The sequence below is a fragment of the Nonomuraea deserti genome, from assembly GCF_004348685.1.
Classification (GTDB): Bacteria; Actinomycetota; Actinomycetes; order Streptosporangiales; family Streptosporangiaceae; genus Nonomuraea; species Nonomuraea deserti.
In genome coordinates, this window is the sequence record NZ_SMKO01000002.1 from 1 (window position 1) to 56284 (window position 56284).

Consider the following 56284-nt stretch of genomic DNA (forward strand, 5'->3'; position numbering starts at 1 on the left):
GGGCGTGGGGGTCGCGGGAGAGGCGTGAGCCGGCGTCAGAGAGGTGAAGCACAGAGCGCCCACGGTCACGGTGAGGCCGACGGCGGTCCCTGTCCTGCGGTTCATCACTTGATCGCTCCATGTGTGCACGCAAACGACTGACAGTGGTCAAGGACCGTAGTTGAGTTGTCAAAAGAGTGCAAACAGTGACGGTTGGTGACAATGGGGCGAAGTGCCGATGAGTCCCTAAATGTCCGGCAAGCCGTCTGTTAGCGTCATTCGTGCAGCGAGAGGGTGGTGCACATGTCGGCGAACGGCGTGGCGATCCAGTTCGTACGCGCGGCCGTCGCCTCCGCGGAGACGGCCGATCTCGACATCGGACGCACGCTGCCCGCGCTGACACGGCCCGGCGCCACCCACGTCGGCTGCGCCCAGACCGTCGAGGCGATGCGGGACCTGTGGCGGCGCAGCGACGACGAGCTGCTCAGGCTCGGGCCGCGGCCGATCCCGCCCGGCACCTTCCGGATGATCTCGCTGGGGCTGATCCACGCGCCCGACCTGCGGGCCGCGCTCGAGCGCCTGACCGAGTTCGCGTCGATCACCACGGGCTACTCGCGCAGCCGTCTCGTCGTCGACGGCGCCATCTGCCGGATCGAGATCGCCGCCGAGCCCGGCGCCCGCGTCCCGCCGTTCGCCGCCGAGATCATGCTCGCCCTCGTGCACCGCTTCCCCGCGTGGCTCGTCGCGCGGCGGATCGCGCCGTCCCGGCTGGAGCTGCCCTTCCCCGAGCCGGAGTACAGCGCCGAATACCTGCCGGTCTTCGGCCGGATGCCCGTCTTCGACGCCCCGGCGGTCTCGATCAGCTTCGACGCCCGGCACCTCGCGGCCCCCGTCGTACGGAAGGAAGCCGACCTGCTGCGCTACCTCCGCCGATGGCCGGCCGACCTGATCCTGCACCGCGACTACGGCACGACGACCGCCGCCCGCGTGCGCAACGTCCTCGAACGCGGCGACACCACCGAATGGACGCGCGCCGACGACGTGGCCGCCAGGCTGTCGATCAGCCCCCAGCACATGCGCCGGCTCCTGCGGCAGGAGGGCACGTCGTTCCAGCGGATCCGGGAGGAGGTGCTGCGGGACATGGCCGTCGCGAGCCTGGAGCGCGGCAGGGAGTCGATCGAGGAGATCTCCTCGCGGCTCGGGTTCTCCGAGCCCAGCGCGTTCCGGCGGGCCTTCACGCGCCGGGTCGGCAGCCCGCCGGGCGAATACCGCGCCCGGCACACCGCCTGACCCGGGACCTGCCGCGCCCGCCCCGCCCTCCGACCCGCGCCCGGCCCGTCGATTGGCCCGTCGATTGGCCCGTCGATTGGCCCGTCGATTGGCCCGGGCCATCGCGTTGAGCCGGGCTATCGCGTGCGGCGGCGGACGGCCAGGCCGATCGCGACGGCCGTCCCGGCCAGGCACGACCAGGCGAAGGCGTCGCCGATCACCCGGTAGACGGTGGTGGCGCCGCGTACGGGCACGTCGGAGAAGACCACGTGCCGGTCGCCGGCGGCGTAGTCGTGCGCGGCGAGCACCCTGCCCTGCGGGTCGAACGCCCCCGACACACCGAACTCGGCCTGCCGGACCATCGCGTACCCGTTCTCGACCGAGCGCAGGCTCGCCTTCTGGCTGTGCACCGGCCCGATCTCCGCCCAGTCGCGTGCGGGCACGAGCATGATGTCGGCGTCCACGCGCATCAGCTCGGGGAAGTCCGCGTCGAAGCAGATCACGGTGGCCAGCCGCCCGTACGGCGTCCGCGCGACCGGCACCACGCCGTCGCCCGGCGGGTAGAACTCCAGGCCGGGGATGGGATGAGCCTTGTTGTAGACCCAGACCCGCGTGCCCGCCGGGTCGTACAGGTAGGTGCGGTTGGCCGCGTACGGCGCCTGCGGCAGGACGACGGACACGGCGGCCTGCAGGTAGATCCCGCCCTCCCTGGCCACGGCGGCCACCTGGCCCAGGAACGCCTGCTCGTCGGCGGCCAGGACGCCGGCCGCCTGCTCGGACCACATCACGATCTTGGCGCCCGCCTGCCCCGCCTCCCGCGACCTGGCCAGCAGGTTGGCGTTGACCTTGCCGAAGGCCGCCCGTACGGTCGCCTGGTCCTGTCCCGCCACCTGCTGGGGGTGAGGTCCGCGCTGAGCGTGGCGCGCAGTTCGCGGGTGACCGAGGTGTCCGGGCTGATGCCGGCGACCCGCACGGTGCCGCCGTCCGGCGGGAGGACTGCCAAGGCCATCAGGTAAGGCCATAGTGCCGGGCGAGCCGTGGAAGACGACGGACGAACTCTGCCTCGTCGCCGAAGTTCCATTCCTCGCCGTCGGGCTCCGCGAGGGGAGTCAGAAAGGGAAACTTGCTGTGGACGCCTTGTGCGCGAACGGCCTCCCCCAAGCTGTCCGTTTCGAGGCCTGTCGCGCGCTTGTAGGGCTCGAAGGTGACGTAGGCGAATGACTCGAACTCGGGGTCGTCCTCACGTGGCCACACCTCGCGACGGGTGTAAGTGACCCGCTTCAGGCGGAACTTGCCGTCGCGGGACCACGTCGTCCGACGATGAGAGAAGTTCTTCATCAACTCCATGATCCGCTGCGCCTCCGGCAGCTCAAGGATCCGATCAGGGCAGTCGGCGACTTTCTCGAAGGCCTCACGGCCAAGGCTAATCAGCCAGTTCACGAAGTATTCGAAGCCATCGGACGACCCGAATCCGGTGATGGTCCAGAACACCGCGTACATGTCCCAGGAGCAGGCTCGGTTGGCGCACAGCGTGAACCAAGCGTCGTAGTCCACGATCTCCTCGGCGGTCAGGCCGGAGAGCTGATCCTCCAGCCACGCCACTCGTGCTCGCCGGTTGTCGGTCTCGCGGGCCGAGCGTTCCACCAGTTCCCAGAAGCCTTCAATGTCCACAAGCCGCGATCATGGCACCTTGCGGACCTGTTGCCCAGTGATCACGGAACAGCGACGGAACAGCGCTCTTCCGTACCGCTCGACTGGCACACCAAAACCCGGGGCCGTACGCGCTCAACCCCGGGTTTCTGCACGTCATAGACCTACTTCAAGAGCTGGCGGGCCATCACCATGCGCTGGATCTGGTTGGTGCCCTCGTAGATCTGGGTGATCTTGGCGTCGCGCATCATCCGCTCCACCGGGAAGTCCTTCGTGTACCCGTACCCGCCCAGCAGCTGCACCGCGTCCGTCGTGATCTCCATGGCGGCGTCCGAGGCGGCGCACTTCGCGGCGCTCGACAGGAAGGTCAGGTCCTTCTGGGGTTCGCCGTTCATGGCTCGCTCCGACTTCGCCGCCGCGTGGTACGTGAGCTGCCGGGCCGCCTCCAGTTTCATGGCCATGTCGGCGATCATGAACTGCAGCCCCTGGAAGTCGGCCACGGGCCGGCCGAACTGCTTGCGTTCCTTGACGTAGCCGATCGCGTAGTCGAGGGCTCCCTGGGCGATGCCGAGGGCCTGGGCGGCGATGGTGACGCGGGTGTGGTCGAGGGTGGCGAGGGCGGTTTTGAAGCCGGTGCCGGGGTCGCCGATCATGCGGTTCGCCGGAATGCGTACGTCGTCCAGGATCACCTGGCGGGTGGGTGAGCCCTTGATGCCGAGCTTCTTCTCTTTAGGCCCGAACGAGACGCCTTCGTCGGATTTCTCGACCACGAAGGCGGAGATGCCGCGCGCCCCGGCGGACGGGTCGGTGACCGCCATGACCGTGTAGTACTCGGAGATGCCGGCGTTCGTGATCCACATCTTGGTGCCGTTGAGCACGTACGCGTCGCCGTCCGCGACCGCGCGGGTCTTCATGGCCGCCGCGTCCGAGCCCGCCTCCGGCTCCGACAGCGCGTACGAGAACATGGCCTCCCCCCGGGCGACCGGCGCCAGGTAGCGGGACTTGAGCTCTTCCGAGGCCGAGAGCAGCAGCGGGACCGTGCCCAGTTTGTTGACCGCGGGGATCAGGGAGGTCGACGCGCACGCGCGGGCGACCTCCTCGATGACGATCACCGTGGCCAGCGCGTCCGCCCCCGCGCCGCCGTACTGTTCGGGGACGTGGACGGCGTGCAGGTCGGCCGCGACGAGCGCCTTGTAGACGTCCCAGGAGAACTCCTCGGTCTCGTCGGCCTCGGCGGCATGCGGTGCGATCTTCTCGTCGGCCAGGGCGCGGACGGTCTCCCTGAGCAGGTGGTGTTCCTCGGCGGGCGCGTAAAGAGGGAAGCTCATGCGACGAATACTAGGACGTCCGACCATCTTGTTACCAGCGGGTACGGTTTGCAAAAGGGAGGAGGTGGCACGAAGGAGATAGCGAGGGCCGGTAGCATGCCTCAGCGATCGAAAGGAGCTCTCTCGTGCCATATCGCCTCACGGTGATCGGGACCGGATACCTGGGAATCACCCATGCGGCGTGCATGGCCGATCTCGGATACGACGTCCTGGGCCTCGACATCGACGCCGACAAGATCAACCGGCTCAACAACGGGCAGCTCCCGATCCACGAACCCGGGCTCGAAGCGGTCCTCCACCGCGGGCTCGAGTCCGGCCGCCTTCGCTTCACCTCGTCGTACGAAGAGGTCGCGGCCTTCGGCGACGTGCACTTCATCTGCGTCGGCACCCCGCAGAAGCGCGGCGAATACGCCGCGGACGTCTCCTACGCGGACAACGCCATCGAATCCCTTGCCCCGCTCCTCGACCGGGAATGCCTGGTGGTGGGCAAGAGCACCGTACCCGTCGGCACCGCCGAGCGGCTGGCCGACAAGCTCACCCGGCTCGCCCCCGCGGGCGGCGAGGCCGAGCTGGCCTGGAACCCCGAGTTTCTGCGGGAGGGTTTCGCGGTCAAGGACACGCTCCACCCCGACCGCATCGTGCTCGGCGTGCGCAGCGAGCGGGCGGAGAAGGTGCTGCGCGAGGTGTACGAACCGCTGGGCGAGGTCCCGTTCGTGGTGACCGACTATGCGACGTCCGAGCTGGTCAAGACGGCCGCGAACGCCTTCCTCGCCACCAAGATCTCCTTCATCAACGCCATGGCCGAGGTCTGCGAGGCCGCCCACGCTGACGTCAAGCAGCTGTCCGAGGCGCTGTCGTACGACGACAGGATCGGCGGGCGCTACCTGAACGCCGGGCTCGGCTTCGGCGGCGGCTGCCTGCCCAAGGACATCAGGGCCTTCATGGCGCGCGCCGGCGAGCTGGGCGCGGACCAGGCGCTGACGTTCCTGCGCGAGGTGGACGACATCAACATGCGCCGGCGGGCCCGCATGGTCGACCTGGCTAGGGAGCTGGCGGGCGGCTCGTTCCACGGGTGCACCGTGGGCGTGCTGGGCGCCGCGTTCAAGCCCAACTCCGACGACATCCGCGACTCCCCCGCGCTCAACGTCGCCGTGACCATCGGCCAGCAGGGCGGACGGGTCACCATCTACGACCCGATCGCGCTCGACAACGCACGTAAGGCTCATCCCGAGCTGAACTACGGCGATTCCGCCGTCGAGGCGGTGCGCGGGGCGCACGTGGTCCTGCTGCTCACGGAGTGGCAGGAGTTCCTGGCGCTCGATCCGGAGCAGCTGGGTGCGGTGGTCGCCACCCGGCGCATCGTCGACGGCCGCAACTGCCTCGACCCCGAGATGTGGCGCTCGGCCGGCTGGCACTACCGCGCCCTCGGCCGCCCCTGAGTCATCGCAGGTGGAGCACCCACTGGGTGGTCAGCGGGCGATAGCCGCGGCGCGCCCAGAACGGCGTGGACAGCGGGTTGGGCAGCGCGTGGTGGAGCATCATCGACACCACTCCCTGCGCCGCCGCGTGACGGTGAGCCACGTCGACGAGCGCCGGGCCCACGCCGCGGCCACGCCAGGCCGGCTCGACGTACATGACGCCGAGGTACGCCACCGGCGCGTCCCGCACGTCCTTGCCGATCCAGCGTGAGCGGCCCGGCGGCTGGACGATGACGCAGCCCACCGGCCGGCTGCCCGCCTCGGCGATCCAGCACCACTCCAGCGGCAGCACCTCCGACGCCACGAGCTCCTTGATGCGCGCCGGGGTCGAGTCGCGCACGGCCACCCAGCCGAACTGCGCGTCGTAGGCCACCAGCCGCTCGTACATCCGCACGACGGCCTCCGCGTCGTCCGGGGTGGCCCGGCGGACGGCGGGCGCGCTCACCTCGCGCTCGCCGAGCCGGCGTACGGCGGCCACGGAGATGGGCGCGAACCCCCGCACGGCCAGAGCCCTGACCGGCGCGGTGTCCCTGCTCGGCCACGACACGGCCAGCGCCTGCCCCGGACCGGGATCGCGTAACCCCGCCATCCACCGGTCGAGCAGCCCGCCGAGCGCGGCCTCGGGGTCGGGACCACCGACGCGGGCCTGGAGCCGGTGGACGACGGGCGGCGACCAGGAGGCACGCAGATTTTCCTGGTCGATGCGGTCGACGGAGGCCAGCCCCGCGGCGTCGCGGGTCTCGAACCGCACCCCGCCCGCGCCGGGCAGCTCGTCGTGGCCCGCGACCAGCGGGTCGGCGGCCCGCACCCGGGCGGCGTGGCCCCTGATCACGTTGTCCATCCACGGCACCCTAGCCGCCCGGCCAGGCCCGTGGGAGCGCTTTCACGGGGGCGTCCGCGCCCGGGTCAGAGCTCGGCGGCCTCGGCCCGCAACCGCTCACCCTTGGCGTACGCCTGCTCCTTCAGCCGCGCCTGGAACTCCTCCATGCGCGCCCGCAGCCCGGCGTCGGAGGCGGCAAGAACGCGTACGGCCAGCAGCCCCGCGTTGCGGGCCCCGCCGACGGCCACGGTGGCCACCGGCACCCCGGCCGGCATCTGGACGATCGACAGCAGGGAGTCGAGCCCGTCGAGGTGTCTGAGCGGCACCGGCACCCCGATCACCGGCAGCGGCGTGACGGAGGCCAGCATGCCGGGCAGGTGGGCGGCGCCGCCGGCGCCGGCGATGATCACCTGGAGGCCGCGGGAGGTAGCCTGCCGGCCGTAGTCGATCATCTCGACCGGCATGCGGTGGGCCGACACCACGTCGGCCTCGAACGTCACCCCGAACTCCGCGACCGCCTCGGCGGCGGCCTTCATGACCGGCCAGTCGGAGTCGCTGCCCATGACGATGCCGACGCGCGCCTCAGGGGAACTCATGTGTACTCCCCGGTGGTGAGGTAGACGGCGGCGTGGCGGGCGCGGGCGCGCACCTGGTCGAGGTTGGAGCCGAGGGCCGTCACGTGGCCGATCTTGCGGCCGGGACGCACCTCCTTGCCGTAGAAGTGCAGTTTGATGCCCGGATCGTGGGCGAGCACGTGCTCGTAGCGCTTGAACAGGCCGGGGTCGTCGCCGCCGAGCAGGTTGGCCATGACGACGACGGGCGCGGTCATCGTGGGCGAGCCGAGCGGCAGGTCGAGCACCGCCCTCAGATGCTGCTCGAACTGCGAGGTCCTGGCGCCCTCGATCGTCCAGTGGCCGCTGTTGTGCGGCCGCATGGCCAGCTCGTTGACCACCAGCCCGTGCGCGGTCTCGAACAACTCCACCGCCAGCAGCCCGGTCACCCCCAGCTCGTGGGCGATCTTCAGGCCGATGCGCTGGGCCTGGGCGGCGTCTTCGGGGTCGAGCCCGGGTGCGGGGGCCAGCACCTCGACGCAGATGCCGTCCTGCTGCACGGTCTCCACCACCGGGTAGCTGACGCCCTGCCCGTGCGGCGAGCGGGCCACCAGCACCGCAAGCTCCCGCTCGAACGGCACGAACGCCTCGGCCATCAGCTCGACGCCGGTCGCGAACGCCTCCGCGACGTCCGCGGCCGTCCTGCACACCCACACGCCGCGGCCGTCGTAGCCGCCGCGCACGGCCTTCAGCACCACCGGCCAGCCGTGCTCGCCGGCGAAGCGCTCGGCTTCGGCGGCCGTCCCGACCCTGGTCCAGGCCGGGCAGGGCACGCCGATCGCGGTCAGCCGCTCGCGCATGACCGCTTTGTCCTGGGCGTGCACGAGGGCCTCGGCTCCTGGGTGCACGGTGTGGCCGTCGGCGACCAGGGCCCTGATGTGCTCGGTGGGCACGTGCTCGTGGTCGAACGTGATCGCGGCGCAGCCCTTGGCGAACGCGCGGAGGTCGCCGAGGTCGCGATAGTCTCCGACACGCGCGTCGGTGATCACCCGGGCGGCGCTCTCGTCGGGGGCCGCGGCCAGCACCCGCAGTTCGACGCCGAGCGCGATGGCGGGCGGCTGCGTCATCCGGGCGAGCTGACCGGCGCCGACGATGCCCACGACCGGTCCGATGGGGCTGTAGGAACTCACGCCAGGTGAGCTTACCGGGACGGAACGACTTCCCCCGACGGGCGACCTTCCAGATCATGGCCGGTTATCGGGCATGGCAGGGGTTAGGCCGTTTTCGCGATGAACGTTCCTTTGCGCGGTATGTTCATCTGTCTGACACCGGGCCTACACGGTGACCGGTACGCTGAGTTGGTCAGGCTCGACAAGGGAAGGAACCGGACAGAGACGTGGACCTTGCCAAACGCCTCTACGAGCGGTTCGCCTCCCTGGTGCATGAGCTGGCCAAGTTCGGCAGCATCGGGGCCATCGCGTTCGTGCTCGACACCGGCGCCTACAACCTCTTCCTGCTGGGGGTCGGCTTGGGGCCGCTCACCTCCAAAGTCTTCGCGACCACGATCTCGGCGACGTTCGCCTACCTGGGCAACCGCTACTGGACGTTCCGGCACAGGGAGCAGAGCGGGCTCGGGCGCGAATATTTCCTGTTCTTCCTGCTCAACGGCATCGCACTGCTGTTCGGGCTGCTGGTGATCGGCTTCACCACCTACACGCTCCACCTCGACGACGGCCTCAGCGCCAACATCGCCAACATCATCGGCGTCGGGCTCGGCACGCTGTTCCGCTTCTGGTCGTACAAGAAGTGGGTGTTCCTGGAGGCGACCGAGCCCATCCCGGTCGAGCTGCCCGAGGCCGGGGTCAAGCAGGACCGCTGACCACGCGGTTGCCGCCGTTCTCCTCGGCGGGGCGCAGGAAGACGGCGAACGTGGCCGGGCGCCGGCGCACCAGTTCCAGCCTGCCGCCGTCGGCGGCGGCCAGCGCGCGGGCCAGCGTCAGGCCGAGTCCGGTGCCTCCGCCGCCGCTGACGTTCCGCTCGAAAATCCTTGGGGCGATCTCGTCGGCGATGCCCTGGCCCTCGTCCGCGACCTCGATCACCACGTAGTTGTCGCCGCAGGTGGAGGTCACGGTGACGGCGCCGCCGCCGTGACGCAGGGAGTTCTCCAGCAGCGAGGCGATCACCTGGCCGAAACCGCCGGTGGTGGCCATCGCCTTCAGCCCGCGGGTGCCGTCCAGCCGGATCTCGCGGCCCGCGTCGCGGAAGACCGGCTCCCACTCGATGATCTGCTGGCCGAGGATCTCGTCGATGGCGACCGGATGCGCCTGGGCGTGGCGCTGGCGGCGGGCCGCGGCCAGCAGCTCGTCGATCACGGCGGTGAGCCGCTCCGCCTGGACGATCGCCGCCTCGCCCTCCTCGCGGACGACCTCCGGCTCGCCGGAGGAGGCGACGATCTCCTCCAGCCGCATGGTCAGGCCGGTCAGCGGCGTGCGGAGCTGGTGGGAGGCGTCGGTGGCGAACTCGCGCTCGCGGGTGAGCAGATCGGAGATGCGGGTGGCGCTGCGGTCGAGCACCTGGGCCACCCGGTCGAGCTCGGGGATGCCGTAGCGGTGTTTGCTCGGCCGCGCGTCGCCCGAGCCGAGCCGGTCGGCGATCTTCGCCAGGTCCTGCAGGGGGAGTGTCAGGCGGCGCGACTGCACCACGGCCAGGCTCACGGCCACCGCCAGAGCGGCCACGGCCAGGGCCACGATGAGCAGCAGGCGAGCGGCCACGTCCTGTTCGACCTGGTCGCGGTCGCGACTGATCCGGACGTAGACGCCGGTGTTGGTCTGGGCGTCCTCCGTCATCAGGTGACCGGACGGCGGGGGCGAGCCGACCACGGTCACCCGGAGGGGGGTTCCGTGTTCCCAGATCTGGATGTATCTTCCCGGGTATTTCTGCTCCAGCTGCTGGGGGTCGAGTGGCGTCTCCTGGACACGGGCGTATTCCACCTCCCCCACGAGACGCTTGGCTTCGGACCCAAGCTCCTGAGCCGCTTCGTCGACGATCAGGCGACTCACCACGACGCCCAGGGGGACCCCCAGCAACAGGACCGCGATGACCGCGACGACCAGGGTGGAGGTGAGCAGTCGGCGGCGCATCCGCCTACTCGCGTTCGAACCGGAAGCCGACTCCCCGGACGGTCGTGATGTAGCGGGGCTTGGCGGCATCGTCGCCGAGCTTGCGGCGCAACCAGGAGATGTGCATGTCGAGTGTCTTGGTCGAACCCCACCAGTTCGTGTCCCACACCTCCCGCATGATCTGCTCGCGGGTGACGACCTTGCCGGCGTCGCGCACGAGCACGCGCAGCAGGTCGAACTCCTTGGTCGTCAGGTGGAGCTCCTTCTCCCCCATCCAGGCCCGGCGCGAGTCGGCGTCGATGCGCACCCCCTGGACGACCGGGGTCTCGGAGGTGCCGCGCCGCAGCAGGGCGCGGACCCTGGCGAGGAGCTCCGCCAGCCGGAACGGTTTCGTCACGTAGTCGTCGGCGCCCGCGTCGAGCCCGACGACCGTGTCGACCTCGTCGACGCGTGCGGTGAGTATCAGGACCGGAGTGCCGTGCCCTTCGGCGCGGATCCGGCGGGCCACCTCCAGACCATCCATTTCGGGCAGGCCAAGGTCGAGAACGATGAGGTCTATGCCGCCCGACAGGGCCCTTTCCAGGGCCTGCGGGCCATCGGGGCTCACCTCGACCTGATAACCCTCGCGGCGTAGCGCACGCGCGAGCGGCTCGGAAATCGAGGTGTCATCCTCGGCTAGAAGTACGCAGGTCATGAAGCGATCGTAGGACCTTAGGCGATCGTTTCCCGGGCACAGCGCGCGGTTTGACTCGTAGTTGACCTATCCATTGACCTGGGCAAACTCGGCTAAATATCATTTAGTCAGGATTAAATTACCGTGATTATCGACGCGAAACTTGGCGGCCCGTACGCGACGCGCCAGAGTGACCATTCCCCCGGCACTTTCCGCCGATCACTTTCCACGGCCGGGCGCCCGGGTAGGGGAGGCGTCCACGGCGGCAGGTTGTGTGGCGAACGACCTCCCCGGCGACCTTTTCCAGAGCCACGCCCGCGCCGATCCTCGATCGGAGCCCGGACGGAAGAAGGAGACGATCACGATGACCACGAGCACCGGCGAGTTCGCCGACCGCCTGCTGGGATCGGCACTCGGCACCATCGACCTGCTCTCCATGCACATCGGCGACCGGATGGGCTGGTATCGCGCGCTGGCCGCGCACGGCCCGGCCGGCGCCGCCGAACTGGTCGCCCGTTCCCGCGGCCACGAGCGGTACGCCAGGGAGTGGCTGGAGCAGCAGGCCGCCACCGGGATCCTGGAGACCACGGAAGACGGCCGCTTCGCCCTTCCCGGCGGCGCGGCGGAGGTGCTGACCGACGAGTCCAGCCTGTCCTACCTCGCCCCGCTGGCCCGGATGCTGGCCGGGGCGTCCGTCCAGCTGCCCGCGCTCCTGGACGCCTACCGCGACGGCGGCGGGGTGCCCTGGGCGACGTTCGGGGCCGACATGCGGGAGTCGCAGGCCGACATGAACCGGCCCTGGTTCGAGCACGCCCTGCCGGACGCGCTCGCGGGCGTGCCCGGCCTCGACACCGTGCTGCGGCGCCCCGGCGCCCGCTTCGCCGACGTGGGCTGCGGCGGCGGATGGTCGGCCATCGCGCTGGCCAGGGCCTACCCCGAGGCGACCGTGCGGGGCGTCGACATCGACGGCCCGTCCGTCGAGCTGGCCACCCGCAACGCGGCCGGCGCGGGTCTCGGCGACCGGGTGACCTTCCGGCGTGGCGACGCGGCCCTGCTGGACGAGGGCCGCTACGACGCCGTCTTCGCCTTCGAGTGCGTGCACGACATGCCGCGGCCGGTGGAGACGCTGGCGGCGGCGCGGCGGGCGACGACCCCGGGCGGCGCCGTAGTGATCATGGACGAGGCCGTCGGCGACTCCTTCACGGCCCCCGCGGACGACGTCGAGCGGCTGATGTACGGCTTCAGCCTGCTCATCTGCCTGCCCGACGGGATGAACGAGCAGCCCTCGGCCGCCACCGGCACCGTGATGCGGCCGGGCACGTTGCGCCGGTATGCCCGCGAGGCCGGCTTCTCCGACGTCGAGATCCTGCCCATCAAGGACTTCGGCTTCTGGCGCTTCTACCGGCTCATTCCCTGACCAGAGATCGGATGTCTCGCCAGATAACCCTGCTACCCTGAGGCCGCATGGCTGACATTCCCGGAGATACACCCGATGACCTGACGCTCTGGTACGACGATCCGGCCACCGACTGGGAGACCCAGGCGCTGCCCATCGGCAACGGCGCCCTCGGAGCGATGGTCTTCGGCGGGACGCGCACCGAGCGGCTCCAGTTCAACGAGAAGACGTTGTGGACGGGCGGCCCGGGGTCGGCACAGGGCTACGACTTCGGCAACTGGGCCTCGCCCCGTCCGGACGCCCTGGCCGGGGTCAGGCGGCGGCTCGACCGCGACACCCGGATGTCACCCGAGGAGGTCGCGGCCGAGCTGGGGCAGCCGAAGTCGGGGTTCGGGGCGTACCAGACGTTCGGCGACCTGTGGCTGGAGATGGCGGAGGGCGGCACGGCCGGCGGCTACCGGCGGGAGCTGCGCCTGCGGGAGGCCGTGGTCAGGGTCGGCTACACCGCGGGCGGCGTACGCCACACGCGCGAATACTTCGCCGGCCATCCGGCGAACGTGATCGCCGGGCGGCTCTCGGCCGACCGGGCGGGCGCGGTGTCGTTCACGCTGCGCGCGTCCTCGCCGCACCTGCCGCCCGGCGGGCAGGTCGGCGTCGCGGAGGGGCGGCTGACGCTCAAGGGGGCGCTGGCGGACAACGGGCTGAGGTACGAGGCCCAGGTGCACGTGGTCGCGGAGGGAGGCACCCGCGCGGACGGGGACGGACTGATCACGGTCACCGGGGCCGACAGCGCGTTCTTCGTGATGTCGGCGGGCACCGACTACGCCGGGACGTACCCGGCGTACCGCGGGGACGACCCGCACGCCGCCGTCACCGCCGCCGTGGACCGGGCCGTGGCGCTGGGCTACGACGCGCTCAGGCGGGCCCACCAGGACGACTACCGGGCGTTGTTCGACCGGGTGGGGCTGGACCTCGGGCAGCGGGCGCCGTCCGTCCCCACGGACCGGCTGCGGGCCGCCTACACGGGCGGACCGGAGGCGGACGACCGCGCGCTGGAGGCGCTGCTCTTCGCCTACGGCCGCTACCTGCTGATCGCCTCGTCGCGGCCCGGGTCGTTGCCCGCGAACCTGCAGGGCGTCTGGAACGACTCCACCACCCCGCCCTGGTCCGGCGACTACCACACCAACATCAACCTGCAGATGAACTACTGGCCCGCCGAGGTGACGAACCTGGCCGAAACGGCGCGGCCTTACGACGACTTCGTCACGGGGCTGGTGGCGCCGGGCGAGGTGACGGCGCGGGAGATGTTCGGGGCGCGCGGGTGGCTGGTGCACAACGAGACGAACCCGTTCGGGTTCACCGGCGTGCACGACTGGGCCACCGCGTTCTGGTTCCCGGAGGCGGCCGCCTGGCTGACCCGGCAGTTGTACGAGCACTACCTGTTCAGCGGCGACACCCGCTACCTGCGCGAGACCGCCTACCCGGTGATGAAGGGGGCCGCGGAGTTCTGGCTGGACACGCTGCACACCGACCCGCGCGACGGCGGCCTGGTGGTCTCGCCGAGCTACTCGCCCGAGCAGGGCGACTTCTCGGCCGGGGCGTCGATGTCGCAGCAGATCGTCTGGGACCTGCTCACGAACGTGGCCGAGGCCGCCGGCACGCTGGACGTCGACGCCGCGTTCCGCGCGCGGGTGCGGGAGGCGCTGGCCCGGCTCGATCCCGGGCTCCGGATCGGGTCCTGGGGGCAGCTCCAGGAGTGGAAGGCCGACTGGGACGACCCCGGGAACACGCACCGGCACGTGTCCCACCTGTACGCGCTCCATCCCGGGCGCCAGATCACGGCGGAGAGCCGCGAGGGCGAGGCGGCCGGGGTCGCGCTGACGGCCAGGGGCGACGGCGGCACCGGCTGGAGCAAGGCGTGGAAGATCAGCTTCTGGGCGCGGCTGCTCGACGGCGACCACGCGCACACGATGCTGCGCGAGCAGCTGCGGCACTCCACGCTGGACAACCTGTGGGACACGCACCCGCCGTTCCAGATCGACGGCAACTTCGGGGCCACCGCGGGCATCGCGGAGATGCTGGTGCAGAGCCGGCCCGGCGAGATCCACGTGCTGCCCGCGCTGCCGTCGGCCTGGCGTACGGGGTCGGTGCGCGGGCTGCGGGCCAGGGGCGACGTGACGGTGGACGCCTCCTGGCGTGACGGCGCCGCCGAGCGCATCACGCTGCGCACTGGACGCACCGGCCCGATCACGTTACGTTCGGCGGCCATCACGGACGGCAGCCGGGTGCTGGACGGGCGGGGCGGCCACGCGGGCGCGCACCGCTCCGGCCGCACGCTGACCTGGAACGCCGCCGCAGGGGCGGCGTACACGGTCGTGACGGGGAGCGGTCAGTCCGCCGAGGGAGGCTCGGCGTAGCGGGCCAGGTAGAGCTGCTCTCCGAGGCTGCGGATAAGGTCGAGCTCCGTCTCCAGGTAGTCGATGTGCACCTCTTCGTCCTCGAGGATCTCCTCGAAGATGCGGGCGGAGGTGACGTCGCCCTTCTCCCGCATGAGCTGGATGGCCGGCCGCAGCCGCTGCACCACCGACAGCTCCACCTCCAGGTCGGCCCTGAGCTGCTCCTCGACGGTCTGGCCGATGTGCAGGGTGCCCAGGCGCTGGTAGTTGGGCAGCCCTTCGAGGAACAGGATGCGGTCGGTCAGCCGTTCGGCGTGGCGCATCTCGTCGATCGACTCAGCGCGGGTGTGCTCGGCAAGCTTGGTGTATCCCCAGTTCTCCTGCATCTTGGCGTGCAGGAAATACTGGTTGATCGCGGTGAGTTCGGCGGTCAACTGCTCGTTGAGCAGCTCGATGATCTGCTTGTCGCCCTGCATGGCAGGCCCCTTGCTGCTATCCGGCTATGCGGTCGTCAGTTCTTCAGACCGTTTCAGGATGGCACAGATTTTCCGTACACATCGGGCACAGTCACCACCAGCCCCGGTGGTGTCACGGATCTGCTTCGCACTGGTGGCCCCGGCGGCAATGCAGTCGTGCACCTCGTTCTCGGTCACAGCACGACACACGCACGCGTACATCCGGGGACAAGCCTCTCTCGAGCCAAGGGGGAACATCATTAGGTAAGGCACACCTAAGGTAGCCCACTTTGGTTAGGCTTGCCTACGTTAGGTACGCCACAGTGATGTACCCGAACGCGAGCGAGTCATTCCACTCAGTGACCCCGGGCGATCCACTCCTCGAGGTGCGGCGCCTCAGCGCCGATGGAGGTCGAGTCGCCGTGACCGGTGTGCACGACGGTTTCCGCGGGCAGCGCCAGCAGGCGCTCCCTGATCGAGTCGACGATCGTGTCGAACGAGCTGTAGGAGCGCCCGGTCGCCCCAGGCCCGCCCTTGAACAGCGTGTCGCCGCTGAACAGCGCGCCCAGGTCGGGGGCGTACACGCAGACCGCACCGGGCGCGTGGCCGGGCGTGTGCAGGATCTGCAGCGTGACGCCGCCGACCGCGAGCTTCTCGCCGTCGGCCAGCGGTTCGTACGACAACGAGTCGCCGTACTGCTGCTCCCACAGCACCTGGTCGGCGGGGTGCAGCCGGATCGGCGCCCCCGTCAGGCCCGCGAGCGGCCCGGCCGCGTTGATGTGGTCATTGTGGGCGTGGGTGCAGACGATGGCCCTGACCGCGCGCCCGCCCACCCGCTCGGCGATCGGCGTGGCGTCGTGGGCGGCATCGATGACGACCACCTCGCGGGCGTCGCCCACCAGCCAGACGTTGTTGTCGACCTCCCACGTGCCGCCGTCCAGCGAGAACGTGCCCGAGGTGATGACCCGGTCGATCATCAGAGGACCACCACCGAGCGCAGCACCTCACCGCGGTGCATCTTGCCGAACGCCTCCTCGACCTGGCCGAGCTGGATCGTCTCGGTCACGAACCGGTCGAGCGGCAGGCGGTTCTGCAGGAACAGGTCGATCAGCATGGGGAAGTCGCGCGAGGGCAGGCAGTCGCCGTACCAGGAGGACTTGAGCGACCCGCCGCGCCCGAACACGTCGAGCAGCGGCAGCTCCAGCCGCATCTCCGGGGTCGGCACGCCGACCAGCACGACCGTTCCGGCCAGGTCACGGGCGTAGAAGGCCTGCTCGTACGTCTCGGGCCGCCCTACCGCCTCGATGACCACGTCGGCGCCGAAGCCGCCGGTGAGGTCGCGGATGGCCTCGACCGGGTCGCTCTCGCGGGAGTTGACCGTGTGGGTGGCGCCGAAGCCGCGGGCCCACTCGAGTTTGCGGTCGTCCACGTCGACCGCGATGATCTTCGCGGCGCCGGCCAGCGACGAGCCGAGCACGGCCGCGTCGCCGACGCCGCCGCAGCCGATGACCGCCACGCTGTCGCCGCGCGTCACCCCGCCGGTGTTGATCGCCGCGCCGATGCCGGCCATGACGCCGCAGCCGAGCAGCCCCGCGACCTGGGCGGGGGCCTCGGCGGAGACCTTGGTGCACTGGCCGGCGGCGACGAGCGTTGTGGCCTGGAACGCGCCGATGCCCAGCGCGGGCGACAGCTCGGTGCCGTCGGTGAGCGTCATCTTCTGGCGGGCGTTGTGGGTGTTGAAGCAGTACCACGGCCGGCCGCGCAGGCAGGCCCGGCACTGGCCGCACACGGCCCGCCAGTTGAGGATGACGAAGTCGCCCGGCTCCAGCCCCGTGACACCCTCGCCCACCGCCTCGACGGTGCCCGCCGCCTCATGCCCGAGCAGGTAGGGGAAGTCGTCGCCGATCCCGCCCTCCCGATAGTGCAGGTCGGTGTGGCAGACCCCGCAGGCCTGCACGTTGACGACCGCCTCGCCCGGCCCCGGATCGGGGACGACGACCGTCTCGAGCGAAACTTCCTGACCTTTGCCCCTGGCGATCACGCCCTGCACTTCGTACGGCATGCCAGCCATCTTGTGTCAGGAGGATGATCTCCGCAAGACATAGGGCTGCACCACGCCGAGCCCTCTGGCCGGGCGGTGCCGGATCTTGCGGACCTCGAACCCGGCCAGCCCTTCCAGCCCCTCGGCCAGATCGGGGTTCGCGAGGATCGTGCCCGGCTTGGCGATGGCCGTGAGCCGGGCGGCGAGGTTGACGGTGGTGCCGAAGACGTCGCCCATCAAGGGGACCACCGGGCCGTACGCCAGGCCGATGCGCAGATCGCCGGCCTCGACCAGGTCGAGCGCGATCGCCGCCGCCTGCGCCGCCGTCGGCACGGTGAACAGCACCTCGTCGCCCAGCGTCTTGACCAGCCTGGCCCCGTGGGAGGCCACCACGTCGGAGGCCCGCGCCTCGAACCCCTCGACCAGCTCGGCCAGCTCCTTCTCGCCGAGCTCCCTGGCGCGCCTGGTGAACGAGACCAGGTCGGCGAAGCCCACCGCGAGCGGCACGCGGCCCGGCACGAGCTCGTCGGCGCCGTCGGCGAGCGCCAGCAGCCGGGTGCCCGCGGCGGCGAGCTGGGCCCGCCAGACGTGGACCAGCACGCGCTCGAAGTCGGGCAGCAGCTCCTGCGCCGTCTCCAGCACCCTGGCCAGGTCACCCTCCGACGGCTCGTCCGGCACCATCGCGCCGACCATGATCTCGGCCTGCCACTGCGCGAGCCTGGCCGTGGTCTGCCCGAGCGCGCGGGCCATGCGGACGACGGTCTCCTCGTCGAGCCGGCCGCTGTCGAGCATCCTGCGCACCCGGCGCAGCGCGCTGACGTCGGCGTCGGTGAACGCCACCGCGTCGTCGGCCCGCTGGGCGAAGCCGAGCGCCCGCCAGATGCGCGCGGCCAGCTCTCCCGGCACGCCGGCCTCGGCCGCGACCTGCGCGCGGGTGTGGCGCGGCGGCAGGCCGAGCAGCAGCCGCTCGATCTCCTCGGCGGTCGGCCGGGATTGGCTCACTCGCAGAGCGTACGTCAGCGGCCGTCGAGCTCCCCGTCGGAGGCGTCCTCGACGAGCCGGAACAGCTCCGTGCGGACGTCCTGGATCTTCGGGATGTCGCGCAGCACGATCTCGCCCCTGTCGCTGGCGGACTCGACGGTCAGCGTGCCGCAGCCGAGCAGCCGCTCGAAGAACGTCTGGTCGGAGCTGACCGTGTTGACCTTGGTGATCGGGATCTCGTCGGTCGACTTGTTGAGCACGCCGGTGCTGATCGTGAAGCGGTGGGTGGTGAGCGCGTAGCCGGTGTTCTTCCACTGCAGGTAGGGGACGAACGACCAGATCGTCAGCAGGATGAGGCCGATGACGCCGGTGGCGATCCTGGCGTAGAAGGCGAATTCCCAGCCGGCCGGGATGAAGTACAGGGCCGCGCCCACGGCCGCGGCGATGAGCACCAGCGCGACGAAAGGGGCGACGAGCCGCTTCCAGTGCGGGTGGAAGGACCTGACGCGCCGCTCACCCTGCGTCAGATGATGGTCGGGAAGGGTCATGCGCAAATGGTGCCATCATCGCCGCCCCTGCGGCTATGCGGTGGTGCGGCGCGCACCCGGCGCACGTCAGGCCATGCGCACGTGGACGACGTCGCCCGCGCTCAGCGTGTAGTGCTCGCCGCCGGACTCCACCTGGAGGTGCCCCCACTGGTCGATGCCGGACGCCCGGCCGGTCAGCGCCTGATCGCCCGGCAGCTCCACCCTGACCTGCCTGCCGACCGTGGCGTTGACCGCGAGGTACGCCGAGCGCAGCCCGGAGGCCTCCGCGTCGCCCTTGGCGTCGACCCAGTCGTGGTAGTGGCTCTCGACCTCGCGCAGCACTGCCCGCAGCAGCGGATCGCGGTCGAGGCACGCCGCCTGCTCGATGCCCAGCGACGTGGCGGTCTCGACGGGCAGCTCGTCGGGTTTGAGCGACACGTTCAGCCCCATGCCGATGACCACGGCGTCGTCGGCGCGCTCGGCGAGCACGCCGGCCAGCTTGCGCTCGCCGATCAGCAGGTCGTTTGGCCACTTCAGGCGCACGTCGACCTCGGCCAGGCGGCGCACCGCCGATGCGGCGGCGACGCCGTACATGAGGGTCAGCCAGCCCTGGGCGGCGAGCGGCACGTGCGGCCTGAGCAGGATCGAGAACGTCAGGCCCGAGCGGGGCGGAGCCGACCAGGAGCGCCCCAGCCGTCCGCGGCCCGCCGCCTGCGCCTCCGCCACCAGCACGGACCCCTCCGGTGCCCCCTCCTTGGCGGCGCCGGCCAGGTCTGCGTTGGTCGAGCCGGTGCTCTCGACGATCGTGACGCCCGTCCACAGCGAGCCGGGGCGGACCAGGGCACGGTTGAGCGCCGCCGCGTTCAGTGGCGGGCGGTCGAGGTCGGAGTAGCGCGAGTTGGCCATCCCCTCATCTTCCCTGATGGACGTCCTGCTCACGCGCGCGGGAGCGGCATCGGAAGACTATGGAATGAAGCATTCCGTTCTGCTACTATTGGAACAGAACGAACCGTTCCCGAAAGGACCGCGCCATGAGCATCGCCCCCTTCCGCATCGAGATCCCCCAGGCCGACCTCGACGACCTGCGGGCCCGCCTCGCCCTCACCCGCTTCACCGACGAGATCGACGGCGCCGACCAGGGAGTCGGTGTCGAGCGGGTCAGGCGCCTGGTCGGCCGCTGGCGCGACGGGTTCGACTGGCGTGCCCTGGAGGCCAGGCTCAACGCGTACCCGCAGTTCACCACCGAGATCGACGGGCAGAACATCCACTTCTTCCACGTGCGCTCCGACAACCCCGAGGCCCTGCCGCTGATCCTCACCCACGGCTGGCCCGGCTCCATCGTCGAATATCTCGACGCCATCGAGCCGCTGTCGCGCCACTTCCACCTGGTCGTCCCGTCGCTGCCCGGCTACGGCTTCTCGGGGCCGACGCGCGAGCTGGGCTGGAACAATCAGCGCATCGCCAGGGCGTGGGCCGCGCTCATGGCCGAGCTCGGCTACGAGCGCTACGGCGCCGTGGGCAACGACGCCGGGTCGATGATCTCGCCCGAGGTAGGCCGGATCGATCCTGAGCACGTCGTGGGCGTGCACGTCACGCAGATCTTCTCGTTCCCGTCCGGCGACCCCGCGGAGTTCGCCGACCTGAGCGAGGACGACCAGGCGGGGCTGGCCGTGCTCGACTGGTTCTGGAAGGAGAAGGGCGCCTTCAACGTGCTGCACTCGCAGCAGCCGCAGACGCTCGCGCACGCCGTCGCCGACTCCCCCGCCGGGCTCGTGGGCTGGCTCGCCCAGCTCTTCGACGAGGACCTCGACGACGACTTCGTGCTGGCCAACGCCGCCATCCACTGGTTCACCGGCACCGCGGGCTCGGCGCTGCGGCTCTACTGGGAGAACGCCCGCATGGAGCAGCCGAAGGAGCCCACGACCGTGCCGACGGCGCTGGCCATGGCCGAGGGCGACTTCACGTCGATCCGCCGCTTCGCCGAGCGCGCCCACGCGAACATCGTCTCCTGGAAGACGCTGCCCGCCCCGGCGCGTGGCCACTACACCGCGCACAGCGCCACGGAGGTGCTCACCTCCGACATCCGGGCCTTCTTCGGCGCGCTCCGCTAGCTCAGCCGGTGTTCTGCAGGCCCGCGGCGACGCCGTTGACCGACAGGAGCAGGAGCGTGGACAGCCGGTCGCGCTCCCGCTCCGACGGGTTGCCGGTGCGCAGCGCGCGCAGGGCCCGCAGCTGGAGGTGCGACAGCGCGTCGACGTACGGGTCGCGCAGCTGGACCGCCCGCGAGAGCACCTTGCGGTTCTCCAGCAGCCGCGTGTGCCCCGTGACCCTGAGCACCAGGTCGCGGGTCCTGTCGTACTCCTCCAGCACCTGCCGGGTGAAGTCCTCCCTGCCGCCCAGCGCCAGGTAGCGCTTGGCGATCGAGCGGTCGGTCTTGGCCAGTGACATCTCGGCGTTGTCGAGCATCGCGTTGAACAGCGGCCACTCGGCGTACGCCGCCCGCAGCTCCTCGATGTCGCCGACGGCCGCCAGGCCGGTGCCGAGGCCGTACCAGCCGGGCAGGTTGACCCGGGTCTGCGCCCACGCGAACACCCACGGGATCGCCCGCAGGTCGTCGAGCGAGCGCGGCGCGCCCAGGCCGCGGCGGGCCGGGCGGGAGCCGAGGCGCAGCGTGCCGATCTCCTCGAGCGGGCTCACCAGGCCGAACCACTCGGGGAAGCCCTCCGCCTCGGTCAGCGACCTGTAGGCCCCCTCGGACGCCGTGGCGACCTGCTCGGCCAGGCCGCGGAACCGTTCGGCGGCGGCCGCGGTGCGCGACCCGATCGTCGGCGAGGAGGCCAGCAGCACGGCGTTGGCCACCTGCTCCAGGTGCCGGCGGGCGATCGCGATGTGGCCGTAGCGGGCGAAGATGACCTCGCCCTGCTCGGTGACCTTGAACCGGCCCGCGACCGAGCCGGGGGCCTGGGCCAGCACGGCGCGGTTGGCCGGGCCGCCGCCGCGGCCGAGCGCGCCGCCGCGGCCGTGGAACATGCGCAGCTTCACGTCGTGCTCGGCGGCCCAGCGGGTCAGCTCCTCCTGCGCCTCGTAGAGCCGGAGCGTGGCCGCGGCGGGGCCGAGCTCCTTGGCCGAGTCGGAGTAGCCGAGCATGATCTCCATGCGCCGGCCGGTGTCGGCCAATCGCCGCCGCACCTGCGGGATGTCGAGCATGCCTGTGAGCACGCGCGGCGAGTTGGCCAGGTCCTCGCCCGACTCGAAGAGCGGCACGACGTCGAGCACGGGCGCGCGGTCGCCGAGCGCGTGCCCGGCCAGCTCGTAGACGGCCGCGACGTCGTCGGCCGAGCGGGTGAAGGAGACCACGTAGCGGGAGCAGGCGTCGACCCCGAACCGCTCCTGGATCCAGCCGATCACCCGGATCGTGGCCAGGACCTCCTCGGTGCGCTCCGACGGCTCGCCGCCCGCCCGCAGCTCCTCCAGCGCGGCGGCGTGCACCTGGGAGTGCTGGCGCACCTCCAGCTCGGCCAGGTGGAAGCCGAACGTCTCGACCTGCCAGATGAGGTGCTGCAGCTCGCCGTACGCCTGCCGCGGCGCGCTCGCCGCCAGCGACTCCTGCGCCAGGCGCAGGTCGGCCAGCAGCTCGTCGGGCGAGCGGTAGGCCAGGTCGAGGTCGCGGCGGTGGGTGGCGGCGATGCGCGCGGCCACGAACAGCAGCCACTGCCGGTGCGGCTCGCGCGGCGAGCGGGTGGCCAGCTCGGAGACGACCTCGGGGTAGGCGTTCACGGCCGTGGCCAGCGCCGTCTTGAGCTCGGGCGAGCAGGGGGCGAACTGGGCGGAGGCCGTCAGCGTGCGGCCGATGCGCGAGCAGGCGGTTTCGAGGGCCGTCAGCACGTGCTCGGACTGGATCTGGACGGTCTCGCGGGTGACCCTGGCCGTGACGTTGGGGTTGCCGTCGCGGTCGCCGCCGATCCAGCTGCCGTAGCGGATGAACGGCCTGGCCCGCGGCGGGCGGGTGCCGGTGCCCCCGTCGGCCGCCGCGCCGAGCGCCGCGTCGAGCGCGCGGTAGACCTGCGGCACCGTACGGAACAGGGTCTCGTCGAAGGCGGCCATGGCGGTGCGCACCTCGTCGAGCGGGTCGAGCTTGGTGGAGCGGAGCTGGGCCGTGCGCCACAGCAGGTCGATCTCCTCCAGCATGCGCCGCTTGCTCTCCGCCCGCTCGGAGGCGCCGCGGCCCGGGGAGTTGTACTCGGTGAGCTGGCCGCTGACCCGCTGGATCGCGGTGACGACCGCGCGCCTGCGCGCCTCGGTGGGGTGCGCGGTGAGCACCGGGTGCAGCTCCAGCCCCTCCACCAGCTCGGTGACGCGCTCGTGGCCCAGCTCGCGTACGGCCTGCGCGAGCGACTCGCGCTGCACCCTGCCCTCGGCGTCGCGTTCGCGCAGCGTGCGGATGCGGTAGTGCTCCTCGGCCAGGTTGGCCAGGTGGAAGTAACAGGTGAACGCCCGGGCCACCTCGACTGCCCGCTCGATCTCCCATCCTGCGATCATGGCGGTGATCTCGTCGGCCGAGATCTCGCCCTTGCGCGCGGCGATGACCGCCTTGCGCAGCCGTTCGACGTCGGCCAGCAGGTCTTCGCCGCCCTGTTCGGCCAGCACCTGGCCGAGCAGCTTGCCGAGCAGGCGCACATCGTGGCGCAGCTCGTCCGGCATCTCGGTCACGGCGGCGCTGCGATGTTCGAGCCCCTGGTCAATCATGTTTCGAAGGGTAGCGAGTCGCCACGAACGACCGTAGACCGGTCTCATCAAATGGACTAGACCACTGGTTCGAGGCAGGTCAGGTGGGCTTCGACACGGCCGCGAGCAGATCGGGCATCCTGGCGAATCCGAGCTTGGCGCCCAGCCGCCTGCCGAGCACTTCGGCCAGCAGGCCGTAGAACGGCGCAACCGCGCACACCCAGAGGAGCCCGAACAGCAGCGCCACCACGAACGGCGCCATCAGCAGCGCCATGCCGGCCGACGCGCCCAGGGCGGAGGCGAACGCCAGCCCGCCCTGTCCCGGGGCGGCGCCGGTGAAGGCGTTCATCCGGTCGGGCACCGTGTACGGCAGGACCACGCTGGTCACCGAGCCGACGCCGAACCCGATGCCGAGCACTCCCCATCCGGCCAGCATGGCCGGCAGGATCATGGCGGGGTGCCCGGTGAGCAGGCCGCTGGCGACGGCGAGCACGGTGATCAGCGGCGCGGCGACGAGCGCGCCCGCCAGGTGCCGCCCGGCCAGATCGGTGGCGACATCGCGCTCGGAGCCGAACGCCACGGCGTTCATCCACAACGAGCGCCCGTCGATGCCGAACGCGTTGCCCGACTGCAGGGCGATCATGAGCGCGCCCATGCAGGAGATCACGATCGGCGTCCACTGGCCGCCCCCGCCCCGATCAGGATCGCTCATCGAGAACGACAGGATGAGGGTGACGACGATGGCGCTGGCCCAGCCCACGCGGAACCTCGGGTCGCGCCTGATGTACTTCAGCTCCTTCGTCACCACCGCCGCCAGCGGCCCGTCGGGCAGGACCCGGTCGACCAGCCCGCTCCCCCTGCGTACGGAGGCGGCCTGGGTGGAGGAGTCGGGCATGACGAGGGCCCGGCCCAGCGCCTTGACCCACAGCCAGCCGAGCGCGACCACGACCACGGCGAGCAACACGAGCTCGGCCAGCCCGGTGAGGCCGCCGTCGGCGATGGCGTGCGCCGCCAGGCCGGGCGGGGTCCACCTGAGCAGGCCCGCCATCTGGTGCAGCATCGCCGTGGGGTCGCTGAAGCCACGGTTCATCAGCAGGTTGGGCAGCTGCGCGAGGAGCACCAGGGCCAGCGCGCTCACGGCCAGCAGGTCGCGCCCGCGCCGGGTGCGCAGCGCGCCGGACAGCGAGGTGGTGACCAGCCTGGACACCACCACGCAGAGCGCGAACTGCAGCAGCACGGCCGGCACGCCGAGCAGGATCCCGCCGGGGCCCGACGCGACCCCGACCAGCGCGCCGAACGTCACGACGAGCGTCGCGAGCGGCCAGACGCCGGTCACCGACGCGGTGAACATGCCGACCGCGAGCCGCCCGGTGCGCAGCGGGAACAACGACAACTTCGCGGGGTCCAGCGTGTCGTCGAGGCCGAAGGCGAGCAGCGGCACGATCATCCACCCGAAGAAGAACGACGCGAAGGCGAGCGTCAGGAGCGAGGCGGAGATGTCGCCTGGAGCCAGTCTGAGCAGGCTCATCAGCAGGAAGCCGAGCGCGGCCAGGCCGGCGGCGATGGCCGTGGTGAAGACGAAGCCCAGCTTGCGCTGCGTGTCGCCGCGCAGGTTGCCGGCCAGCAGCCGGAGCTTGAGCTGCGCGAACAGCAGGACGGTGTTCACCTGGGGTCCTCCGGCCGGGCGCCGAGCCAGCTCAGGCCCGCTTCGCGGTCGTGCGGCGTGCCGCCGACCAGGTCGAGGAACGCCTGGTTGAGGCTGCGCCCGCCGCGCACCTCCGCCAGCGGCCCCTGAGCCACGATGTGGCCCGCGCTCATCACGGACACCCAGTCGCACAGCCGCTCGACCAGGTCCATCACGTGGCTGGAGAAGATGACGGTCGAGCCGGACGCGGTGAAGCGCCGGAGCACCTCGGTGAGGGTGTTGGCGCTGACCGGGTCGACGCCCTCGAAAGGCTCGTCCAGAAAGAGCACCGACGGGTTGTGCAGGAGCGCGGCGGCCAGGCCGATCTTCTTGCGCATGCCGGTGGAGTAGTCGACGACGAGCTTGTCGGCGGCGCCGGTCAGGTCCATCACGTCGAGCAGCTCGCCCGCGCGCTGCTCGACGTCGGCCTTGGGGATGCCGCGCAGCCTGCCGTTGTAGAGCAGCAGCTCGCGGCCTGACAGCCGCTCGAACAGCCGCAGCCCTTCGGGGAGCACGCCGATGCGCGCCTTGACGGCGACGGGGTCGCGCCACACGTGGAACCCGGCGACCTCGGCATGGCCGCCGTCGGGACGGAGCAGCGCGGTGATCATGCTGAGCGTGGTCGTCTTGCCCGCGCCGTTGGGGCCGACGAGGCCGGCGAAACTCCCCGCGGGGACCAGGAGATCGACCCCGGCCACGGCGACTTGCGAACCGTAATGTTTGACCAGGCCATGCGTGCGTACGGCATCCGTCATGGATCCACTCTGGCGGACGCACTAGATTTGCGCGCATGACTGCAGCGGCTGACGACCTACCGGAAAAGCTGGATATCCATACCACTGCTGGAAAAATCGCTGACCTGGAGCGACGGCTCGACGAGGCCGTGCACGCCGGATCGGCGACCGCGGTGGCCAAGCAGCACGCCAAGGGCAAGATGACCGCCAGGGAGCGGGTGCTGGCGCTGCTGGACGAGGGCTCGTTCGTGGAGTTCGACGAGTTCGCCCGGCACCGGTCCACGATGTTCGGGCTGGAGGAGCGGCGGCCGTACGGCGACGGCGTCATCTCCGGCCACGGCACCGTCGACGGCCGGCAGGTGTGCGTGTTCTCGCAGGACGTGACGGTCTTCGGCGGCTCGCTCGGCGAGGTGTACGGCGAGAAGATCGTCAAGGTGCTCGACCTGGCGATCAAGACCGGCTGCCCGATCATCGGCATCAACGAGGGCGGCGGCGCGCGCATCCAGGAGGGCGTGGTCGCGCTCGGGCTCTACGCGGAGATCTTCAAGCGCAACGTGCACGCCTCCGGCGTGATCCCGCAGATCTCGCTCATCATGGGCGCCGCGGCGGGCGGTCACGTCTACTCGCCCGCGCTGACCGACTTCGTCGTCATGGTGGACCAGACGTCGCAGATGTTCATCACGGGCCCCGACGTGATCAAGACGGTGACGGGCGAGGAGGTCACGTTCGAGGAGCTCGGCGGGGCCCACACGCACAACACCAAGTCAGGGGTGGCCCACTACCAGGCCGACGACGAGAACGACGCCCTCGACTACGTCAAGGCGCTGCTGTCGTACCTGCCGTCCAACAACCTGGACGAGGCGCCGGTCTTCGAGCCGGCCACCGACCTCGAGCCCGATCCCGAGCTCGACGCGCTGATCCCCGACTCGGCCAACCAGCCGTACGACATGCACCGGGTGATCGAGCACGTGCTGGACGACGGGGAGTTCCTGGAGGTCCACGCGCTGTTCGCGCAGAACGTCGTGGTCGGCTACGGCCGCGTCGACGGCCAGCCCGTGGGGATCGTGGCCAACCAGCCGATGCATTTCGCCGGGTGCCTGGATATCGACGCCTCCGAGAAGGCCGCAAGATTTATTCGAACATGTGATGCTTTTAATATTCCTATCCTGACTTTTGTTGATGTACCGGGTTTCCTCCCCGGCACCGATCAGGAATGGAACGGAATCATCCGCCGCGGGGCCAAGCTCCTCTACGCCTACGCCGAGGCCACGGTGCCACTGGTCACGGTGATCACGCGCAAGGCGTACGGCGGCGCGTACGACGTCATGGGCTCCAAGCACCTGGGCGCCGACGTCAACCTGGCCTGGCCCACGGCCCAGATCGCGGTCATGGGCGCGCAGGGAGCGGTCAACATCCTCTACCGGCGCGAGCTGGCCGCCTCCGACGACCCCGACGCCGTGCGGGCGAAGCGCGTCACCGAGTATGAGGACACGCTGACCAACCCGTACATCGCGGCCGAGCGTGGCTACGTGGACGCGGTGATCCGGCCGGCCGAGACCCGGGCACAGGTCATCAGGGCGCTGCGGATGTTGCGGAACAAGCGGGCGACGTTGCCGCCCAAGAAGCATGGGAACATCCCGCTATGACGAGCCATCTACGCATTGTTCGTGGCGACGCCGCGCCCGAGGAGATCGCCGCGTTGGTGGCGGTACTCGCCGCCCGACACGCCGAGCCGCAGGCTCCTCCCGCTCGCCGACGGCAAACGTGGCGAAACCCCGTCAGAGGTATGCGTAAGCCTGTCGTCCCAGGGAAGTCGGCATGGCGGATGAGCGCTCTACCCTAGATAGATCCTGTGAATCGGGTGTCAAGTTCCCCGGGAGTTGGGACTATCTAGAGAAAGTAGGCGTATATAGTCAGCCGATCAACTAACACCCGCGGCCTGGAGGACGACATGGCCATCCCAGACCTCATGCCGCATCCTGTGGCAGCCAAGTACGCCGTCCTAGTGGATGTCGGTTATCTGTACGCTGCGGCAGGTGAGGTGCTGCTCGGCGCGAAGGAGCGCAAGGAATATCGGGTGGCCGCCGATGAGCTCATCCAGAGTCTACAGAAACATGCAGAGGAACGTATTTCTGGCGAACTCCTGCGGATCTATTGGTATGACGCAGCCCGTGACCGTGTGCCCACCGTCGACCAGCGGGTCATCGCCCAGCTTCCCTGGGTCAAGGTGCGACTTGGCAACCTGAACGCCCGAGGCCAGCAGAAGGGCGTGGACGCGCAGATCAGGAGCGATCTGGAGGCCCTGGCCCGACATCATGCGGTCACCGACACGATTCTGCTGGCGGGCGATGAGGACATGGTTCCGGCGGTCGAGGCGGCGCAGGCCTACGGCGTGCGCATCCATCTGTGGGGGGTCGAACCGCCTTATGGCACCAACCAGGCCGAGCGCCTGGTCTGGGAGTCCGACACCGTTGAAGTGATCACTGCTGATTTCCTGAGGCCCTTTTTCAGCCGTGCTCCCCAGCCCGTCCCGGTCACTCCGCCGGCCGCCGCCGCTCCCTCCCCCGCCCAGGTGTTCGCCGGGCGCGCCCCGGTCAAGCCGCACGCCAAGCCCGGCCAGGTCGCCAAGCTCGGCCCGAGCCGGCCCCGCGTGGAGGACGTCGGCGAGCACGTGGCACAGAAGTGGATCCTCACCCGCGGCCGCGACAACATCCGCGACCTGCTGCCGGGCCCGATCCTGCCGACCGTGATCGACACCGAGCTGCTCATCGAGGCGGAGAAGGAGCTCGGCCACTCGCTGCGGCCCTACCCCGAGGCGCGGGTGTGGCTGCGCGACGGGTTCTGGGCGCGGGTCTACCGCGAGTTCGACCTGGGCGTGGGCGTCTCGTCCAAATAGCGGTCGCCTCGTTCGAGGAGGGCCTCGGCCGTGGCCGTACGCGCGTACAGGACATAGCGCCCCGCACGGTGGGCCGTGCACAGACCCGCTCTGCGGAGCGCGGTGAGGTGCTGGTTCGCGCCCGGCTCCGACAGGCCCGTGCGCTGGGCCAGATCGCGCGTGGATGCGGGCTGGTCCAGCTCGGCCAGCAGCCGCGCGCGCGTCCTGCCGAGCACGGCCGCCAGCGCCTCGGGCGGCTCCAGATCACGGCGCTCCCACAGCGTGGCGATGCCGCGCGGCGGATAGCGAACGGTCGGCTGGTACGGCGGCGTCGTGACCGAGAAGACCCGCGGCGAGGCGAACACGCACGGCACCAGCAGCAGCCCGAGCCCGCGCAACGGGCGGGCTCCAGAGACGTGGCGGTGCGCGATGCTCAAGGTCCCGTCCCGCCAGGTGACCGCGTCGTCGAGGTCGGCCAGCATGCGCTGGGCGCCTCCTTCGGCCAGCAGCCGGGCGCGGTGGAGGATCTCGCCTTCGAGCAGTGCCCTGATCCTCGCCCAGTACGGCGCCATCGCGGCGTTCCAGTAGGCCTCCACCTCCTCCGCCAGGCGTTCCAGCCCTCGCTCCGGGTCGTCGTAGAGCGCCTGCACCCGCTTCGTGCGGGGACCGGGGACGGCTTCCAGATCTGAGCGGACCCGTCCGGCCGCGCCCCGCATCGTGGCGAGTTCGAGGTCCAGATCCGGCATGGACGTCGACGGCGGTGTGCAGGTGAAGCCCGCGATGACGACGGTCGGCACCGGCACGAGGTCGGACAGCAGGCTCCAGCCGACGCCCTGGAGGCGGCGGCGCACCTGCTCGGCCCAGGGGCGCAGCAGCGGGTGGGCGCCCGGGTCCTTCACCACGCGGACGCCGGCGACGACCTCGCCGAGCGGGGAGATCGCGAAGCGGGTGTTGGCGATGTCGCGGGCGGTGAACGTCAGGTCCAGGGTCATGGATTCGCGGGTCACTTAATCGATAGCGCTCTTTGCCAACATTTCAGCATCGTTGCCGACATGTCAGCAACTGTGGTGGAGCAGCCGCTGCTGCGCCTGCGCCCGTTCCGCAACCTGTACGTCGCCGGCGCGGTCAGCCAGTTCGGCTCCCAGATCAGCTACGTCGCACTCCCCCTGCTCGCCGTGACCGCGCTCGGCGCGGGAGCGGGCGAGGTGGGGCTGCTGTCGGCGCTCGGAACGCTCACCGTGCTGCTGCTGGGGTTGCCCGCGGGAGCCTGGGTCGACCGGGCCAGGCGGCGTCCGGTGATGGTCGCCACCGACCTGCTCAGGGCGGCGGCGCTGCTGTCGGTGCCGGTCGGGTGGTGGGGCGGCTGGCTGTCCATGGAGCAGCTCTACGCGGTGGCGGTGCTCGTGGGAGCGGGCACGCTGCTGTTCGACGTGGCGCAGCTGAGCCTGGTGCCCGGCCTGGTGGGGCGCGAGCGGCTGACGGCGGCCAACTCGCTGCTCGTCGGCACCGGCGCGGGGATGGACATCGCGGGACGCAGCGCGGCCGGGGTGCTAGTGCAGGCGGCGGGCGCGCCGGTGGCCATCCTGCTGGACGCGCTGAGCTACCTGTGGTCGGCCCTCTGGCTGCGCGGCGTCCACGAGCCGGCGGCGGGCGCGCCCAAGGACCGGGAGCCGATCGGCCGGCTGATCGGCGCGGGCGTGCGCTTCCTCTTCGGCAACCCGACGCTCGTGGCGGCCCTGGTCCAGGGCACGATGGCGAACCTGGCGTTCCCGCTCTGCTCGGTCCTGCTGCCGGTGCTCATCGTGGAGCAGCTCGGCTATCCGGCGTGGGTGCTGGGGGCGTACCTGGCCGTCGGCGGGCTCGGAGCGCTGGCGGGTTCGTCCGCCGCCCACCTGTTCGGCCGCCGGCTCGGCACCGGGCGGGCCGCCTGGCTCGCGAGCCTGGCCACCGCGCCCGCCTCGCTCGTCCTGCCGTTCCTGGGGCACGGGCCGTGGTTGTGGGCGGCCGCCGCGGCGTGGTTCGTGCTGACGTTCCGCACCGGGCTCAACAACGTGCTGCTCGTCAGCCTGCGGCAGCGGGTCACGCCCGACGACATGCTCGGCCGGATGTCGGCCACGATGCGGCTGCTGCTGATGGGCGCGGTCGGGCTGGGCGGCCTGCTGGCCGGCGCGATGGGCGAGCTGTGGGGAGTGCGCTCGGCGCTCTGGCTGGGCGCGTCGATCATGGCGCTGAGCTGGGTGCCGTTTCTATTCTCCGCGCTCCGCCATCAGCCGTGAACCCCGGGACAGCCAGGTCCGATTCCCGCCGGTCACCCGTCTCTGCCTGCTGACCTGCGGTTTGACGGTGAGGTCTGATTTCCGCTGGTCGACGCTCGCGGGGAGCGCGTAGCGTCGGAGGCATGTCACCACTAGAGCTCGACTTCGACTCCTGCTACCGGGCGGTCTCCGCCAGGGACGCCCGGTTCGACGGGCGCTTCTACACGGCGGTGACGACGACGCGGATCTACTGCCGCCCGATCTGCCCGGCCCGCACGCCCTCGTTCCGCAACGTACGGTTCTACCGGCACGCGGCGTCCGCGGAGGCGGCCGGGTTCCGCCCGTGCAAGCGCTGCCGTCCCGAGCTCTCCCCCGGCGACCCCGGCTGGGACGTCCGCGGCGACCTCATCGGCAGGGCGCTGCGGCTGATCGACGACGGCGCCGCCGACGAGCAGGGCGTCGCCGGGCTGGCCAGGCGGCTGCACATCACCGAGCGCCACCTGCACCGGCTGTTCGTGGCCGAGCTCGGCGTCGGACCGCTGGCCGTGGCGCGGACGAAACGGCTGCTGCTCGCCAAGCAGCTGCTGACCGAGACGGACCTGCCGGTCACGGAGGTGGCGTTCGCGGCAGGGTTCGGCAGCGTCCGCCAGTTCAACGCGACGATGCGGGAGACGTACGGCTTCACGCCCAGCGAGCTGCGGGCCACCTCCGGCCGGGTGGCCGCCAGGGTCGCCGACGCCGCCGGGCCGGTCACGCTCCGGCTGCGGCTGCACCGGCGCGAGCCGTACGACGCGGACGGCGTGTTCGGCTTCCTGGCCTCCCGCGCCATCCCCGGGCTCGAGGTGGCGGACCGCACGTCGTACGCCAGGGCCGTGCCCGGCGGCACGATCACGCTCACCGGGCAGCGCGACCACATCGCCCTCGACGTGGCGGTGGACGACACGCGGCAGCTCACCCGGCTCGTGGGCCGCTGCCGCCGCCTGCTCGACCTCGACGCCGACCCCGGCGCCATCGCCGAGACCCTCGGCCAGGGCTCGCTCGGCCCGCTCGTCGCGGCGCGGCCCGGGCTGCGGGTGCCGGGCACGTTCGACGGGTTCGAATTGGCCGTACGCGCGGTCGTCGGCCAGCAGATCTCCGTGGCGGGCGCCCGCACCCTGCTCGGCCGCATCGTCGCCAGAGCCGCCGCGCCCGGCGGCCTCTTCCCCACGCCCGCCCGGCTCCTGGACACCGACCTCACCGGCCTCGGCCTGACGAACCGCAGGATCGCCACCCTCAAGGACCTGTCGGCCCGCCTGGCCGACGGGAGCATCGACCTCGACGGCGGCCAGGACCCCGCCGACTCGGTGGCGGGCCTGCGCGCCGTTCCCGGCATCGGCCCGTGGACGGCGAGCTACGTCGCGCTGCGGGCGCTGCGCGACCCCGACGCCTGGCCCGTGGGCGACCTCGTGCTCGACAAGCGCATGGCCGCCCTGGGCATCCCGCACGACCACATCGAGCGGTGGCGCCCGTGGCGGGCGTACGCCGCCCTGCACCTCTGGAGCTCATCATGATCACTGCTCGGCTCGTTCCCACGCCCATGGGCCCGCTGTCCCTGCTGTCCCGCGAGGCGGTGCTGGTCGCGGCCGGCTTCACCGCCGAACCCAAGGAGATGTACGCCCGCCTCACACCCGCCCTGCAGGCGGAGGGCCTGGAGGTCGCGGACGGTCCCGGCCCCGCCGGGGAGGCCGTCCTCGCCTACCTGGCGGGCGACCTGGAGGCCCTCGACGCCATCCCGGTCTCGCAGCCCGGCACGCCCACCCGCAAGCGGCTCCACGCCGCGTTGCGCGAGGTCAAGCCGGGCACGACCGTCACGTACGCGGAGCTCGCCGCGCGGGCGGGACTGCCGAGGACGGCCGCCAGGGCGGCGGGTTCGGCCTGCGCCCAGAACCTGATCGCGCCGTTCGTGCCGTGCCACCGCGTCCTGCCCAGCGGCGGCGGCTACGGCGGCTACTACTACGGCGTACCGGTCAAAGAGTGGCTCCTCGCCCACGAATCCGGAGAAATCGCTGACGCTCGGTAATGCCTCGACAACATTCGGTAATGTGTTCGCCATGCCGACACAGGAACACGAATACCTGATCGAGCTCGTACGCAACCGCCCGTCCCTGGTCGCCACGCTGCTGGCCGGGACGGGCGTCTCCGTACCGACGTTCGACGAGGCACGGTTGGGCAATGCGGATTTCACGGACTGCACCCCCACCGAATACCGCGCCGACTCGGTGGTGATCCTCTGCAAAGAGGGCACACCGGTTTCGGCAGTGGTCCTCGAGGTGCAACGCGAACCGGACACCCGCAAACGCTGGTCCTGGCCTGTCTACCTGTCCACGCTCAGGGCGCGCACGAAGTGTCCCGTTCTGCTCCTCGTCTTCTGCGAGGACTCCAGGACAGCCCGCCGCTGCGCGGAACCCATCGAGATGGGGCATCCCAGGTGGGTGCTGCATCCCATCGTCATCGGCCCGAACGGGATCCCTTCGATCATCGATCTCGGCTGGGCCGTCGACCAGCCGGAGCTCGCGACCGTCTCGGCCATCGTGCACGGCCAGTCGGAAGCGGGCCTCCACAACATCCTGACCCTCTTCGAGGCACTGGGGCAGCTGCCCGAAGAGTTCAGCGAGTATTCTGACCTCGTCCTTTCGTGTCTGCCCGACTTCATGCTCGACAAAGTGATCAGGGAGCTCAGGATGGCCATGGCAACTCACCACCCCAGAAGCGCAGTGATTCGCGCGTGGCTCGCCGAAGGAAAGGCGGAAGGAAAGGCGGAGGGCGAGGCGAAGGCCGTCCTGCTGATCCTGGAGGCGCGGGGCATCTCGCTCCCCGACGAAGCACGGGCCCGCATCCTCGCCTGCACCGACCTGCACACCCTGGAGTCCTGGGTGCGCAAGGCCGCCACCGCGAAGAGCGCCGACGAACTGTTCCTCTAGAGGCTCGCCGCTGGAGAATCCAGGGGCCGGCACCCGTGCCTGCCCCTGGCCACGACAGTCTCAGGGCTTGACGTTGCTCTGGATCTCCCCGACCGGCACGTCGCGGGTGGCTCCGACCTCCACGGGCGCGAACTGCACTGGCACCACGTCGTCGACCACCTCGACCGGCCAGACGGTGGAGACCGTCAGCGTGTACTTCTCGCGCGGCTGGTCGATCGACGAGCGCAGGTAGCGCACGCCGCAGGCGAACGTGCCGCCCTTGGTGTACGGCTTGCCGGACGTCCCGCACCCTTCCTCGTGCACCTCGGCGCGGTCCTTCGTGGTGCCCGGGTCGATCGTGATGCTTTCGAGCGTGGCGACCACGGTCGCGCTCATGACGCCGGGGATCGTCGCGGTCACCGACCTGCGCGGCTCGCCGATGCCCTCCAGCCACACCCAGGTGGGCAGGTTCACGTAGCTCTTGGCGTCGGGGTTCAGCTTGACCGTGGGCTCGGGCACGGTCAGCGCGGCTCTGGCGATCTCGGCCAGTTCCTGGATCGTGATGCCGGAGGGCGGTGTGGTGCCGGGTGGCACGAAGACGAACGGGTCGAGACTGGCGAAACAGGCCTGCCCCTTCGGGTCGGCGGCGTTGTACGCGGGCCCCCACCAGCGCCCGTCCTTTCCGATCTTGTTCTCGAACTGCTTGAGGAACGCCTGCCACTTCTCCTCGGTGGGGTTCTCCGTGAACCTGAACCAGTAGGCCCGCAGGCTTTCCTGCGACTTGAGCATCTCGTTCGCGTCCAAGCCGGGCTCGTACCAGCATGGGCGCTTGAGTGCGTAACCGTCGCTCCTGCCGCCCCTGGTCCCGTCGCCGGACACGACGATCTTCGAGTGGGCCAGGTTGATGCCCCTCGTGCGCTCCTCGTTGATGGGGGTGCCCACCGTCCGTCCACCGTCGCCGGGATCCGCCGCGCCCGCCAGCACCAGCAGCGCGGCGACGGCGATCGAGCTCATGGGGTTCATCGGGAGCACCCTTTCTCGCCATAGCTGAACGATCTGATCCGCCACACCCCGTCATCGCCGCGGTGCGCGAGCACGGACTGGAGGTACGGCTCGCGCACGAAGGCGGGCTGAGGCTCCACGGCCTCCCCCGTGCGCGCGGACAGCACGCGCACATCCGACTCGTCCACGCACGCGTTGACCTGCGCGCCCTTGCCCACCAGCGCGGCGACGCGCAGGTTGTAGAGCCGGGCGTCGCCTCTCACGGTCATGTCCTCCTCGGTGTATCCGTGCACCCAGTCGTACGCTTCGCGGACCGCCGTGAGTTCGAGATCCAGATCCTTCAGGTATCGATCGCTTCCCGAGACGAGCGCCTTCCTGGAGGCGACGTAGTAGCCGGTGATGAGTTTCAGCAGCGGGTCGGGGTCGTCGGGCCACTCGATCCGCACCCGCAGCTTGTCGCCGCCGATCTTCAGGGTCTCGGGTCCCGAGGCGGGCGCGGTGCCGCTCTCGCTCTTCGACGGGCTCGGGGCCGGCTGCCCGCTCGCGGGCGACGCGGCCTCCTGCGGCGTGTACGGCCGCTCGGCCGGCCCGCATCCCGCCAGGACGCCGATGCCCAGCCCGACGACGCCCAGCACCGCCATGACTCGTCTCATGCCGACGACTCCCTCACCACATGCATGCGCCACGTGGGCAGCAGCTCCTCGATCAACGCCTCGGTCTCCGGGGCCATCCCGCCGCCGTACGGGTGGGAGGCCGCCCTGCGGGTCAGGCCCTCGACGACGGCGCGCAGGCGCACGATGTCCTCGGTGGCGTGCGTGGCCCGCAGCAGGTCGCGCCAGAGCCCCTCGTCGTCGGCCGCCAGCAGCAGGGCCGCGCGTACGGCGGCCACCGCGGCGTCCGGCTGGCCGTGGGCGAGCCTGAGCTCGCAGAGCCGGTGAGCCGCGTCGGCCACCCCGGCGGTCACGTCGTACTCCAGGTCTTCCGCCGCCAGCCAGGCGTACCTGCCGGGCGGCCTGCCGGCCAGCAGCGGGCCTCTGACCAGGCCGAGCGCCTTCTCCAGCAGCACGGCACCGGCCGTCGGGTCGCCGTGCGAGCGGCGTACGAGCTCGCGGAACAGCGCCCAGTCCGTACGCACGCCGGGCCCCAGCCGGAGCCGGCCGGACTCGTCGGTGAGCAGGTGGTCGGGCCCCAGCCATTCGGCGACCCTGGAAATCGTGGCGTCCCTGACCATGGTCTGCGCGCCGCGCGGCCACAGCACGCCGCCGAGCACCGCGGGGTGCACGCCTCCCGGATGCGTGGCCAGGTACACCAGCAGCTCGGCCGCCAGCTCCATCCGGCCTTCCTCCAAGGGGCGCAGGCCGGCGATCTCGAGAGGGCCGAGCACCCTGACCTCGACCGCGGGCGGGTGCGGCCCCACCAGCGGCTCGGCCTCCGGGATGGCCTCACCGTCGAGCCGGTCGGCCGTACGGAAGAGGTCGACCAGCGCGCGGTAGTGGCGGCGCGGCAGGAGCTGGGCCTCCACCTCGAAGCCCAGCTCGGCGATCCTGGCCCTGCCGTCCTCGTCGATCTCCAGCGTCCACGTGGCGTGCGGGACGTCGCCTGCCAGCACGTATCCGGCGGTGTCGCGACGGGCCAGCAGCGCCAGCCGCCTGGCCTCCTCGTGCGTGGGCGCCACCGCGGACAGCAGGTAGTGGGCCACGCTGTGGCCGCCGCTGATGCGGCCGGTCAGCACCTCTCTGCGCGGGGCCGCGTTCGCCTCCAGCTCGGGCAGCACCTCGGCCAGCCCGCCGACCGCCCTGATGCGCTCGGGGGCGATCGCGGTGAGCTCCTGGCCGAAGCCGACGAGCGTGATGCGCATGCGGTCGGACCAGCGGTTGGTGGCCAGCTCGACGGCGATGGCCGCGAGCGCCGCGGTGGTCTGCGCGCCGCGCACGTTGATCAGGCCCTGGGCGGCCTCCAGGTCGATGAGCACGCGCCCGCCGGCGTCCGTGCCGATGGAGACCAGCCCCGGGTACGGTGCCCCGCCCGGCTGCTCGTGGCCGAACTCGGCGGCGGCTCCGCCCGCTCCCGGCATTCTCCGGTCCGGCAGCAGCCGCCCCTCGTGGGCGGGGAGCCGCCAGACCTGGCCGCCGTCCTGGGCCGTCCAGGGCGCGGGCGGGTCGTTGTCCGGCGGATGGATCCACAGGTCGAGCGTGCGTGGCGACAGGTGCGCGCCGTACACGGTGGGCGGGGTGCGGTGCTGCGCGGCCAGTTCGGCGCCGAGCAGCCGCAGCCCGACGTCCAGGATGCGCGCGCCGGGGGCGTCGCCGCCGAGCCTGAGCGCCACCTCGGCCTGGGCGGCGTCGTCACGCGGGCGGGCGATCCTGCGGCCGGACAGGCGCCGCCACAGCTGCTCCCTGCGCCGCCTGGCCAGCACGAACAGCAGCCCGGCCGCGGCCAGCGAGGCGGCGGCGAGGTAGTCGGTCAGCTCGCCCTGGCTCTCCTGCATGACCGGCTGCCGGCCGTCCTGCGCGCCCGTCCCGGATTGGCGGTGCTTGCCCTCGTGCCCGGGCGTCCCGCGCTCCTCGCGGTCCTCGCGCTCCTGGCGCTCCTCGCGGTCCCGGCGCTCCTCGCGCTCCTGGCGCTCCTCGCGGTCCCGGCGGTCCTGCCGATCCTCGCGGCCCGCGCGGTCGTCGCGCTCCGCCGCCGTGTCACCGCGCCCGGGGCCCGGGTCGGCCCTGCCCGGGTGCTCGCGCAACGTCTGCTCGCGCGGCTGGTCGGCGGGGACGGTGTGCACGTTCCTCGCGTCGTCCGGCATGTCGAGCACCCAGCCGGGCCTGATCAGGTCGGCCATGCGCAGCCGGGTGCCGTCGGGCTGCTCCTTCGCCTGGTTGAGCCGGTAGATCTCGGGATACCTGCGGCCGTCTCCCAGGCACTTCTCGGCGATCTCCCACAGGCTCTCGTGGTGCCGGCCGTGCGGCGGCTGCACGACGTACACCTTCCTGGTCTTGTGCGTCTCCATCTCCTGCTCGACGATCGGCGCGGAGTAGGCGACCGCGGTCACGGGCGGCGCGGCCGGTATCGGCGTCAGCTGGGCGACCGGCGCGACCATGGCCCCGGCCGTGAACAGCAGCAGCACGGCCGAGACCAGCTTGTTGGCCAGCAACTGCATGCCGCCGGAGAGCGGCACGCGGGCGGGCATGCCGACCCTGCGCACCCCGGCGTACACCTCGACCAGCACGCACACGAACAGCTGGAACCAGGCCAGCCACACCAGCAGCACCAGCACGGCCACGATCGTGCTGGGCCCGACCCGGCTGGTGAGCACGCCGAGATCGAGCAGCTCGGGCGCGATCGGCGGGCCGACGAAGGTGAGCAGCGCGTACGGCACCCCGCCCACGAGCGCGACCAGCACGACCAGCGCGCCGAGCCCGGCGAGCACGTCGCCGGCGCTGCGCCTGGCCGGGACGCGCGCGGGCACGTGGCGTCCGGGTGGACGCGCGGGCTCTCGCGTGTGCTCTCGCGGCGGCATCGCCTCTCCCTTCTCTGTTCCAGCGTCGTGTCTCGCGCGTTCCGCATCCATCGAGTGGTCGGTTTCGGTCTATCTCGCTTCCGGGGCGGCGCTGGCCTCGCCGGTCATCTCGGAGCCGGGGAACCCGATCGCGCTCAGGAAGAAGGCCTCCCACCGCACCGTCACCGTGACCGTGACCTGGGCCTGCCCCTGCTCGACGGCGCACTCGCCGCGGGTCACGTCGCCGCCGCCGTGAGCCGCCACGATCTCGTCGGCCCTGCCGCACACCTCGGCGTCGCCGAGCAGCCGGGTCTCTCCCGTCGTGCGGAGGTGGTCGACGTCGACCTGATCGGCGCCGGCCCTGGCGGCCTGCTCGGCCACGTCGGTCGCGCGCAGCCGGGCGTTGATCGCCGCCCCGCCGTCCACCAGCAGCCCGGCCAGCAGGAACACGACCACGGAGAACAGCACGGTGAACACCGACATGGACCCCCGCTCGCCGGACCTCATTCGACCCTCCTGAACTGCTCGAGCGGCACCACCGCGGTGCCGGTCAGCTGTTTGGTGCCGCCGAACCCGAGAAAGGCCAGGTCGAGCTCGCAGGTCACCTCGGCCTCGACGTGGCCGCCCTGCTCCCACGCGGACCCGTCGAGCGAGACCGACGAGGACTGGCAGCGGCCGCCGAGCACGCTCGTGGTGATGGCCTCGGCAGCGGACCCGGCGTCGTCGAGCGTGCGCTGCACGGACGCCGCGCGGGCGGCGTCGCGGGCGGCTCCGTTGACCCGCCCCTGCGCCTCGACCAGCACCCCGGCTCCGGCCAGGAACAGCAGGAACAGCAGGAAGACCGGGGCCAGCATCACCGTCTCCACCGCCATCGAGCCGCGTTCGGCCCGTCTCATGCGCAGTCCTCGCCGCCGTTGTCGGGGCGGAAGCACTCGACGGGCCCGCCCGCGGTGGCGGTGATCGTGAACGAGAGCTCGGGCAGCAGCGGGATGACCTGCACGGCGCTGCCGGTCACCGTGACGAAGCGCTCGTCGGGCTCCTTCTCGGACGTCGTGGCGGTGGCGTTGCCGAGCAGCTGAGGGCCGATGGCCCGAACGATGTCGGTGGCCTTCGCGGTGGCCGCGCCCTCCCAGTCGCCCGAGTCGAACGGGGCGGACCTGGCCACGCGGGCGCCTTCCCTGGCGGCCGCCTCCGCGACCTGCCGGCCGTGGAACCAGAGCGCGACCTGCACGATGAGCAGCACGACGGCGAGGATGACCGGCATCAGCACGGCCAGCTCGATCACCGTGGCGCCGCGCTCGCCCTCCGGCCTATTCGCCTCCGCCGCCATCGCCGCCACCGCCGCCGAAGGTGCCTTGGATCTCGCTCTGCTTCTGCTCGACCAAGGTCTTGATGAGCGTGGCCAGGCCGAGCGCGACGCCGGCGATGATGGCGGTGATGATCACCCATTCGACGGCGGACGCCCCGCGGCTGGGTGCGGTCCTGGCCCGGTGGATGCGCACGCCGAGGTACGCGGTCAGATAGATGATCCAGGGATGGTTCATCATGCCCCCAACATCTTCATAGCGGCGGGATAACTGAGAAAGATCACAAAACCGGCGCAGAGCAGGAGCTGGGCCACGAGCATCGACTGCGACCGCTCGCCCGCCCTGCCCTCGATCTCGGCCAGCTCGCGGCGGCGCAGCGTGGCCGCCCTGGCCGTCAGCGACGCGCGTACTTTGGCTCCGTCGTCGGCCACCAGGCCGAGCGCGGCCGACAGGTCGCGCAGCTCGTCGACGTTGATCTCCTCGCCGAGCTGGCCGAGCGCCTGCCACGGAGTGATGCCGACGATCCTCGCGCCGGCCAGCGCGTCGCGGATGCGGCCCATCGCCCAGTTGGGCTGCTCGCCGCTCACCGAGACGGCCATCATCAGGGCCTCGGGAACGCCGCGGCCGCCGGCCAGGTTCATCGCAACGAGGTCGAGGAACGCGCCAACGACGTGCCGGAAGTCGCGCCGCTTGGCCGCCGCGTCCTTCTTGACCTGCAGATCGGGCAGGAAGAAGAACACGACCGCCACGAGCACGGCGGACCAGAACGGGATGGCGAGCGAGGTGCCCCACTCCATGAGCACCAGCCAGCCGAGCAGCAGCGGAAAGGCCAGCAGGCCGCCGGCCGCCAGCAGCACCTTCGTGGCCAGGAACGCCTCGAAGGAGCGGCCGACCAGCGCCAGGTCCGACCTGACCGACCGGACCTCCCAGCCGCGGGCGCTGTACAGGCGGGCCAGCCGCACGCCGAGGCCGCGGCGGAACGCGCTGACCTCCTCGTCGGGCAGCAGGAGCTGGATGCGCGGCGCGCCCGCGTCCTCGCGTACGGCGTCGAGCGCCAGCAGCCGCGCCACCAGCCCGGGACGGGCGGGGAAGAGCGCCCTGAACAGCACGAGCAGGCCGAGCCCGATCACGGCGCCGGCCAGTGCACCCTCAACCATCGCCGCCTCCTCCCATGAGCAGCCGCGTCGGCTTGTCGAACCTGGCCAGCCGCCGCATCCAGGCGAACCCGGCCCCGAACAGCCCCGCGACGACCACGAGGACGGCCTGGCCGAGGGGACCGTCGTACTCCTCGACGTAGGAGGGGTTGAACACGACGAGGATCCCGGCGAAGGCCAGAGCGGTGATCACCACGATCTGCACGCTGCGCCGGGTGGCGCGGCGCTCGGCCTCGACGCGGCGGCGCATGTCGAGCTCTTCACGGGCCGAGACGGCCAGCGCGCCGAGCACGTCGCGCAGGCCGGGGCCGCGCAGCCTGGAGTTGAGGATGAGCGCGGCCACCACCAGGTCGGCCGAGGGGTCGTCGAGCTCGTCGGCGAAGAGCGCGAGCGCCTGCGGCAGCGCCATCCTGGTGTGCAGCCGGTCGATCAGGGACCGCAGGTGGGGCCTGAGCGTAGGAGCGGCGGCCCTGATGGACGACGGGATGGCCTGTTCGAGCCCGGCCGCCCCGGCGATCGTGTCGCGCAGCGACTCGGTCCAGGCGGCGAGCCCTTCGAGGCGGCGCATGGCGGCGCGCTCCTCGGCCGCGCCGCCCGACAACCCGCGCCAGGCGAACACGAGCAGCACCGTGCCCACCGCCACGACCGGCCAGCCGGTGACGATCAGGACCAAGGCGGCGGCCACGGCGGCGATCGCGGTGCGGGTGGTCAGCATCTTGACCAGGTGGCGCCTGGGGCGGGGCGGGCGGGGGCGCAGGCCGTACAGGGAGACGCAGAACAGGAACAGGCCGCCGCCCGCCACGGCGCCGGCGAGCAGCGCCAGCGGGTCGAACGTGAACGCGCCCATGCTCACCAGCCCCCCAGGGTGTAGCCGTGGGCGGCGAGCTCCTCCATGCAGGAGATCGGGGCGTGCGGGACGGCGGCGCCGTCGGGGCCCGGCGCGAACACCTCGCTCGACAGGACGCGGCCGTCGCAGCCGTTGACCTCGCGGATGCTGGAGACGTAGCGGCGCAGCGTGCCGCCGACGTGGTAGTCGTTGCGCTTCTCGACGAAGACGACGAAGTCGATGGCGCCCGCGATGAGCATGTGGGTGGCGTCGATGGGCAGCCGCTCGCCGGCCTGCAGGGCGTAGGTGGAGATGCGGTTGAAGACCTCCATGCTGGAGTTGGCGTGGATGGTCGACAGGGAGCCGTCGTTGCCCTGCGTCATCGCGTTGAGCATGGTGACGATCTCGTCGCCGAGGACCTCGCCGACGATGACGCGGCTGGGGTTCATCCGCAGGGAACGCCTGACCAGCTCGGCCATGGAGATCTCGCCCTGGCCCTCGGAGTTGGGCAGGCGCTGCTCGAAGGCGACGACGTTGGGGTGGAGCTCGGGGAACTGGTCGAGGCCGAGCTCGAGGGCGCGTTCGACGGTGATGAGGCGCTCGCCGGCCGGGATCTCGTTGGCCAGCGCTCTGAGCAGGGTGGTCTTGCCGGCGTTGGTGGAGCCCGCGATCATGATGTTCTTGCGGGCGGCCACGGCGGCCGTCAGGAACCTCGCGACGTCGGGGCTGATCGTGCCGTTGCCGGTCAGGTCGGAGAGGAAGACCTTGCCGAGGCGGGCGCGGCGGATCGACACGGCCGGCCTGACCGTGACGTCCATGACGGCGCTCAGCCGGGAGCCGTCAGGCAGGCGCAGGTCGAGCTGCGGGTTGGCGGTGTCGAACGGCCTGCTGGACAGTCCGGAGTAGGCCGCCAGGATCTGGATCAGCTCGACCAGCTCGTCGTCGGAGTCGGCGACCGGGTCGTGCATGAGCTCCTGGCCGTCGGCGTAGCTGACGAACACCCGGTCGCAGCCGTTGATGTCGATGTTCTCGACCTGGGTGTCGTCGAGCAGCGGCTGCAGGCGGCCCACGCCGAACAGGGCCGCGTGGATGCCGGCCGCGAGCGCCTCCTCCTCCTCGACCGTGGGCGGGGTGCGGCCGAGCCCGATCTCGCCGCGGGCGTGCTCTTCCAGCACCTGGGAGATCAGCGCCCTGGCGAACTGGCGCTCGTCCTCGCCGGTCATCGCGGGCAGGCCGTTGGCCTGGTCGAGCCGGCGCTGGTGGGCCAGCCGGTCGCCGACCTCCTGGCGGAAGCGCTTGACGAGCGAATGGTCGATCATCGGTGGCTCACCAGCCTTCCCGCGAGGTCGCGTGCCGTACGGATCAGGAGGGAGCGGTCGAGCCGGCCGCCCCACTGCCCGCGCAGGAGCTCGGCGCCCTTGGGGTCGTGGGCGAGGCCGTAGACGTACTGGACGGTGTTGCCGACGATCCGGCGCACGTCGTCGATCGAGGCGCGGTAGTTGCGCGGGTCGGCGATCACCGCGACGCCGTGCGCCTTGGTGATCTGCAGCCGCTCGCGCAGGTGGGCGACGTGGTCGAGGGTCGCCCGGGTGAGCAGCACGACCTGCTCGGCCTCGGCCATCAGGTCGCCGAGCTGGGGATGGGCGCCGAGCCGGCCGCAGTCGGCGATCACGTCGGCGTTGGGGATGGCCGCGAGCGCCCGGCCCAGCGGGCCCCACAACCAGGTGAGCCCCGCCGCCTGCTCGCCGTGCGTGAGCCCGGCCAGCACGTCGAGCCCGCCGACGATCTTCTGCGTGTGCTGGTGGATCTGCGCGGGCTCGAGGCCGCGCCGGGCGGTGGCGCCGAGCGTGAGCAGGCCCTTGCCCGGGTTGAGCACGCCGCCGTCGGCGGCGGGCAGCCGGTAGGCGAGGTCGCCGCCCGCCGGGTCGCATTCGGCCAGCAGCACGGGTCGCGGCCAGACCGCCGCGAGGGCGGTGGCCGCGGTCGTCACACCCGGCGCGCCTTTGTCGGCGGCCAGGACGATGAGCGCCACGTCAGCGTGCCCCCGGGAGCTCGGCCACCGCGATCTCCCCGCTGGAGGCGAACGCCACTATTTCCGGCGATGCCGAGGAATCGACGACCACCGTGATCTGGCCGGAATTTCCCGTGCGGGACTTGTCGCCGACGGAGAAGACGAGTGCGCTCGCGGCCAGGACCCGGCTTTCTCCTTGGCTCGCCCGGCTCGGAACGTGCACCAGCTGAACGCGGTCGCCCTCTTTGAGGCCCGCGGGCATTTGACCCGGCTTGAGCGCCAGCCCGACGGTGGCCTTTCCCTCGCCGAGCTCGGTGCTGGCCTTGGCGCCCATCTGGTTGGTCAGCAGGGTGCCGGGCAGGATGGTGACGGCCGCGAAGCTGCCGACCACCTGGTCGAGCTGTGACCAGCTGACGTAGTCGACGCCCTCGGCGGCGATCTTGACCTCTTCGAGCGCCTGCGGGGTGAACTTCTGACCTGCGCCGATCTGCTGGGTGACGCGGATGGCGGAGACGCGGTCGCCGCTGCGCAGCACGAGCAGCGTCGTGGCCAGCGCGCCGCCGAGGATGAGCAGGACGGCCAGCGCGGCGAGGGCCGGCTTGCGTTCGCGGGGTGGCACGGGGAGCTTGCGCGAGGCCGGGCCGGACAACCCCGCCGCCGCGTTGGCGGCAGGCTTTTCACTGGTCCTCATGGGTGGGGGGCTCCCGAAGTGAATTGCGGAATTCACGCCATTATGTGGGGCTTGACGTGGTGACGGGGGCGGAATGCGAGGACCAATGCTCGTTTCGCAGGTGGCGGGATGTCAACTCGAAATAATCGATGCCTATTGTTTCTAACGAGTTGACGAGTATTGATTTTTCCGTCTAGCCGTCACTTTGCTCACAGGAGCCACATTTTTCACACCTTTATGCCAACATATCGGCCCAAGTCTCCGCAGATTCCCCATGCCATTGCCGTCAACTCACGCGCCTGTTCCCGCTCCGGGCGTTACCTTTGGCGCCCGAGGTCGACCGAGGAGACGGCACCATGCGGATCATGCTCACCGTGCTCGGCGGGCAGGGCGACCGTGACGTCGTGATCGACGGAGACGACGGCGCCACGGTGGCGAGGGTGAGCGAGGCGCTCAGCGACCAGGGGCCGCTGGCCGACGTCGTCCGGCTGCCCAGGGCCCGAGCCCCCTACGGACTGTCGGCCGGCCCCGACGGCCCGCACGTCCCCCACCCCCGCAGGCCCGAGCGGGACACCGGCCGGCCGGCCGGCCGCACGCCCACGCTCTGGCGCGGCGGCCGCCCGCTCGACCCGCGCGCGCCGGCCGCCGCCGTGCTGCGCGACGGCGACAAGGTCACGCTCGACGCCCGCCTCGCCCGCGCCACCGTGGTCGAGGAGCCGGGCGGGGTCGCCGAGGTGCGGGTGGTCGGCGGCCCCCGCGCGGGTACGGTGCACCGGCTGGGGCTCGGCGTGCACGTCATCGGCTCCGACCCGATGTGCGCGATGGCCGTCGACGATCCCGCCATGGCTCCCGAGGCGGTGGCCGTACGCGTGACACCGGACGCGATCACCGTGGAGCGGGCGTGGCGGGAGCCTGACGAGGCGCCCAGGCTCAAGCTCAAGGGTCGGTGGGCCGACGAGGTCGCCGAGCTCACGGCGCGGGTCGCCGAACGCGAGGCGGCCGAGCTCACGGCCGGCTACGGCGAGACCCCCGAGCTCGACGGCCGGCCGCTCACCGAACCCGTCGACTGGCCCGACCAGGCCGTCTTGACCTGCGGCTCGTCGGTGTTCGTCCTGACCTCGATCGAGCCCAAGGACGCCCACCTGGCTCCCAGGAGCGAGGGCGGCGTGGCCTACAACCGCCCGCCCAGGCTCCGGCGCCCCGAGCCCGAGCGCACGTTCGTCCGGCCGAAGGAGCCGACCAGGAACGAGGGCATGCGCCTCCAGCTGCTCGCCGCCTTCCTCCCGGCCGTGCTCGGCTTCACCCTGGCGATCGCGCTGAAGCAGTGGTACTACCTGCTCGTCGCCCTCATGACGCCGGTCATCATGATCGGCCAGTGGTGGAGCGACCGCCGCCACGGCAAGAAGCAGCACAAGAAGGCCGTCAAGGAGCACAAGGAGCAGCTGCGGGCGTACGACGAGGCCGTGGAGCGGGCCAGGGTGGCCGACGAGGCGGTCCGCAGGTCCAACGCGCCCGACCCGGCCCAGGTGCTGCTCACGGCCACCGGCCCGCGCAGGAGGTTGTGGGAGCGCAGGAGCCACGACGACGACGCGCTCAGGCTGCGGGTGGGGCTGGCCGACCTGCCGGCCGACCTGGAGCTGTCCGAGGAGCAGGGCGGGCGCATCGAACCGCCCGTCTGCCGCTCCGTGCCGGTGGCGCTGCCCATGCGCCGGCTCGGCGTCGCCGGCGTCACCGGCCCCCGTGAGGCCGCGACCGGCCTCGCCGGCTGGCTGATCGCCCAGGCCGCGACCCTGCACAGCCCGCGCGACCTGGCCATCGTGATCGTGTCCGCGCACGCCGACGGCGAGCGGCGCTGGGGCTGGATGCGCTGGCTGCCGCACTGCTCGCCGCAGTCGGGCCAGGAATGCGTGGCGCTGGCCGGCACCGATCCCGAGTCGGCCGCCCGGCGCGTCTCCGAGCTCGCCGCGCTCATCGACGAACGCCAGAACACCGCGATCCCCGAGCTGGGCAAGATCCCCACCGGATGGGACGACCTCGGCGGGCCGGAGAAGCCCACGTTCTCCTCCTACGACGTGCGCCCGTACGACGTGCTGGTGGTGCTGGACGGCGCCCAGGTGCTGCGCGGGCTGCCCGGGATGCCGCAGGTGCTGCGCCAGGGGCCGCGCTGCGGCGTGTACACCCTCGCCCTCGACGAGGACCAGCGCCTGCTGCCCGAGGAGTGCCAGACGGTGGCCGCGTGCGGCGACGACGGCCTCGCGCGGCTGCGCGGCGGCGGCCTCGACGTCATCGGGCCGGTCCTGGCCGACCTCGTCTCGCCCACCTGGTGCGACCGGCTGGCCAGGGCCCTCGCCCCGATCCGCGACGTGAGCAGGGACGACGCGGCGGGCAACCTGCCGGGCGCGGTGCGCCTGCTCGATCTGATGGGCCTGCCCGCCCCCTCCGGCCGGGAGCTGGCCGCCCGCTGGCGGGAACGCGGCACCACCGAGGCGCTGATCGGCGTCGGCCCCGACGGACCCTTCTCGGTCGACCTCAAGCTCGACGGCCCCCACGGGCTCATCGCCGGCACCACGGGGGCGGGCAAGTCGGAGCTGCTCCAGACGCTCATCTGCTCGCTCGCGGTGGCCAACCGGCCCGACCAGCTCACGTTCGTGCTGATCGACTACAAGGGCGGCGCCGCCTTCAAGGAGTGTGTACGCCTGCCGCACACCGTCGGCATGGTCAGCGACCTCGACGGCCACCTGACCCAGCGCGCCCTCGACTCGCTGGCGGCCGAGATCCGCCGCAGGGAGCGCCTGCTGCTGGCGGCGGGGGCCAAGGACATCGACGACTACACCGGCCCCGCGCTGCCCCGCCTGGTGCTGGTCATCGACGAGTTCGCCGCGCTGGTGGCCGAGCTGCCCGACTTCGTCACCGGGCTGGTCGACATCGCCCGCAGGGGCCGGTCGCTCGGCATCCACCTGATCCTGGCCACGCAGCGGCCCGCGGGCGTGGTCACCGCCGACATCCAGGCCAACACCTCGCTGCGGATCGCGCTGCGGGTGACCGAGCCCGCGGAGTCGTCCGACGTCATCGACCTGCCCGACGCGGCCTACATCTCCAAGTCGACGCCCGGCCGCTGTTACGTGCGCTCGGGCGTGGGAGCGGCGACCGCCGTGCAGACGGCCAGGGTCGGCGGCCGCAGCCCTGCCGCCGCCGGCGGGCCGGCGCAAGCGGGCGACGTGCGGGTGCTGGAGGTCGGCTGGCGCTCTTTGGGTCGTCCGCTCCCGCCGCCTGCGGAGCCGGAGGAGGATGACGCGACGGGCACGGACCTCGGGCTCGTCGCCGACGCCCTCATCGAGGCCGCACGCCTGGCGGACGTCCCCGCCCAGCCCAGTCCGTGGCTGGACCCGCTGCCCACCGGCCTCGTCCTCGACCTGCCCTCCACCGGCCATCCCGTCCTGGCCGCCCCTGTCTCCGGCACCGCGGCGTACCCGACGCCGTTCGCCGAGGTGGCGCCGTTGCCGTTCGGCGTCAGCGACCGCCCATGGGCCCAGGACCGGCACCCGCTGGCGCTGGACGTGGCGCAGGGCGGTCACCTGCTCATCGCGGGCGCGGCCCGCAGCGGCCGGTCGACGGCCCTGCGCACGATCGCGGGCTCCATCGCGGCCCACGCCTCCCCCTCGGACGTGCACGTGCACGCGGTCGACTGCGGCTCGGGAGCGCTGCTGCCGCTGGTGGCGATGCCGCACTGCGGCGCCGTGGTGACCCGCGACCAGCTCGACCGGGTGGAGCGCCTGCTGACCCGGCTCAGGGCCGAGGTGGGCCGCCGCCAGCAGCTGCTGGCCGAGGCCGGGCACGCGTCGCTGGCCGAGTACCGGCAGGCGGGCCACCGGCTGCCCTGGCTGGTGCTCATGCTCGACCGCTGGGAGGGCTTCGTCGCCGCCTTCGAGGGCTACGACTACGGCCGCATGATCGAAGGGCTGCTCCAGCTCCTGCGCGAGGGCCCGGCGGTGGGCCTGCGGGCGGTGGTCACCAGTGACCGTTCCGGCCTGCTCGGGCAGGTCTCGACGGTCTTCGACGACCGGTTGCTGCTGCGGTTGTCCGACTCGTCCGACTACGGTCTGGCGGGGTTCCCGCTCAAGGGCCTGCCGTCGTCGATACCGCCGGGCCGGGCGCTCTCGCTGGGCGAGCACGGCATCGTGGAGCACCACATCGCCCTCCTGGACGCGGACCCCGCGGGCCCGGCGCAGGTCGCCGCGCTGCAGTCCCTGGCCCGCGCCGCCGCCGGCCCTCCAGGCACGACCCCAGGCCCGAAGGCGCCGGGCCCGGCGCACGATACGGGCAGGGGCGTCTGGCTCTGGGAGGGAGATCCCCCGCTGCGGGTGGACGCGCTTCCCATGCGCATCACGGCGGCCCAGACGCTCGCCCTCGACCCCGCCTTCAGCCCGCCGTCGCCGTTGTGGGCGCTGGTCGGCGCGGGCGGTGACGCCCTGGCCCCGCTCGGGCTCGACCTGCTGGCCCACGGCCCCGGCGCCGTGATCGCGGGGCCGTCGCGCTCCGGCCGGTCGTCGGCGCTGCTGACGGCCGCCCGCTCGCTGATCGCCCGCGGCACCCCGGTGGTCGCCGTCGCCCCGCGGCGCAGCCCGCTGAAGGAGCTGGACGGCGCCGTGGCGGTGCTGGACGGCAACGCCGCCGACCTGCCGGAGCTCGTCGCGGACCTGCATGGCTACGTCGTGGTGGTGGACGACGCCGAGCTGATCAACGCGGACGGCCCGCTGGGCACCGCCCTGGAGGAGGTGCTCAGGTCGGGCAGGGACGGCGACCACGGGCTGCTCATCGCCGGCGTGACGGGGGACCTGGCCGTCGCCTACCGAGGGTTCGTGGCGGAGACGCGCAAGTCGAGGACGGGGCTCCTGCTGGCCGTGCAGAGCCAGGCGGACGGCGACCTCTTCTCCATCCGCCTGCCGCGCGGGGCGGCCGGCGGCCCGCCGGGGCGCGGCTTCCTGGTGACGACCGGCACCTTCACCCCCGTCCAGACGGCGCTCCCCGGCGGCGACCCGTAGGGGTCATCCGTCGTCGGCGGGGAGGGTGAAGAGGCGGACGTAGAGCGGGCGGGCGCCCGGCGGGGCGTCCTCGACCTGGCGGACGTGCTTGAGAAGCAGGGCGACGTACTCCTCCTGGAAGGCTTTCAGCTCCTCCTTGGTCATGCGGACCATCCCTCGCGAGCCCCACGTCCAGTCGGGGTCGGCGCGGTAGGCGTCGGGGAAACGCTCCATCAGGGCGCGGTCCTCCTCGAAGCCGGCCCGGTGGAACTCCTCCAGGACCGCCCGGTCGCCCGGCGCGAGCTGATCGGGGTGGGGAGCGCGCATGTCGCGGAGGATCCGGGTGCGGCGCCACCAGCGTTCGCGGCCCGACGAGCGCTCGGGGATCTCCTCGATGAAGCCGTATTTCTCCAGCTGGCGCAGGTGGTAGCTGGTGGTGCCGGTCTTGGCGCCGAGCAGCTCGCCGAGGGTGGTCGATGTGGCCGGGCCGTGCAGGTTGAGCAGGGTCAGCATGCGGCGGCGCATGGGATGGGCCAGGGCTTTGAGCCGCTCGGGGTCGTCGAGCACGTACGGCTGCTCGTGGGGTGGCTCGTCATCCTTCATGAGGAGCAGGCTAGTACTCCAGAACGATATCTGCAGACGATTGTTTGCCGAGAGCTCTCTGCAGACTAGTCTCGGTAATATGCGACTCATTCTCGCGGCCGCCGCGGTGGCCGCCACACTGTTAGCACCGCTCGCACCCGCTGCGGCGGCGACTGCGACGGGCCCTGCGACGGCCGCTGCCGCGCCCCTCCCCGGCCTGCCGGGAGACCTGGTGGCGCAGGACGTGACCTTCCGCGGGGGCGGAGGTCTGGAGCTGCGGGGCAGCGTCATCAGCCCCGTCAACGCCCGCGACGGGCGGGCCGGGGTCGTGCTGGTGCACGGCGCCGGCACCGGAACGCCGAGGCGGAAGCTGCTGGGCGAGGCCGTCGCCTTCGCCAGGAAGGGGCTCTCGGTGCTGATCTACGACAAGCGCTCCCAGGGCTACTCCCTGTTCGACAGGTCGTACACGCAGCTGGCCGACGACGCGCTCGGCGCCGTGGGGGTGCTCAGGAACCGGCCGGGCGTCGACCCGGGCAAGGTCGGCGCCCTGGGGTTCAGCGAGGGCGGATGGGTGGTGCCCATCGCGGCCGCCCGATCCACCGACATCGCGTTCGTGATCCTCGTCGGCGCCAACGCGCTGCCGCCGCTGCGGCAGCAGACCTGGGCGGTGGCCGCCGGGCTGCGCAGGGCGGGGGTGCACGGGCCGCTCGTCGAACGGACCGTGCCGAACCTGTACCGCGCGGTCGCCGACGGCGGCATGTTCCCCGAGCCCTTCTTCGACCCCGCGCCGATGTTCGCTCAGGTGCGCCGCCCCGTACTGGCGATCTGGGGGGTGCACGACCTGCTGACGCCGCCCAGGGAGACGCCGCCGATCATGGTCCAGGCCCTGGAGAAGGGCGGCAACAGGGCGTACACCTTCCGGTTCTTCGCCGGCGCCGAGCACGCCGCGCACCTGACGCCCGACGGCGGGGTCACCCGGCTGCCCGAGCTCGCCCCCGGCTACGCGGACCTGGTGGGAAGCTGGGTGGGCGAGGCGACCTCGGGGCGGGCGCCCGTGGCGAGCGTCTCCGGGCCGGCGCCGGTCCAGGAGGACGACACCGTGGAGGTCGCGCCGGCCGCCTGGTGGGAGTCCGCGCCCGTCCAGCTGGTGGCGCTCGCCGTGTTCCTGGTGGCGTTCGGCGGCTATCCCGTCGTGGCGCTGCTGCGCCGCATCAGGCGGTCAGCCGCTCCCATTTCCCCGCTCGTGGCCGCGCGGGTGGTCAGCGGCGCCGGGCTGGCGGCGGTGGCGGGCGGGTTCGCCTACCTCTTCTACCTCATCATGACTGGCGGGAAACTGGCCGTGCCCGGGCCCGTGGTGGCCGAGCGGCCGGTGATCTGGCTCGCGCTCCAGGCGCTCGCCGTGGCCACCGTCGTCGCGACGCTGATCGTCGGGATGCGCTGGCGGCGGGTCGCCGCCAAAGGGGAAAGGGTACGGCTGGGCGTGCTGGTCGCGGGCGGCGCGGTGTTCCTGCCGTGGGCGTTGTACTGGGGGTTGGCGCTGCCCTAGCGAGACCGGGCACGGCCAGGAGCACGGGTGCCGCCTGGCCGTGGCCACGGTCCACGCGCGTCATCCGATCTTGCTGTTCACCACCGAGTCCGCGTTGCCGCCCCAGATGTCGTCGTCCTCGTGGAGCCACGTGCTGGACTCGCGATCCCGGCCTTCCTGTCCGCCTGCCCCGCCCATCCCGCCCATCGGCATGAACGGCATGCCCATGCCGTTCGTGCCGGACCTGCCGCCGGCGCCCGGCGAGGCCGCGGCCGCCAGCGGGCCGCCGTTGCCGTACGTGCTCGGCCCTCCGGACGTCGCACCCGGCGAGGACGACGTGGACGGGTTGCCGGAGCCGGTCTGAGGGCCGGTCCCGGGAGGCGAGCCGTTCGAGGTGGGCTGGTGTTCCTGCAGGTCCGTGGGGCTGCCGACGCTCGCGTCCGGGTCGGGCGTCCGCCCACCGTCGGTGGACGCGCCGGGGGTCTGGGCGTTCGGGTCCTGGCCGCCGGGGGTCTGGCCGTCCGCGTCCGGTGCGGTGGGAGAGCCGATCGACGGGTCGTCGCCCTGGCCGGTCTCCGGTTGACCGGGGGTGGTCGGTGTCGAGCCTGACGGGTCGTCGGGTCCGGCGGAGGGATCCGTCACGCGCGGATCTCCGGTCGGGAGCCCGGACGGGTCGCCGCCGTTGTACGCGGCGGGCGTCACGTCGCCCGGGTCCTGGTCGGGGTATTGCGGCAGCTCGATGTCATCGGGCCTGCCGTCCGGCATCCGCGGCGGCTTGATGTCCCTGAGCGTCGTCTGCAGCGAGTCAGGCATGTCGGTGTGAACCCGGTAGAGGTCGTCGCCGAACGTCTTCAGGTGCAGCCCCGCCAGCTCGTCCTGGGATCCCCAGTCGCTTCTGGCGTCGTCACCGCCGTAATAGCCGGAGTAGACGCTGTAGATGTCGGGGACGCTGTCGTTCCAGGTGCCGCCGGTCAGGCCTCCCTGGTGGGCCCAGGTCGGCATGACCCCCTTCCAGCCGTCCTGGACGAACTCCTGGTGCTTGCGCACCACCGTGGCGAGGGATCCGACCGGTGTGGACATGTTCTTCAGCTTCTCGGCCAGCTCGCCCAGCGACACGTACAGCAGCGCGAGCGCTTCCTGCGCCTCGACCGAGGCGGGGCCCTCCCAGACCTCGGCCAGCCTGCCGGCCTGCGTCCTGATCGCCTCCTTGGCGGTGTTGGCCGCCGAGTGGGCGTCGTTGTAGGCGGTCGACGCCTGCTCGATGCCGGTGGCGTCGAAGCCGTTGATGAAGGTCACGACCTCCTCGACGCTCCGGCCGCCCGTCTCCACGGACCAGTCGGCGCAGTACGGCTTCAGCATGTGGACGTTCTTCTTCGCCTTGCCCATGCCGGTCAGACACCGCCCTCGTTGGCCGCGTTCGTCGCCTGGTAGGTGCCGGCCCCGTCCTCCACCAGGGAGATCGCGGTGGCGAAGTTCTCCAGGACCTCCTCGTAGGCGGTCAGGAATTCCTGCTGGCTGTGCGACACGAGGTCGGCGAACGCCTGGCCGCCCTTCCAGCGTTCGATGCTCCGCACGTGGGTGAGGGCCGCGCGGAGAGAGCCGTACGTTTCGAGGTCGATGATCGAGCCCTGGTTCTCGCCCCGGCCCTCGCCGCTGATGGGCTTCAGCACCTCGCGCAGCTCTCCGGCGATGTTGGCGATCTTCTTGGGGTCGTATGTCACGCCGTCCCGCTCGGGTTGCAGCCCGGGCCAGTCGCGGGGCGGTTCGGTTTCTGCCATGAGCTTCCCCCTTTGAACACTCGATCAAGCAGCGTACTTGACCGTTCCTTTGGAGTACAGAAAGCACATAGTCAACCTGCGTAACATTAGACGATATGCAGACCCAGAAGGATCTATACCAGGCGCATCGGTTGATGACGCAGCGCTTGGGGATGGCTCTGCTGCAAGGGGAGCCGGACGTGCCGGAGTCCCCGATGCGCAGGCAGAACGTGGCGACGTTCGCGGGGCTCCTGATCGCCGTGCTGATCGTCGCCGGGTTCGGGATCTGGGGGCTGCTCAGCAAGGGTGGGCACGCCACCAAGCTCACCGATCCCGGTCAGCTGCTCATCGAGGAGGAGACCGGGGCCGCGTACGTCTTCAACCAGAAGAGCGGCCGCCTGCAGCCCGTGGCCAACTACGTCTCCGCCCGGCTGCTGCTCGACAGCCAGGACATCAAGGTCAGGTCGGTGTCGGCGGAGTCGCTGGCCGGCTACACCCGTGGGCAGATGGTGGGCATCCAGGGCGCCCCCGACTCGCTGCCCAAGAAGGAGCGGCTGGTCAAGGGGCCGTGGTCGGCGTGCGTCGCCGAGACCGCCGACGCCGCCGCGGGCCGCAGGTCGTACGTGACGCTCGTGGGCGGGACCGACGTCGGCGGCACGCCGGTGGGAGACGACGAGGCGTTGCTCGTCAACGACGGGCGGCAGAACTGGGTGCTCTGGGCCAACCAGCGCCTGCGCGCCGCGAACGTGGACCGGCTCACCGACCAGACCCCGCGCCGCGTGCCCGCCTCGTGGATCAACGCCATCCCCGCGGGCGTCGACTTCGCCGCTCCCGAGATCCCCCAGCTCGGCAAGAAGGCCGTGGGCCCCGGCGGCAGGGCGGCCAGGGTCGGGCACGTGTACAAGGTGGCGTCCGTGGCGGGGTCGAGCGAGCGCTGGTACGTCCTGCTGGCCGACGGCATCGCCCCCATCAGCAACACCGAGGCGCTGCTGCTGCTCCAGGACCCGGCCATCAAGGCCGCCTACGGCAGGAGCGGGGCCCGCGAAACGCTCATCGACGCGGCGAGCGCCAACGCGACCAAGGTGTCCGGGCAGTCGGTGCGGAAGCAGGGCCTGCCGGCCACCATGCCGCGCTTCCGCGCGCCCAGCGTCTCCGCCCCCCTCTGCGCGGTGTACGCGAACACCCAGAAGGGCTCGACCAGCGCCGTGCTGACCACCGGCAGCAAGGTCCACATCCCGCCGCCGCCGGCGAGCGCCGGCGCCGACAAGGTCGACCAGGTGCTGCTCCCGCCGGGCAGCGCGGTGCTGGCCGGCACCCTGCCCGGCGACGGGCAACTGTCCGCGGTGCAGCAGTACTCGCTCATCACCGATCAGGGCAAGAAGTTCCGGCTCGCCTCGGCGGACGCGATAGGCAAGCTGGGGTACGAGGCGAAGGACGTCGCGCCGGTGCCCGTCCACCTGCTGCGGCTCATCCCTGACGGCCCCGCGCTGGACCCGGCGGCCGCGATGACGCCCGTGCAGGACGTGCGGAACGTCCAGACGAACCGGACGACCCAGACGACGGGATGACGCCCTAAATGATCCCCAGGCCGCCGCCCGTGGAAGGCGGCATGCCCATGCCGCCTTGCATGGACTCCTCGTCCATCTTCGGGGTGAGCGCGCCCATGTCCTTGTCGTAGGTCAGGCCGTCGTTCGTGAACGCCGTCGAGGCACCGCCCTGCATCGAGGACATCTGGGTCGGTATGGCCTCGAGCGTGGGGAAGATCTTGCCGACGCTCTCGGTCAGCTGCTTGAGCATGAACAGCAGCAAGGCGAGGCCGCCGACGGCCTTGCCGTGTTTCACGAGCATCGCCTTGGTGACGCTCAGCCCTTTCAGGCCCATGCGCGTCTCCCAGACCTCCTTGGCCACCATGCCCCAGCCAGTGGCCGAGGTGAGCAAAAACGCATATCTTGCTATCACCACGGTCCACATGAACATGGCGAGGGCCATGCAGGCTATGGCGCCCCACTTGAAGAAATCCGCCTGCGCATCGACGCCGTCGCCTGTGGCGTTACGGGACTCCTTGAGCTGCTGCAACGATTCCTTGAAGCTGGTGTGGACGGCCTCGAACGAGTCGAAGGCCTGCCCCTCCCACGTGCCTTGCTCTTTGAGCTGCTTCTTCAGATCGTCCAGCTGCTCGTCGAGCTGGCCGAGCTCCGCCGTCACGCCGGAGTGATCCGCCGTGCGCCACTGCCTGGCCGCGTCCATCATGCCCTCGGGGTCGGACACCATGGTGCCGATGGCGAGGGCCATGTACGACGCCCAGGGGGTCCTGAGCACCGACGCCGCAGCCATGGCCGCGCCTGCGGCGCTCATGTACATCTCCTTGTAGACGCTCACATTTCCTCCTCCCCGATGACCTGCGGTGCGATGTCGTCTTCGCCGCCCCAGACGCCTTCGTCCTCGGGGAGCCCGACGTTCTTGTCCCGGTCGCGTTCCTGGCCGGCGCCCGCGCCCGCGCCGCCCATCGGCATGAAGGGCATCATCGGCATGCCGGACGAGCCCGGTCCGCGCAAGCCGGCCGCCGAGACGCCCCCGTTCGCGCCGGCGCCGAGTCCTCCCGGTCCCGTGCCCAGGCCGCTGAAGGAGCCGGGCCCCGAGCGGGTACTCGGGTTGAGGGAGTTGGGGTCCACGGACGGGAGGTTGCCGCCCGGGATCTGCGGGGTCGTGGGGTTGTAGTTCGACAGGTCGGTCGCGTCCGGGTTGTTGAGAGCCGAGTCGATGTCGGGGACCTTCATGTCCGCCGGGTCGGTGCCCGGCAGGTTCTGCTGGGGCAGGTCGGTGCTGGGGGTGTCCATGCCGGGCAGGTTGCTGTCGGGCAGTTCGCTGTCCGGCAGCTTGCTCTCGGGCAGGTTGCTGTCGGGCAGGTTGCTGTCAGGCAGCTTGCTGTCGGGCAGGTTAGTGTCGGGCATGCCGGACAGGTCTGGGTTCTCCGGTTTGCCCAGATCGCCGAGGCCCGGGTCGCCGAGGCCGCCAGGACCGCCGGGATCGCCCAGACCGAGGTCGCCGGGGCCTTGCGGGCCCA

At 71.5% G+C, this 56284-nt stretch carries 52 protein-coding genes (1 of these 52 cut by a window edge); 16 read left to right on the top strand and 36 right to left on the bottom strand.

The annotated features are described in order from the left end of the window. Window positions 1–282: 282 nt before the first annotated feature. On the top strand, window positions 283–1269 hold the full coding sequence (locus E1292_RS00960; RefSeq protein ID WP_132590989.1) for an AraC family transcriptional regulator: 987 nt from the start codon (window positions 283–285) through the stop codon (window positions 1267–1269). Window positions 1270–1385: 116 nt separating this feature from the next. Here E1292_RS00960 and E1292_RS00965 read toward each other — a convergent pair whose 3' ends face one another. The 3 genes from E1292_RS00965 to E1292_RS00975 form a co-directional block, all read right to left on the bottom strand. After that, window positions 1386–2138, bottom strand: a complete 753-nt coding sequence (locus tag E1292_RS00965; protein ID WP_165974309.1) for a nitrilase-related carbon-nitrogen hydrolase — start codon at window positions 2136–2138, stop codon at window positions 1386–1388. A gap of 118 nt (window positions 2139–2256) precedes the next feature. Continuing rightward, entirely contained in the window at window positions 2257–2919 is a 663-nt protein-coding gene (locus E1292_RS00970; protein ID WP_132590993.1) for a DUF4240 domain-containing protein, read from the bottom strand. 143 nt (window positions 2920–3062) lie between these two features. Continuing rightward, on the bottom strand, window positions 3063–4226 hold the full coding sequence (locus E1292_RS00975; RefSeq protein WP_132590995.1) for an acyl-CoA dehydrogenase family protein: 1164 nt from the start codon (window positions 4224–4226) through the stop codon (window positions 3063–3065). Between the two features lie 125 nt (window positions 4227–4351). Between E1292_RS00975 and E1292_RS00980 the strand changes: the two genes are divergently transcribed. Next, window positions 4352–5665, top strand: coding sequence for a UDP-glucose dehydrogenase family protein (locus E1292_RS00980; RefSeq protein ID WP_132590997.1), 1314 nt, complete (start codon window positions 4352–4354; stop codon window positions 5663–5665). 1 nt (window position 5666) lies between these two features. On the opposite strand, the gene E1292_RS00985 is transcribed toward E1292_RS00980, so the two are convergent. The 3 genes from E1292_RS00985 to E1292_RS00995 form a co-directional block, all read right to left on the bottom strand. Next, window positions 5667–6545: a GNAT family N-acetyltransferase gene (locus E1292_RS00985; RefSeq protein ID WP_132590999.1), complete on the bottom strand. Its 879-nt coding sequence runs from the start codon at window positions 6543–6545 to the stop codon at window positions 5667–5669. A 65-nt stretch (window positions 6546–6610) separates the two neighbouring features. Next, window positions 6611–7120, bottom strand: a complete 510-nt coding sequence (purE, locus tag E1292_RS00990) for a 5-(carboxyamino)imidazole ribonucleotide mutase (protein WP_132591001.1) — start codon at window positions 7118–7120, stop codon at window positions 6611–6613. Further along, window positions 7117–8265, bottom strand: a complete 1149-nt coding sequence (locus E1292_RS00995; RefSeq protein ID WP_132591003.1) for a 5-(carboxyamino)imidazole ribonucleotide synthase — start codon at window positions 8263–8265, stop codon at window positions 7117–7119. Before E1292_RS00995 ends, purE begins: the two co-directional genes overlap by 4 nt. 206 nt (window positions 8266–8471) lie before the next feature. Between E1292_RS00995 and E1292_RS01000 the strand changes: the two genes are divergently transcribed. Next, window positions 8472–8954: a GtrA family protein gene (locus tag E1292_RS01000; protein WP_132591005.1), complete on the top strand. Its 483-nt coding sequence runs from the start codon at window positions 8472–8474 to the stop codon at window positions 8952–8954. Here E1292_RS01000 and E1292_RS01005 read toward each other — a convergent pair. Beyond that, window positions 8938–10215 (bottom strand): ATP-binding protein, encoded by a 1278-nt coding sequence (locus tag E1292_RS01005; RefSeq protein ID WP_132591007.1) that lies wholly within the window; start codon window positions 10213–10215, stop codon window positions 8938–8940. The two genes, E1292_RS01000 and E1292_RS01005, sit on opposite strands and share 17 nt — an antisense overlap. A gap of 4 nt (window positions 10216–10219) precedes the next feature. Further along, window positions 10220–10888: a response regulator transcription factor gene (locus E1292_RS01010; protein ID WP_043620820.1), complete on the bottom strand. Its 669-nt coding sequence runs from the start codon at window positions 10886–10888 to the stop codon at window positions 10220–10222. Between the two features lie 343 nt (window positions 10889–11231). On the opposite strand from E1292_RS01010, the gene E1292_RS01015 reads away from it, so the two are divergent. Both E1292_RS01015 and E1292_RS01020 read left to right on the top strand, forming a co-directional pair. Beyond that, entirely contained in the window at window positions 11232–12284 is a 1053-nt protein-coding gene (locus tag E1292_RS01015; RefSeq protein ID WP_132591009.1) for a class I SAM-dependent methyltransferase, read from the top strand. A 47-nt stretch (window positions 12285–12331) separates the two neighbouring features. Next, complete coding sequence (locus tag E1292_RS01020) at window positions 12332–14680, top strand: glycoside hydrolase family 95 protein (protein ID WP_132591011.1); 2349 nt, start codon at window positions 12332–12334, stop codon at window positions 14678–14680. Here E1292_RS01020 and bfr read toward each other — a convergent pair. From bfr to E1292_RS01055, 7 genes are all read right to left on the bottom strand, one after another. After that, complete coding sequence (gene bfr / locus E1292_RS01025; RefSeq protein WP_132591014.1) at window positions 14653–15135, bottom strand: bacterioferritin; 483 nt, start codon at window positions 15133–15135, stop codon at window positions 14653–14655. The genes E1292_RS01020 and bfr overlap by 28 nt on opposite strands. Window positions 15136–15159: 24 nt before the next feature. Continuing rightward, complete coding sequence (locus E1292_RS01030; RefSeq protein ID WP_342775590.1) at window positions 15160–15375, bottom strand: (2Fe-2S)-binding protein; 216 nt, start codon at window positions 15373–15375, stop codon at window positions 15160–15162. Window positions 15376–15470: 95 nt separating this feature from the next. Beyond that, on the bottom strand, window positions 15471–16091 hold the full coding sequence (locus tag E1292_RS01035) for an MBL fold metallo-hydrolase (protein ID WP_132591017.1): 621 nt from the start codon (window positions 16089–16091) through the stop codon (window positions 15471–15473). Then, window positions 16091–17176, bottom strand: a complete 1086-nt coding sequence (locus tag E1292_RS01040) for an S-(hydroxymethyl)mycothiol dehydrogenase (protein WP_132591019.1) — start codon at window positions 17174–17176, stop codon at window positions 16091–16093. Before E1292_RS01040 ends, E1292_RS01035 begins: the two co-directional genes overlap by 1 nt. A 15-nt stretch (window positions 17177–17191) precedes the next feature. Continuing rightward, a complete protein-coding gene (locus E1292_RS01045) occupies window positions 17192–18157 on the bottom strand; it encodes an adenylate/guanylate cyclase domain-containing protein (RefSeq protein WP_132591021.1) in 966 nt (321 codons plus the stop codon). 14 nt (window positions 18158–18171) lie between these two features. Next, a complete protein-coding gene (locus E1292_RS01050) occupies window positions 18172–18684 on the bottom strand; it encodes a PH domain-containing protein (RefSeq protein ID WP_132591023.1) in 513 nt (170 codons plus the stop codon). A gap of 66 nt (window positions 18685–18750) precedes the next feature. Next, a complete protein-coding gene (locus E1292_RS01055; RefSeq protein WP_132591025.1) occupies window positions 18751–19569 on the bottom strand; it encodes a biotin--[acetyl-CoA-carboxylase] ligase in 819 nt (272 codons plus the stop codon). A gap of 125 nt (window positions 19570–19694) precedes the next feature. Here E1292_RS01055 and E1292_RS01060 point away from each other — a divergent pair, with 125 nt between their 5' ends. Beyond that, on the top strand, window positions 19695–20774 hold the full coding sequence (locus E1292_RS01060; protein ID WP_132591027.1) for an epoxide hydrolase family protein: 1080 nt from the start codon (window positions 19695–19697) through the stop codon (window positions 20772–20774). Window position 20775: 1 nt separating this feature from the next. Here the strand turns inward: E1292_RS01060 and E1292_RS01065 are convergent, their stop codons facing one another. The 3 genes from E1292_RS01065 to E1292_RS01075 all read right to left on the bottom strand — a co-directional run bounded on the left by E1292_RS01065 (window position 20776) and on the right by E1292_RS01075 (window position 25827). Then, entirely contained in the window at window positions 20776–23409 is a 2634-nt protein-coding gene (locus tag E1292_RS01065; RefSeq protein WP_132591029.1) for a phosphoenolpyruvate carboxylase, read from the bottom strand. Between the two features lie 79 nt (window positions 23410–23488). Continuing rightward, the gene (locus E1292_RS01070) at window positions 23489–25054 is read right to left on the bottom strand and encodes a hypothetical protein (protein WP_132591031.1); all 1566 of its coding nucleotides are present in this window, start codon (window positions 25052–25054) and stop codon (window positions 23489–23491) included. Next, entirely contained in the window at window positions 25051–25827 is a 777-nt protein-coding gene (locus E1292_RS01075) for an ABC transporter ATP-binding protein (RefSeq protein ID WP_132591033.1), read from the bottom strand. Before E1292_RS01075 ends, E1292_RS01070 begins: the two co-directional genes overlap by 4 nt. Before the next feature lie 35 nt (window positions 25828–25862). Here E1292_RS01075 and E1292_RS01080 point away from each other — a divergent pair, with 35 nt between their 5' ends. The 3 genes from E1292_RS01080 to E1292_RS01090 all read left to right on the top strand — a co-directional run bounded on the left by E1292_RS01080 (window position 25863) and on the right by E1292_RS01090 (window position 28702). Beyond that, complete coding sequence (locus E1292_RS01080) at window positions 25863–27452, top strand: acyl-CoA carboxylase subunit beta (RefSeq protein WP_132591035.1); 1590 nt, start codon at window positions 25863–25865, stop codon at window positions 27450–27452. Further along, window positions 27449–27649, top strand: a complete 201-nt coding sequence (locus E1292_RS01085; RefSeq protein ID WP_132591037.1) for an acyl-CoA carboxylase subunit epsilon — start codon at window positions 27449–27451, stop codon at window positions 27647–27649. Before E1292_RS01080 ends, E1292_RS01085 begins: the two co-directional genes overlap by 4 nt. A 108-nt stretch (window positions 27650–27757) precedes the next feature. Continuing rightward, window positions 27758–28702 (top strand): NYN domain-containing protein, encoded by a 945-nt coding sequence (locus E1292_RS01090; protein ID WP_132591039.1) that lies wholly within the window; start codon window positions 27758–27760, stop codon window positions 28700–28702. Here the strand turns inward: E1292_RS01090 and E1292_RS01095 are convergent. Beyond that, window positions 28660–29688 carry an ArsR/SmtB family transcription factor gene (locus tag E1292_RS01095; protein ID WP_246089835.1) on the bottom strand — a complete coding sequence of 343 codons (1029 nt, stop codon included), beginning with the start codon at window positions 29686–29688 and terminating at the stop codon, window positions 28660–28662. The genes E1292_RS01090 and E1292_RS01095 overlap by 43 nt on opposite strands. A 45-nt stretch (window positions 29689–29733) precedes the next feature. On the opposite strand from E1292_RS01095, the gene E1292_RS01100 reads away from it, so the two are divergent. The 4 genes from E1292_RS01100 (at window position 29734) to E1292_RS01115 (ending at window position 33896) form a co-directional block, all read left to right on the top strand. Beyond that, window positions 29734–30957, top strand: coding sequence for an MFS transporter (locus tag E1292_RS01100; RefSeq protein WP_132591043.1), 1224 nt, complete (start codon window positions 29734–29736; stop codon window positions 30955–30957). Between the two features lie 122 nt (window positions 30958–31079). Next, a complete protein-coding gene (locus tag E1292_RS01105; protein ID WP_132591045.1) occupies window positions 31080–32486 on the top strand; it encodes an AlkA N-terminal domain-containing protein in 1407 nt (468 codons plus the stop codon). Next, on the top strand, window positions 32483–32995 hold the full coding sequence (locus tag E1292_RS01110; protein WP_132591047.1) for a methylated-DNA--[protein]-cysteine S-methyltransferase: 513 nt from the start codon (window positions 32483–32485) through the stop codon (window positions 32993–32995). Before E1292_RS01105 ends, E1292_RS01110 begins: the two co-directional genes overlap by 4 nt. Before the next feature lie 31 nt (window positions 32996–33026). Beyond that, window positions 33027–33896 carry a hypothetical protein gene (locus E1292_RS01115; protein ID WP_132591049.1) on the top strand — a complete coding sequence of 290 codons (870 nt, stop codon included), beginning with the start codon at window positions 33027–33029 and terminating at the stop codon, window positions 33894–33896. 60 nt (window positions 33897–33956) lie between these two features. Here the strand turns inward: E1292_RS01115 and E1292_RS01120 are convergent, their stop codons facing one another. The 12 genes from E1292_RS01120 to E1292_RS01175 all read right to left on the bottom strand — a co-directional run bounded on the left by E1292_RS01120 (window position 33957) and on the right by E1292_RS01175 (window position 44356). Next, window positions 33957–34898, bottom strand: a complete 942-nt coding sequence (locus E1292_RS01120; RefSeq protein WP_132591051.1) for a hypothetical protein — start codon at window positions 34896–34898, stop codon at window positions 33957–33959. Further along, window positions 34895–35530 (bottom strand): hypothetical protein, encoded by a 636-nt coding sequence (locus E1292_RS01125; RefSeq protein WP_132591053.1) that lies wholly within the window; start codon window positions 35528–35530, stop codon window positions 34895–34897. Before E1292_RS01125 ends, E1292_RS01120 begins: the two co-directional genes overlap by 4 nt. Further along, entirely contained in the window at window positions 35527–38388 is a 2862-nt protein-coding gene (locus tag E1292_RS01130; protein WP_246089837.1) for a BTAD domain-containing putative transcriptional regulator, read from the bottom strand. Before E1292_RS01130 ends, E1292_RS01125 begins: the two co-directional genes overlap by 4 nt. Before the next feature lie 69 nt (window positions 38389–38457). Continuing rightward, window positions 38458–38874, bottom strand: a complete 417-nt coding sequence (locus tag E1292_RS01135; protein ID WP_246089839.1) for a TadE/TadG family type IV pilus assembly protein — start codon at window positions 38872–38874, stop codon at window positions 38458–38460. After that, entirely contained in the window at window positions 38871–39263 is a 393-nt protein-coding gene (locus E1292_RS01140) for a TadE/TadG family type IV pilus assembly protein (RefSeq protein WP_132591055.1), read from the bottom strand. The genes E1292_RS01135 and E1292_RS01140 overlap by 4 nt, the downstream gene beginning before the upstream one ends. Next, window positions 39260–39697, bottom strand: coding sequence for a TadE family protein (locus E1292_RS01145; RefSeq protein WP_132591057.1), 438 nt, complete (start codon window positions 39695–39697; stop codon window positions 39260–39262). The genes E1292_RS01140 and E1292_RS01145 overlap by 4 nt, the downstream gene beginning before the upstream one ends. Further along, entirely contained in the window at window positions 39678–39914 is a 237-nt protein-coding gene (locus tag E1292_RS01150; RefSeq protein ID WP_246089841.1) for a hypothetical protein, read from the bottom strand. The genes E1292_RS01145 and E1292_RS01150 overlap by 20 nt, the downstream gene beginning before the upstream one ends. Further along, the gene (locus E1292_RS01155; RefSeq protein ID WP_132591059.1) at window positions 39911–40831 is read right to left on the bottom strand and encodes a type II secretion system F family protein; all 921 of its coding nucleotides are present in this window, start codon (window positions 40829–40831) and stop codon (window positions 39911–39913) included. The genes E1292_RS01150 and E1292_RS01155 overlap by 4 nt, the downstream gene beginning before the upstream one ends. Beyond that, complete coding sequence (locus tag E1292_RS01160) at window positions 40824–41675, bottom strand: type II secretion system F family protein (RefSeq protein WP_132591282.1); 852 nt, start codon at window positions 41673–41675, stop codon at window positions 40824–40826. The genes E1292_RS01155 and E1292_RS01160 overlap by 8 nt, the downstream gene beginning before the upstream one ends. A 2-nt stretch (window positions 41676–41677) precedes the next feature. After that, window positions 41678–42973: a TadA family conjugal transfer-associated ATPase gene (locus tag E1292_RS01165; RefSeq protein ID WP_132591061.1), complete on the bottom strand. Its 1296-nt coding sequence runs from the start codon at window positions 42971–42973 to the stop codon at window positions 41678–41680. After that, window positions 42970–43686, bottom strand: coding sequence for a CpaE/TadZ family protein (locus tag E1292_RS01170; RefSeq protein ID WP_132591063.1), 717 nt, complete (start codon window positions 43684–43686; stop codon window positions 42970–42972). Before E1292_RS01170 ends, E1292_RS01165 begins: the two co-directional genes overlap by 4 nt. A gap of 1 nt (window position 43687) precedes the next feature. Then, complete coding sequence (locus tag E1292_RS01175) at window positions 43688–44356, bottom strand: CpaB family protein (protein ID WP_132591065.1); 669 nt, start codon at window positions 44354–44356, stop codon at window positions 43688–43690. Between the two features lie 335 nt (window positions 44357–44691). On the opposite strand from E1292_RS01175, the gene E1292_RS01180 reads away from it, so the two are divergent. Then, window positions 44692–49377: an FtsK/SpoIIIE domain-containing protein gene (locus E1292_RS01180; protein WP_132591067.1), complete on the top strand. Its 4686-nt coding sequence runs from the start codon at window positions 44692–44694 to the stop codon at window positions 49375–49377. 3 nt (window positions 49378–49380) lie between these two features. Here the strand turns inward: E1292_RS01180 and E1292_RS01185 are convergent, their stop codons facing one another. Further along, window positions 49381–49959: an ArsR/SmtB family transcription factor gene (locus tag E1292_RS01185; protein WP_132591069.1), complete on the bottom strand. Its 579-nt coding sequence runs from the start codon at window positions 49957–49959 to the stop codon at window positions 49381–49383. Between the two features lie 79 nt (window positions 49960–50038). On the opposite strand from E1292_RS01185, the gene E1292_RS01190 reads away from it, so the two are divergent. Continuing rightward, window positions 50039–51484: an alpha/beta hydrolase family protein gene (locus E1292_RS01190; RefSeq protein WP_132591071.1), complete on the top strand. Its 1446-nt coding sequence runs from the start codon at window positions 50039–50041 to the stop codon at window positions 51482–51484. 60 nt (window positions 51485–51544) lie between these two features. Here the strand turns inward: E1292_RS01190 and E1292_RS01195 are convergent, their stop codons facing one another. Together E1292_RS01195 and E1292_RS01200 are read right to left on the bottom strand one after the other, a co-directional pair. Next, window positions 51545–52849 carry a WXG100 family type VII secretion target gene (locus tag E1292_RS01195; RefSeq protein ID WP_132591073.1) on the bottom strand — a complete coding sequence of 435 codons (1305 nt, stop codon included), beginning with the start codon at window positions 52847–52849 and terminating at the stop codon, window positions 51545–51547. Window positions 52850–52854: 5 nt separating this feature from the next. Continuing rightward, window positions 52855–53241 (bottom strand): hypothetical protein, encoded by a 387-nt coding sequence (locus E1292_RS01200; protein ID WP_132591075.1) that lies wholly within the window; start codon window positions 53239–53241, stop codon window positions 52855–52857. Between the two features lie 95 nt (window positions 53242–53336). On the opposite strand from E1292_RS01200, the gene eccB reads away from it, so the two are divergent. Next, window positions 53337–54788 carry a type VII secretion protein EccB gene (gene eccB, locus E1292_RS01205; protein WP_132591077.1) on the top strand — a complete coding sequence of 484 codons (1452 nt, stop codon included), beginning with the start codon at window positions 53337–53339 and terminating at the stop codon, window positions 54786–54788. Window positions 54789–54792: 4 nt separating this feature from the next. Here eccB and E1292_RS01210 read toward each other — a convergent pair whose 3' ends face one another. Together E1292_RS01210 and E1292_RS01215 are read right to left on the bottom strand one after the other, a co-directional pair. Then, complete coding sequence (locus E1292_RS01210; RefSeq protein WP_132591079.1) at window positions 54793–55581, bottom strand: WXG100 family type VII secretion target; 789 nt, start codon at window positions 55579–55581, stop codon at window positions 54793–54795. Between the two features lie 14 nt (window positions 55582–55595). Then, window positions 55596–56284, bottom strand: partial view of a hypothetical protein gene (locus tag E1292_RS01215; protein ID WP_132591081.1) — the 3' portion only. The gene runs 352 nt beyond the window's last position; only the last 689 of its 1041 coding nucleotides appear in the window; its start codon lies off the right edge, out of view; the stop codon is at window positions 55596–55598.

Coding starts and splice junctions, on each gene's coding strand:
- E1292_RS01115 (WP_132591049.1), top strand. CDS start 33,027: ATGCCGACACAGGAACACGAATACCTGATCGAGCTCGTACGCAACCGC.
- E1292_RS00985 (WP_132590999.1), bottom strand. CDS start 6,545: ATGGACAACGTGATCAGGGGCCACGCCGCCCGGGTGCGGGCCGCCGAC.
- E1292_RS01085 (WP_132591037.1), top strand. CDS start 27,449: ATGACGAGCCATCTACGCATTGTTCGTGGCGACGCCGCGCCCGAGGAG.
- E1292_RS01175 (WP_132591065.1), bottom strand. CDS start 44,356: ATGAGGACCAGTGAAAAGCCTGCCGCCAACGCGGCGGCGGGGTTGTCC.
- E1292_RS01075 (WP_132591033.1), bottom strand. CDS start 25,827: ATGACGGATGCCGTACGCACGCATGGCCTGGTCAAACATTACGGTTCG.
- E1292_RS01060 (WP_132591027.1), top strand. CDS start 19,695: ATGAGCATCGCCCCCTTCCGCATCGAGATCCCCCAGGCCGACCTCGAC.
- E1292_RS01150 (WP_246089841.1), bottom strand. CDS start 39,914: ATGATGAACCATCCCTGGATCATCTATCTGACCGCGTACCTCGGCGTG.
- E1292_RS01050 (WP_132591023.1), bottom strand. CDS start 18,684: ATGACCCTTCCCGACCATCATCTGACGCAGGGTGAGCGGCGCGTCAGG.
- E1292_RS01065 (WP_132591029.1), bottom strand. CDS start 23,409: ATGATTGACCAGGGGCTCGAACATCGCAGCGCCGCCGTGACCGAGATG.
- E1292_RS01195 (WP_132591073.1), bottom strand. CDS start 52,849: ATGGGCAAGGCGAAGAAGAACGTCCACATGCTGAAGCCGTACTGCGCC.
- bfr (WP_132591014.1), bottom strand. CDS start 15,135: ATGCAGGGCGACAAGCAGATCATCGAGCTGCTCAACGAGCAGTTGACC.
- E1292_RS01160 (WP_132591282.1), bottom strand. CDS start 41,675: ATGGGCGCGTTCACGTTCGACCCGCTGGCGCTGCTCGCCGGCGCCGTG.
- E1292_RS01130 (WP_246089837.1), bottom strand. CDS start 38,388: ATGCCGCCGCGAGAGCACACGCGAGAGCCCGCGCGTCCACCCGGACGC.
- E1292_RS01110 (WP_132591047.1), top strand. CDS start 32,483: ATGATCACTGCTCGGCTCGTTCCCACGCCCATGGGCCCGCTGTCCCTG.
- E1292_RS01040 (WP_132591019.1), bottom strand. CDS start 17,176: ATGCCGTACGAAGTGCAGGGCGTGATCGCCAGGGGCAAAGGTCAGGAA.
- E1292_RS01140 (WP_132591055.1), bottom strand. CDS start 39,263: ATGAGACGGGCCGAACGCGGCTCGATGGCGGTGGAGACGGTGATGCTG.
- E1292_RS01080 (WP_132591035.1), top strand. CDS start 25,863: ATGACTGCAGCGGCTGACGACCTACCGGAAAAGCTGGATATCCATACC.
- E1292_RS01185 (WP_132591069.1), bottom strand. CDS start 49,959: ATGAAGGATGACGAGCCACCCCACGAGCAGCCGTACGTGCTCGACGAC.
- E1292_RS01005 (WP_132591007.1), bottom strand. CDS start 10,215: ATGCGCCGCCGACTGCTCACCTCCACCCTGGTCGTCGCGGTCATCGCG.
- E1292_RS01180 (WP_132591067.1), top strand. CDS start 44,692: ATGCGGATCATGCTCACCGTGCTCGGCGGGCAGGGCGACCGTGACGTC.
- E1292_RS01125 (WP_132591053.1), bottom strand. CDS start 35,530: ATGAGACGAGTCATGGCGGTGCTGGGCGTCGTCGGGCTGGGCATCGGC.
- E1292_RS01145 (WP_132591057.1), bottom strand. CDS start 39,697: ATGGCGGCGGAGGCGAATAGGCCGGAGGGCGAGCGCGGCGCCACGGTG.
- E1292_RS00975 (WP_132590995.1), bottom strand. CDS start 4,226: ATGAGCTTCCCTCTTTACGCGCCCGCCGAGGAACACCACCTGCTCAGG.
- eccB (WP_132591077.1), top strand. CDS start 53,337: ATGCAGACCCAGAAGGATCTATACCAGGCGCATCGGTTGATGACGCAG.
- E1292_RS01010 (WP_043620820.1), bottom strand. CDS start 10,888: ATGACCTGCGTACTTCTAGCCGAGGATGACACCTCGATTTCCGAGCCG.
- E1292_RS01200 (WP_132591075.1), bottom strand. CDS start 53,241: ATGGCAGAAACCGAACCGCCCCGCGACTGGCCCGGGCTGCAACCCGAG.
- E1292_RS01120 (WP_132591051.1), bottom strand. CDS start 34,898: ATGAACCCCATGAGCTCGATCGCCGTCGCCGCGCTGCTGGTGCTGGCG.
- E1292_RS00960 (WP_132590989.1), top strand. CDS start 283: ATGTCGGCGAACGGCGTGGCGATCCAGTTCGTACGCGCGGCCGTCGCC.
- E1292_RS01035 (WP_132591017.1), bottom strand. CDS start 16,091: ATGATCGACCGGGTCATCACCTCGGGCACGTTCTCGCTGGACGGCGGC.
- E1292_RS01210 (WP_132591079.1), bottom strand. CDS start 55,581: ATGTACATGAGCGCCGCAGGCGCGGCCATGGCTGCGGCGTCGGTGCTC.
- E1292_RS01020 (WP_132591011.1), top strand. CDS start 12,332: ATGGCTGACATTCCCGGAGATACACCCGATGACCTGACGCTCTGGTAC.
- E1292_RS01090 (WP_132591039.1), top strand. CDS start 27,758: ATGGCCATCCCAGACCTCATGCCGCATCCTGTGGCAGCCAAGTACGCC.
- E1292_RS01055 (WP_132591025.1), bottom strand. CDS start 19,569: ATGGCCAACTCGCGCTACTCCGACCTCGACCGCCCGCCACTGAACGCG.
- E1292_RS01105 (WP_132591045.1), top strand. CDS start 31,080: ATGTCACCACTAGAGCTCGACTTCGACTCCTGCTACCGGGCGGTCTCC.
- E1292_RS01190 (WP_132591071.1), top strand. CDS start 50,039: ATGCGACTCATTCTCGCGGCCGCCGCGGTGGCCGCCACACTGTTAGCA.
- E1292_RS01135 (WP_246089839.1), bottom strand. CDS start 38,874: ATGAGGTCCGGCGAGCGGGGGTCCATGTCGGTGTTCACCGTGCTGTTC.
- E1292_RS01015 (WP_132591009.1), top strand. CDS start 11,232: ATGACCACGAGCACCGGCGAGTTCGCCGACCGCCTGCTGGGATCGGCA.
- E1292_RS01030 (WP_342775590.1), bottom strand. CDS start 15,375: ATGATGTTCCCCCTTGGCTCGAGAGAGGCTTGTCCCCGGATGTACGCG.
- purE (WP_132591001.1), bottom strand. CDS start 7,120: ATGAGTTCCCCTGAGGCGCGCGTCGGCATCGTCATGGGCAGCGACTCC.
- E1292_RS01155 (WP_132591059.1), bottom strand. CDS start 40,831: ATGGTTGAGGGTGCACTGGCCGGCGCCGTGATCGGGCTCGGCCTGCTC.
- E1292_RS01165 (WP_132591061.1), bottom strand. CDS start 42,973: ATGATCGACCATTCGCTCGTCAAGCGCTTCCGCCAGGAGGTCGGCGAC.
- E1292_RS01100 (WP_132591043.1), top strand. CDS start 29,734: ATGTCAGCAACTGTGGTGGAGCAGCCGCTGCTGCGCCTGCGCCCGTTC.